Source organism: Nocardiopsis codii (assembly GCF_036327455.1).
In the GTDB taxonomy this organism is placed as follows: Bacteria; Actinomycetota; Actinomycetes; order Streptosporangiales; family Streptosporangiaceae; genus Nocardiopsis; species Nocardiopsis codii.
The window spans coordinates 114509-172179 of record NZ_JAUZMY010000014.1 but is presented as its reverse complement, the minus strand read 5'-3'; the positions used below and the strand labels follow the sequence as shown (position 1 = coordinate 172179).

The following is a 57671-nucleotide window of genomic DNA, read 5'->3' as shown; positions in this document are numbered from 1 at the left end:
CTCGGTCGTGCTGGGCATGGCGCTGCTCGCCGAACAGGACTGCTGGCCCGAGCTCAGCCACGCGCCGAGCGCCGACGTGCTCCTGGTCCCCTGGCCCGACGGTTCCATCACGCGGTGCTTCACCGCCGAACAGCTCACCGAGACGCTCTCGGACGCGGGGCTGGAGCTGGAGTGGGTCAAGCCCCGCACCGTGCTGTCCGCCTCCACCGTGGAGATGATGCTGGCCCGCGACCCGAGGTCGATGGGGCGCCTGGTGGAGATGGAGCTGCGGGCGACCGAGTCCGACGACTACGTCGGCGTGCACCTGGTGGCCAGCGCCCGCAAGCCCGGCTAGACCGCGCTCCCCGCCCCCGGGGGCGGAGCCCTCCGGGAAACTTTCCCCAGGGCTCCCCCGCCCCGGGGGCGGGCTCCGCGACAGCGATGCGCGGGGGGCCACCGCCGGGGCGCTGGTCGACGACGTGTCCGACGACGTCGCGTCCACAAGCGGGCCCCGCGGCTGCCGGGGCCTTCTGGACTCCACGGAGCCACAGGTGCGGGGGATGTGCGAGGGCGACGAGATTTTTTCGGGACCGGTGGTGCTCGTGGGAGTTCCGGTTCGTGCCGGGGGCTCCGTCCGCGCCGCGACGCCGGGGCTGTCAGGCGGGCGCGGACCACTCCGCCCGGCCCGTCGGTCGCGGTCACCGGCGCCTCGGGGCCGATGGCGGCGGCGCCCGGGGCGCCGGAGACATACGGGTGCGGGGCCGGCTCCGGACCGGGGCCTCCCGCCCCGACCGGACCGACCCCGCTGGGCCGGAGCCCCGCGGCGTGGACGCGGGACCGGCGGGAGGCCTTCACCGGGTGGTCGGGGCACCGGGATCACCACCGGTTCCACCCTGCGATCAGCGGCCCTCCGCCGCCCGTGTTCCTGACCTCTGAGGTCAGGGCATCTGGTCCGCGAGGGGGAGGTACACGCGCTTGCCCTGTTCGGAGAACTCCGTGGACTTGTCGGCCATGCCGCGCTCGATGGCGGCGACGGTGTCCAGCCCGTGCTCCTCCGCGTAGCGGCGCACGTCCTGGGTGATCTTCATGGAGCAGAACTTGGGGCCGCACATGGAACAGAAGTGCGCGGTCTTGGCCGGTTCGGCGGGCAGGGTCTCGTCGTGGAAGGACTGGGCGGTCTCCGGGTCCAGGGCCAGGTGGAACTGGTCCTGCCAGCGGAACTCGAACCGTGCGCGGGACAGCTCGTCGTCCCACTCCTGCGCCCCGGGGTGCCCCTTGGCGAGGTCCGCGGCGTGCGCGGCGAGCTTGTAGGTGATGACGCCGGTCTTGACGTCGTCGCGGTCGGGAAGCCCCAGGTGCTCCTTGGGGGTGACATAGCAGAGCATCGCCGTGCCGAGCCAGCCGATCTGCGCGGCGCCGATCGCCGAGGTGATGTGGTCGTAGCCGGGGGCGACGTCGGTGGTCAGGGGGCCGAGCGTGTAGAACGGCGCCTCGCCGCACAGCTCCTCCTCCAGGCGCACGTTCTCCGCGATCCTGTGCATGGGGACGTGTCCGGGCCCCTCGATCATCACCTGTACGTCGTGGGCGCGGGCGACGTGGGTGAGCTCGCCCAGGGTGCGGAGCTCGGCGAACTGGGCCTCGTCGTTGGCGTCGGCGATCGACCCGGGGCGCAGCCCGTCTCCGAGGGAGAAGGTGACGTCGTACTCCCGGAGGATCTCGCACAGCTCCTCGAAGTGGGTGTACAGGAAGCTCTCCCGGTGGTGGGCCAGGCACCAGGCGGCCATGATGGAGCCGCCGCGCGAGACGATGCCGGTGACCCGGCGGGCGGTGAGCGGCACGTACCGCAGCAGCACCCCGGCGTGGACGGTCATGTAGTCCACGCCCTGCTCGCACTGCTCGATGACGGTGTCCCGGTAGACCTCCCAGCTGAGCGCGGCCGGGTCGCCGTCGACCTTCTCCAGTGCCTGGTAGACGGGCACGGTGCCGATCGGGACCGGAGAGTTGCGCAGGATGCGCTCGCGGGTCTCGTGGATGCGCTTGCCCGTGGACAGGTCCATGACGGTGTCGGCGCCCCAGCGGGTCGCCCAGACCATCTTCTCGACCTCCTCGGGGACGGAGGAGGTGACGGCGGAGTTGCCGATGTTGGCGTTGATCTTGACCAGGAAGTTCTTGCCGATGATCATCGGCTCGGACTCGGGGTGGCACCGGTTGGCGGGGATGACCGCGCGGCCGAGGGCCACCTCGGAGCGGACGAACTCGGGGTCGACTCCCTCGCGTTCGGCCACGAAGCGCATCTCGGGGGTGAGGGTTCCGGCCTTCGCGCGGGCGAGCTGGGTGACCGCGCCGCCGACCGGGGGTCGGTCTCCGGACCAGGCGCGGCGGGTCGGGGGAAGGCCCCGGTGGACGTCCACGGACACGGTGTCGTCGGTGTAGGGGCCGGAGGTGTCGTACAGATCGAAGTGGCTGCCGTTGCTGAGTCCCACCCTGCGCCGCGGCACGCGGAGTTCGTGTCCCTCGGGGGTCACGACCTCACGATAGACCTTGGATGATCCCATGATGGGACCAGTGGTCACCTGGTGGCCATCGGTGCTGGAACCGCTGGTGGAACTGACGTCACGACCGTCAGTAGCCGTCATGGCATGCCTCCCTACGTCGGAATTACCCGAACAGGTTCTGCGGTCGGCGACACCGTCGAGTCGCCCTCTCAGCCCGCCATGGCGCGAGCTCCCGCGTTGCGTATTCACATGTGTCGGCACGTCGAACGCGCCGAGGCACCTCGATCCCGGTGCCGGGGCCCTGGGGCCCCGCACACCATACACAGGACGGCCCCTGGCGTGTCCACAGTTCCGGGGGTCAGAAAAGTGTCCCCGGTTCGCCACCCCCGGTGTCGGCGAGGGGTTCGAGGAGGTCGGGACTGTTGTTCTTGATGGTGTTGACGTCGGTGGACACCTCGTCGACGGCGAACCGGTCGACGGGGGTCTCCCCCAGCAGGTGCGCCAGGTCGTCGGCACCGGAGGCGGGGTCCAGCCAGACGTCCCAGTCCTCGGGTGGTACGACGACCGGCATGCGCTCGTGGATGTGGGCGAGCTCGGGCGCCGCCTCGGTGGTGATGACCGCGCAGCTCCACACCCAGGCGGCGGGGTCGTCCTCGGCCGCCTCCGGGTCGCGCCAGCGCTCGAAGATGCCCGCCAGAGCCAGGGGCCGGTCGTCCCGGTAGTGGATGGAGTAGGGCTTCTTGTCGGCCTTGGCCTTGCGCTTCTTGTGCTGGGGGTCGGTCGCGGGCGAGGTGCTGGCCTGTGTGGTGCCGTCCTTGCCGACGAGCTGCCACTCGTAGTAGGCGTCGGCGGGCAGCAGGCACCGGCGGCGCCGGTACGCGCTGCGGAAGGCCGGCTTGTCAGCGACCGTCTCGCCGCGCGCGTTGATCATCCGGTAGCCGACGTTGCGGTCCTTGGCCCAGGAGGGGACCAGGCCCCAGCGCAGGGTGTGCAGGGACCTCGGGCCCGGCGGCCCCTGGTCGTCGGCCCGGGGCGGCGGTCCGAGCACGGCGTACACGGGCCTGCCGGGCGAGATGTTGTAGTCCGGCTCCAGTTCCTCCAGGGGCGGCCACGACGCGGCGGGCGCGTCCTCGGGGACGGCCTGCTCGGGCAGCGCGAAGGCGAGCCGCAACTGGTGGACGCTCCGGGACTGGGCATAACGACCGCACATGCCTCCGATACTACGACGCGGCCCCGTCGGTCCCCCGCGAGACACCGGCGTGCACCGCGGGCCGCACTTCCGGTGACGGCGTCGGGCGGGTCCGGCTCACCACTGGGGGTCCCGGGGCTCACGGGGTTCCCGGGACCGCCTGCGCCCGCGGGTCCGGACGGGAGCGTCCCGGACGACGGTGTCGGAGTCCCGGCTCCGCGCGCGGGCGGCGATCCGCCCGCCGCCCGCGGGAGCGCCGCCCTCGCCGCGTCCGCGCCAGGCCTGGACCAGACCGACCAGCACCGCCAGGCCGCCCAGCGGTCCCAGGGTCCACGGCGCCCACGAGTCCAGGGCACGCAGCAGCACCGACCGGACACGGGCCTGCTCGGCGTAGCCGGCGACCTGGTTGTCCGCCATGACCAGTTCCGTGTACAGGAGGGGCGCCTCGCCCTCGCCGTCCTGCGGACGCAGGGTCTCCGAACGGGTCTCGTGGGCGTCGACCACGATCCCGCTGACCGGTTCCACCCAGAAGGTGCGGCTCACCTCCAGCCACCGCGTGGCGGTCACCGTCCCCGGAGCCCCCTCCCGGAACAGGTCGGCGGGCACGGGGCGCGCCGACTCCGGGACCTGGACGGCCTCGACCCACTGGCTGTACCTGCGCACCGGGATCCCGGCGACCTCGTCCCGCTCCTGGAACTCCAGCATCGGCGCCGACCGCGCCTCCGCGTCGTAGAAGGGGTGGTCGCCCTCCGGGGCACCCGGCGGCCAGGAGTACACCAGACCGGCCTGGCGGACCGCGCGGTCGCCGTTGACGTGTTCGCCGCAGCAGTTGACCGCCCTGCCGGTCTCCCGGTCCACGATGACCCGCCGGCTCCAGTGGTCGATCATCCGGTCGGGTACCGAGGCGTCCACGGACACCTCCCACGCCGACCAGTCCCCGCCGTGGGCGGAGCCGTCCACACGCGTGACCCGGGTGAGCTCCGCGGCGTCCACCCACCTCCACGTGGACGTGTCGAGGTAGCCGGCGTCCTCGTCGACCATCCTGATGTCGAACTCGGTCTCCGACGGCAGCAGGGCGATCCGCTCGTGCGCGTACAGGGGCAGCAGGGCGGCCAGTGTCAGCAGGAACGCCCCCAGGGCCACCATGACCGTGCCCCGCGGCAGGGAGCGCCCGGGGGCGCCCGCGGGGCCGACCTGGCCCCCGGGATCCGCCCCGGCCTCGATCGCGCTCACGTGCGGGCCTCCTCCGGGTCGGGCTCCCTCAGGTCGTCGTCGGGCCGCGGCGCTCCCGGGGCGGCGGGGCCGTCCGCGCCGTCCGCCGCCGGCTCCCGCACCGCCCCGGGTCCGGAGGCGTCCCGGGTGACCGGAGCCGTCGCGAGCGCGCTGGCCGACGGCGGGTCGGCGTCGGCGGGTTCGTCGTCGCCGCGCTGCCCCAGGGCGAGGACGAGCCTGGCCAGCGCGGGCAGGCAGAGCAGTTGGGCGACCCAGCCGCGCATCGCTCCCCCGAACGCCTCCGTGACGTCGTGGAAGGGCATGTACAGGGCCAGGTAGGTGCCCAGGGCCATGGACAGCCCGGCCAGTCCCAGCGACACCACCGGCGGCCACGGCCCGGCCAGGTGGGGCAGCAGTCGGCCGCCCATCGACGGGCGTCCCGGCTTCGCGTGCCGCAGGCTCCGAGGCGCTCGGCGGCCCAGCCACCACATGCATAGCAGGATCACGCCGACCAGGGCCGCACCGGCCCAGCCCGCGACCCAGACCCCGTAGGCCAGCCCGAGGGGCAGCACCGCCCAGCGGTTCAGCCACCCGGAGCCCACCGGGGGCAGGGCCCGGGAGCCGCGCGGGGGCGAGGTGCGGACGGCGCGCCCGCCGGGCAGGAGTCGGCGGGGCCACAGGGCCGCCACCACCAGGACGGCGGCCAGGCCCGCGCCCACGGCGAGGGCCCGGTGGTAGGCGGTGTCGGGCGTGTACGTCAGGGTGACCGTGCCCGCACTGCCCGCGGGCAGGACCCAGGCCTGCTTCCACCCCTCCAGGCGGATCGGCTCCAGCGGCCCGTCCGCGCCCTCCAGGGCCGCCCGCCAGCCCTCGTTGAAGTTCTCGTTGACGACCAGGAAGCTGTCCTCGTCGACGTCCACGTCGAAGCGGCGCTCGCCGGGCCCCCACTCGTGCAGGGCCTCCACCTCGGCCGTGGTGACCTCGGCCCGGTCCGGGACCTGCCCGGCGGACCCGATGAGCGCCGAGCGCACCTCGTAGCGGTTGCCCGGGTCGACCACGACCCGGTTCTCGCCCTCGACCATGTCCAGGTCCGTGCAGCTCTCGTAGCGCAGCGGCCGACCGGTGAGCTGGTCGGCGAGCGTCCCCTCGCTGATCCGCGTCTCCACCCGCTGCTCGTTGACCCGCAGGGTGGGGCCCAGCCCGCAGGCGGTGGAGGCGTCGCCCTCCGGGAGCGGGTCCACCGGCTCCACACCGGGCAGTTCGACGGTGCCGATCTCCAGGGCCTGCCCCTCGGGGCGCTCGAACGTCACCCGCAGCGACGAGGCCGTGAACTCGGCGAAGTCCACCCGGCCGCTGCCGTCCAGCCATCCCTCGCGGACGGTGTCGCCGCCCTCGACGGTCACCCGGATCGGCCGCATCACGCTGTCGGCGCGCGGGAACTCGACCGCGAGGTGGCCGATGGCGGTGGGAGCCCCCAGGTCGATGTCGAGCCAGGGGTTCTTCTCCTCCGGGTCCGGATACCAGACGGTGCTCCCGTCGTCGTCCAGAACGCCCCGGCCCATCGCTGCCGGATGCTCCACGGCGGTGGAGGACGCGGTCACGTGCGGGTGGGGGCTGGCCCTGTTCGCGGCGTTCTCCGCCTCCCTGGGGTCGGTGAGCACCACCTCGCCGGACACGGAGTGCGGTGAGGAGGCAGCGGCGGCCGACAGCTCGAACGTGCGGTCCAGGCTGCGCGCGTCCTCCCCCTGCACCTGGAGGCGCGGGTTGCACACCCACACGTGGGAGCCCTCCATGCAGCCGGGCGCGGTCCCGGTGGAACCGGTGAACAACAGGTTCCCTGCGTCGCCGGGGCCGGGCACACGCAGGGTGCGGTCCAGTTCGAGGCCGGGAACGGAGATGGAGGCGATCCCCACCCGGGTGCCGAACCGGTACTCCGGTTCCCAGGCGAGCTCGTCCACGCGCACCCGGAGCGTGCCGGTGAGCCCGGGCGGGGCCATGAGCTCCTGGGGCTCCGCGGTCTCCGCGACGGGCACCTCCACCTCGCCCGTGTCGGTCACCAGGGTGACGCGGGAGGGCGGCGGCTCGTCGGCGAGCTGCTCGAAGGCGATGGCGAGACCGGTGAGGTCCTGGGGCTCGGAGAACTCGACCTCGATCCACTGGCCCAGGGCTCCGGTGAAGGCGCTGGACCGCCACGAGGTGGTGAGGTCGTCGTCGAGCGCGGCGTGCGGCGCGCGCCCGGGGTCGCGGTCGCCTGCTCGGGCGCCGGCGCCGCTCTCGGACGAGGAGGCGCTCACCGCGTCGATCCCGATGTCCTCCGCGTGGGCGACGTGGTCCTCCCAGGCCGGGTCGATGACGTCGGGCGCGGGGACGTCGCGTTCGAGTTCCTCGTCCTCCGTCAGGGTCGCCGACACGTTGCGGCGCACGTCGGGGTAGACGACCTCGCGGCGTCGGGCGGTGTCGGTGACGATCGTGTCCTCGGCGGCGATCCCGGCGGCGCCGGGGTCGTCACCCAGCAGGACGGGGCGGTCGTCGGTGACCAGGCCCTGTTCGGCCAGGTGCAGCAGGGACTCCGGACCGCCCGTGACCCGCAGCGTCCCCTCCGAGGGGACGGTGCCCACGACCGGGGCGGCGTCCCCTACCTCGTAGACGGTCAGGGCCGGGTACGGCTGGTCGAACCACTGGGAGGCGGAGTGGTGGTCGAGCGAGCCGATCACCGGACCGAACTCGGCGGCCTCGGTGACGCCCGGCGAGTTCTGGAGGGCCTGGTGGACGCGGGCGGGCCAGCCGCCGTTGTTGGCGGTCCGCTGGAGGTCGTTGCGGACGACCAGGTGGGTGACGCCCATGCGGGCGAGGGTGTCGGCGAGTCCAGGGGAACCGCGCCCGGAGGAGACCCTCTGGTCGATCTCGTGGGTGATGCGGGAGACGCCGGCGGAACCCCAGGGGATGATCTGGTGGTTGGTCCACGCTCCGTCCAGGAGCGGTTGCAGGGGTTCGTCGAGGGGGCGGCCCCACTCGTACTCCCCGCGTGCCGAACCGGGCAGCGCCATGGTCATGCCGCGCTCGTCGGAGCGGTCCTCCAGCCAGTCGGCGGCCTCGTACCAGTACTCGGGGATCCGCTCGTACCCCCCCGCCGGTGCGATGCCGACGGCGCCGATGGGCACGAGGGTGATGAGGAAGACGGAGGAGGCGCCGCCCGCGACGGCGCGGCGGACGCGCCCGGGGACGGGGCCGCCGGTCCGGTCCGCGCGGTCCCGCGCCACCACGACCGGCAGGTGGGCCAGGCCCAGGACCAGCGGAAGTCGGATCAGCGCGTCGAACTTGTGCACGTTCCGGAACGGGGAGAGCGCCCCGTCGAGGAGTGCGCGCATCGTCCCGGCGAAGGGCCCGGTGAGGTCGCCGGTGAAACCCGCGACGATGATCGCGGTACCGGTGAGCAGGCTCGCGATGAGGAAGAGGCGTTCGGGGGTGCGCCGGTTGACGAGCCCGGCCAGGCCGATCCCGGCGACCAGCGCGGTGGCCGCGATCAGCCAGGGGGTGGTGGACAGCTCCGCGCCCGAGGGCAGCGCGGTGTTGCCCTGGTCGGGGAGGAAGCCCATCCAGTTGGAGGTGCCGCGCAGCGCGTTGAGCAGCGACGCGACGCCGGTGGTGACGGCCGCGTCCTCGGTGTAGGGCATGAACGAGTACACGTACCGCGACATGATGAGCAGCGGCGCGACGTACCAGAACGAGGCGAGGACCAGGGCGGCCGTCCACCAGGCCATGAGCCGCCACTTGCGCGGGCCGTTGGCCCGGGTGAGCAGGTAGAGGCCGGGGACGACCAGGACGGCCAGTTCGGAGGCGGCGTTGGTGCCGCCGCACAGCAGGAACGCCAGGCCGGAGAGCAGCGCCATGCGCGCGGGCGGGTACCCCCGCCCGGCCCCCAGGACGAGGGGCAGCAGGATCCACGGCATCAGCAGCATGGGCTGCAACTCGGCCGAGTTGTACGACAGGAGCGTGAGCACGCGCGGGGCGAGGGCGTAGGCGACGCCGGCCAGGATGCGCGTGTTGACGGTCCCGATGCCCATCGCCTCGGCGACCTTGTAGACGCCGACGAACGCGGCGACGAGCAGGACCGCCATCCACAGCCGCTGGATGAGCCAGTCGGGCATGCCCAGCGAGTCGAACAGCAGGTGGAAGGGGCCGTTGGGGAAGAAGTACCCGTAGGCCTGGTTCTGGAGCTGCCCGAAGTAGGAGGCGTCCCACAGGTGGAGGGCCCGCTCCATGAACCCCAGGGGGTTGGCCGTCAGGTCGATCTTGGTGTCGCTGACGATCCTGCCGGGGTCGATGCTCGCTGCCAGAGCGCCCAGTAGCAGACACACCGTGAGGACCTTGAGCCGCGCGAGCAGCTTCTCGTCCAGTCTTCCGCGGGGGGCGGTCGGTGTGCTGGAATCCTCCGGTTCGCGCCTGGCGGTGGATTCCGCCGAAGTCACATTCGCTCTTTCCTGCCTGCTGCCTCGTCCGGGAGGCCTGGGGTGTTCGTGGTGGCCGGGACCGTTCCGGCACGGGGGTGTTCGGGGGCGCCGTCGGGGAGGCCGAGTTCGGCGGCGGCCAGTCGGGCCATCCGCGCACCGCTGGCCTCCCAGGTGAACCGGGACGCCCACGCGCGGCAGGCATGTCGGACCGCCTCGGCCCGCCGGGGGTCGGACAGTTCCTCGACGGCCCGGGCGACCGCGTCGGCGAGGTCCTCGCCGTCGCGGACCAGCCACCCGGTCTCGCCGTCTCGTACGGAATCGCGAAGTCCGTCCACATCGTAGGCCACGGTCGGCACGCCGAGTCGTGCGGCCTCGATGACGGTCAGGCCCCAGCCCTCGAACTCGGACGCGGTGACGTGGAGGTCGCAGGACGCCAGGACGCCGTTCTTGTCCTCCTCGGAGAGGAAGCCGTGCAGGCGGACCCGGTCTCCGGTGCCCTCGCGGTCGATCTGGTCGGCGAGGTGGTCGCCCTCGGGGCCGCGCCCGATGATGTGCACCTTCAGGTCGGGGTGTTCGTCGCGCAGCCGGTGCGCGAGGCCGACCACCTGGGAGACGCGCTTCTGGACGACGAGGCGGCCGAGGCTGACGACGGCCGGGCGCCCGAGCCCGCCGGGCCCGGTGTCGAGGGTGGAGGGGGAGCCCGGGTGGGGCTGCGCCGGAGGCGACGGTTGAGGGTGGTGGAGGGCGACGGGGAGAGGTGACTGCGCCGGAGGCGACGGTTGAGGGTGGTGGAGGGCGACGGGCGGGCCGCCGTTGTGCACGATCTCGATGGGCGCCCGCCAGCCGAGCTTGTCGCGCATGGCCCGGCGGGAGGACTCCGACACGGTGACGGTGGTGCAGCCGCGGTACACGCGCGAGGCCACGGCCGACTCGATGAAGCGGCCCACCCAGGCCAGGGGCGCGGCGAAGTAGGCGTTGAACTGGAGGTCGTGCACGTGGTGGACGACGCTGACCACCCGGGTGCTGCGGCGCAGCACGAGCCGGGACAGGAACGGGATGCCGTTCATGCAGTCGAAGGCGAGCTGGTACTCGCGCCGCCACAGGGCCAGCCACGCCATGACGCGCGGGTAGACGGTGAACCTGCCGCCCATGCGGCGGATGACGATGCCGTCCCGGGTCTCGACCCGGGCCTGGTGGGGTTCACGGCTGGTGAGGAAGGTGACGATGGCGCCGCGTTCGGCCAGGTGCCGGCTGATCCGCCAGGCGTACTCCTCGGCTCCCCCGGCGGCGGCCTGCCAGGGGTCGCGCCAGTTGATCATGACCAGGCGGACGCCGTCGAGGCGCGGTCCGAGGTCGATGGCGGCCTCCGTGTCGGCTTCCGCCGGGGCCGGGGCGGGAACGGTGGTGGCGGCCGGGGTCGCGGTGACCCGGGGCAGGTCGGGCTCCGCCCCGTGGCGGACCTTCTGGAAGACCACACGCTCTCCTTCCGCGCGGTGTCCGGTCGGGCCGGGCGCGGCCACCTTCCGCATGCGCTCGGAGACGCACGGCGATCACGCGGGCGAAGGGTGGAACGCACGCCGAACAGACCCATCGACCGGGCGTCTGTGGGGGGTGGCGGCCGGGACGGGAGCCGGGGCCGCAGGGGTGGGGGTGGGGCGCCCCGCTGGGGACGAGGCGCCCGCCGTCCTCCGTCGAACGCGGGCGTCCTAGCGGTCGCCGTAGTTGTAGAGGGTTTCGTTCACCGGCTCCGCGGTCGCGGTCGTGTCCGTGGCGAGGTTGGTGGCCAGCACAGTGGCACCTCCCGCCAGGGCCGCGCCGATGACGCAGGCGGCGATTACCTTGATCACTTGGGGATCTCCTTCCGCGCGCCCGGCCCCGAACTGGGACCGGAGCACTGGAAAACGAGACTAGAACCTGATCTAGCCATAGACCAGATGATTGCCCCAACTGTAACTAACCCACCGGTAACTTCCAACCCCGGAACATGGGCTTTGTCTGCCTTGATGTGCTGATCCTGGACCTCGATCAGCACCATGTCATCCCCCTCGACCACCACGGACAGGCCGTCGACCCCAGACCAGAACTGGTTATCGACCGGCGCCGACACCGCCACGTAGCGCACACCCGCCCCGGCCAGGACCCCGGCGTCCGGGCTCTCCGGCAGCCCGGTCGCGGGGTCGGGCCGCAACAGCGCTGCGAACTCCCTGGCCCTGGCGTCCTCACCGGTCACCACCACCGCGCCGCCGTCCGGGGTGCCGACCACCAGGTCGTCGTTCCAGACGGTCCTCCGGTCGAAGAGCCTGGTGGCCGGGTCCAGCACGACAACGGGCCGACCGGACCAGTCGACACCCCGGTAGGCACTCCACGGGAGCACCAGGACCGCGCCGGGGCGCTCGTCCGCGGCCACGACCCTCTGGGCCTCCAGCCAGGCGTCGGGATAGCCGGCGGGGGCCAGCGCTCCGCCCGCGCCCCACAGGAGCCCGGGGAGGGACACCACGGGCAGGAGCCCCGCGAACACCGCGACCACCACCCGCCACAGCACCACCGAGGACGCAGGGGAGCCCGCCCTCCCGGTCGCGGTCCCGTCTCCCCCGGGGGCCCCGCCCGCGCCCCGACTGCGGGCGCCCACAACCGGGGCCGCCGACGCCCCGTCCGCCGGGGACCCCGCCAGCCACAGCACCGCCGCGCCGAGCCCGAGCGCCTGCACCAGCGCCAGGGGCGCGACGTAGAGCTGGCCGTCCCGCAGCACCCCGAACCCGGGCCACACGCCGATCAGCCCCGCCACGGCCTCCCTCCCGGGAGCGGTGGTGCCGAGCAGGGCGATCACGAGGCCCACGGCGGCGGCCACCGAGAGCCCTGCGCCGAAGGCGGGCCGCGCCCTCCGCAGCGACCACGCCCAGCCCGCCAGCGCCATCAGACACAGGAGCATCCGCACGGCAGCCGTCACCGGTTCGCCGTACCCGGGCGGGACCGCACCGGAGTTCCACACCCCGCCGAGGAGCAGGAGGGAACCCGCGACGCCGAAGGGGGTGTCGGACCGCGCCGCGAACGCCTCCACCCCGCCCGGGTCGGTCCCCGCGCCGCTCGTCAGCGACGGCAGCAGCCACGGCAGCGCGACCGTCAGCAGTGCCAGAAGCAACAGCCCGGTCCGGACCCACCACCGCCCGCCGGGCCCCTCCGGGAGGGCCTCGGCCTCCGGCCGCGGGGTCGGCCCGTCAGCGGGCGCACCCGCCCCCCGGGTGCGCAGCACCGCGACCGGCCCCGCCGTGAGCCCGGCCAGCACCACCGACGAGAAGCCGCCCACGGCGGCCGGGACGAGCGCGCGCACGAGCCCGGCGAACCCCGCCGCCGGCCGGACCACGGCCGATCGGGCGACCGCGCCCACCACCCACGGCAGCCCCGCGTAGCCCAGGAGCATGGCCCACTGCCCCAGCAGGAGGCGTTCGGCGACGAACGGGTTCCACACGTACGCCAGGCCAGCCGCGGCCGACGCCGCCAGCACTCCGGCCCGAGCCGGCCCGCGGCCTCCCAGCGCACGCGCGGACAGGACGGCCGCCCCCGCCCCGCCCACGGCGAACACCGCCAGCAGCAGGAGCGCCTGCACCGCGTCGCCCGGCAGGAGACCCGACAGGGCGGCGACCACGGCGTCGCTGGGCACGGCCCGGGGGAACCCGTCGGCGCCGGCGAGCACCGTGCCCAACGACAGGTCGGGCACGAAGACCATGTCGTAGCGGAGCACGTACCCGGGTCCGAGCGCCGGACCGAGCGCCGCACCCCCCGCGAGCAGCCCCACCGCCCACGGCAGCAGGCGGGCCGCCCACGGGCGCAGCCCGGGCGCGCCCGGCTCCCCGCCCGCGGCACCGCTCCGCGTTGCCATCAGCCGCCCGCCAGGAGGACGCTGTCGGAGAACCCGCCCTCCACGTAGTCGCGGTAGGAGCGGACGACGAGCTCGTAGTCGCCGGACACCGTCGCCGTCCAGCGCGGCTCCTCCCCCGCCGAGCCGAGGGTGCGCCATCCCTCCCCGGCCTCGGGACCGCGCCCGTCGCGCCGCCCGCAGCCGCCGTCCGGCTCCGAGGGGGCGGGCTGGGGCACCGCGGGGGCCGGCTCCGGTACGGGTTCGGGCCGGGGCGTGTCCGTCGGCGCCGGGTCCGGCGCCGGAGGGGACGGCTCCGCACCCCCGTCCGGCGGTGCGGCGCCGCCCCCGTCGTCCGGGCGCCCCGGCATGCCGTCCCCGTCCGCGAGAACCACGGGAGAGCGCCGTTCGTCGGCGGACACACAGTTCAGCGGCCGTACCCACACCTCGTAGTGGGAGGCCTCCTCCACCGCGTCCCACACCACGGCCGCCCCGCCGTCACGGACCCTGATCCCCTCGGGCCCCGGGGGCGGGTCGTCGTCCCACACCAGTTGCAGGGGCTCGGACTCCGCGCCTTCGTCCCTGCCCTTGAACGGGCGCACGACGAACTCGTACCGTGCACCGCTGAACAGGGACTCCACCAGCACGGACCTCCTACCGCCGTCGTCCTCCACGTCGACGGGCAGCACCGTCGCCCCGTCCGGGTCCGGCTCCACCCGCCGCTGCACCACCCGGTAGCCGGTCGCCCCCGGCACGGCCTCCCAGCTGAGCACGAGGCCGTCGTCGGACTCCTCCGCGAGGGGTTCGGGAGCGGTCAGCGGCCCCACCGGCAGGTGCGGCAGCGGGCGCTCGAACGCCCGGCCGACCCCCAGCGGCTCGGCGAGGGCGTCGGCGAAGGCCGCGGCGATCCTCAGTTCACCGCGTGCGTTCGGGTGGGCCTCGTCCCAGTTGTCCCGGGCCGGCGCGTACCCGTCGGCGACCCGGGCGACGACCACGGGCGAGTCACTGGAGGTGAGCTGCTGGGCGAGGTCGACCAGGCCCATGTTGAACCGGGAGATCTCCTCGTTGAACCGGCCGTCGTCCCCGGTGCCCTCCACCGCGGGGAGCTCACCGATGACGAACCGGGTCTCACCCCGCACGACGCGGACCGTGGACACCGTCTCCCCGACGCCCTCCAAGGCGTGGTCGGCGCCGTTCCCGGCCAGGATGTCCTCGGTTCCGGCGAGGAGCAGCAGGTACTGGGGGTCGTGTTCGGCGGCCACCTCCGCCACACCGGTGGCGAGCTCCCGGGTGGACGTCCCCCAGCGCGCCGCGTGGTCGGTGTCGAAGCCGGCGTCCGCGTAGTCCCGGTCGCCGAACTCCTCGTCGTCGAGCCCGTACAGGTCGTCGTAGGGGCCGACGAAGTCGATCTCGACGCCTGCCTCCCGCAGGTGCGACCACAGGTGGAAGCGCCAGGTGTAGTCACCGCTGCTGCCCTGCGTCAGGGAGTCGCCGACCAGCATGAGGCGCAGCTCCCCGTCGGGAGGGCCCGGCACCGTGACGGGTTCGTCGGCGAGCCCGCCTCCGCCGGCGCCGAGGCCCCCGGCCCCGGTCTGGAGGAGCAGGAGGGTGACGGCCATCGCCGCGAGCATGACCCCGAGCAGGCCGAGCGGGCCGGGCTCGAAGCGCGAGGAGCGGTACCTCCACGCGGCCGGGCGCGGCCAGGACAGGTCCCGCCACGAGAGGTCCCGCCAGGGGTGGTCCCGCACGTACTCGCGCCAGGCCGGCGGAGGGAACCCCGCCCACCGCGCCCGGGGCCGCGCACCGGCGGCCGCCTCCCCGGGGGGACCACCGGCGGGGTCCGGGACACCGGGTACACCACCCCCCTCCGCCGCGCTCGACGGGTCGTCCCCCTCTCCCCGGGGCGTCGGGGTGTCCTCGTCGGGCTCGCCTGGGTCCTGCACCATGCCCCATTCCTCGCCGTCGCGCCCTTCAGCATCCCCGGAACAGGTTCTATACCCAATCACGGAGACACACCGTTCCTTGCCGGTCAGACGAGGACAGGGGCTCGTCAGACCAGACTAGAACTGGTTATATAGAGGTCGTCAACCTTCCAAAGACCTCCGGCGGCCGATAGGGGCCGCGCATCCCGACGTTAGCGCCAGTACCCCCTCGGCGGGGCCCGGCCCCGCCCCGGCACTGCCGCGCACCGCACCGGAGCGCGACCCTCCCCCGCCCGCGCCGTCCCCGAGCCGAAAGGCCCCATCGTGATCGGACTCCTGGTCGCGCTGCTGTCCGCCGTGGTCTACACCGTCGGCCTGAGCGTGCAGCAGCGTGCGCTGCACGGGTCGGAGTCGATCTCGGTCGACCGGCCGCTCCACCTGGCCCGGGTCCTGCTCGGCAACCCCCGCTGGGTGTTCGGCTGCCTGTTCACCGCCCTGGGCAGCGTGGGGCTCATCGTCTCCCTCGGCCTGGCACCGGTGTCGGTGGCGCAGCCCGCGTTCGCGGCCGGGGTGGCCTGCGGCATCCTCGTCGTCACGCTCGTCGTGGGCGAGCGCATCACCCGGGGCGAATACGTGGCCCTGGCCCTCATGCCGGTCGCCCTCGGCCTGCTCACCCTGTCCACCGCCGACGGGTCCGGGACCGGGACCACCGCCGACACCGGCCTGCTCGTCACCGTCAGCCTGGTGACCGTGGTGGTGTGCCTGGCCGTGGTGGCCTTCACCAGCGGCGGCGGGCGGTACATGTCGGCGGCGGCCCTGGGGGCCGCGGCCGGGTTCGCCCAGGGAAGCGCCGGGCTCCAGGGCAAGGGCCTGGGCGGGCTGCTGGCCGACCACGGCCTGTGGGCCGCGATCGTCCCCGCGCTCCTCTCCCCCTACCCCTACCTGTACGCGGTCGGGTGGGCGGTGGGCATCGTCCTCTTCCAGACCTCGCTCCAGCGTTCCCGCGCGTCGATCACCGCGCCGGTGTCCAACGTCGCGGGCAACGTCTTCATGGTCGTGATGGGCACGATCCTGTTCGGGGAGCAACTGCCCGACGACCCGGTCATGCTGGCGCTGCGGGTCGGCGGCTTCGCACTGACCCTGGTCGTGGTGGTCCTGGTGCGCGGCAACGTGGCCCAGGCCGAGGCCGACACCAGTCGCAGCCGGGCGGTCTGCGCCGACCCCGCGCGGACCGGGACGGACGCCTCCGGAGCCTGAGACCGCTCCACCACCCGGGTCACCGCATCCGGGGAGGAGGGCGCCGCGGGCGCCGTCCACGGGCGCCCGGGGCCGGTCGCCGACCGGTGAGGCTCCACCCCGCGGACGACGGGCGGGCCCGCACCCGCGGTGTCGCGGGTACGGGCCCGCCCGGGGGCGAAGAAGGGTCAGGCGGCCACGGACACGGCCTGGCGCAGACCCGGGGCGGCGACGTCCGCCCAGGCCTGCACGACACTGTCGGGGCGACCGGTCTCGTCGTCTGCCAGGATCAGGCCGGGCTCGGCCACCCAGGCGCCCAGGTCGGCGAGCAGGATACGCAGGTCCTCCTCGATGCCGTGGCTGTTGCGCAGGTCGTCCACGACGGCGAGCGGAACCGCGACGGTGTGGCCCAGACCCAGCTCGGGGAGCCGGTCGAGGAAGACCTTGAGCAGACCGGTGTAGGTGCCGTGCGCCTGCGGGGAGGCGACGAGCAGGACGTCGCTCTCCCGCACCCTGTCCAGGGCGGCGTCGACGGCTTCGGAGGACTCGGCGAGCAGCGCGGGGCCCAGCTCCGCGAGGTCGATGACGTCGGGGGTGGAGGTGACGCCCGCGCGGGCGGCGACCTCCGAGGCGGCGCGCAGGGCTGCGTCGCGGACGGAGGAACGGGACTGGGGGGCGGCGACGAGCACGGTGAAGCGGGTCATGCGGAACTCCTGGGTTCGGTCAGAGCGAGCCGGGATCGACCGGAGGAAACGTCGGGGGCGGCGATCGGGGTGCTGACACCGGAGAGGACGTCGTTCCTCTTACCGACACGGGGAGTGGACCTCGTCGTCCGGAACTCGGTGTGTCGGGCCTGGCAGGGATGCTCCGCGGGCCGGGAATACGACCCGGGCCCAGAACTGGGAGTGATGAGCGTCCGGTGTCTGCGGTAGGGCACGGTCACGGGGTACACCCGTGGCGCGGGGCTGCGGCCCCGCAAGGCACTAGCTACGACAGAGCGCGCTCGCCTGCTGTCTCAGATCGACATGCAGGCGCTGGACAAGCAGCTCACCGGCGGACATGCCTCCATCATGAGGCGCGTCGGCCGCTATCGTCAATGCGTGCCGACTCCCCGCGTCGTGGCCGTGCCGCCCGAACCCGCACCGTCCAGCCCTCGGACAGTCGTCCCAGAGAGCGGAATCGCCCAGCTCCGCTGGGGATACGGGGTGCGGCGGGGAGAGGCGCACCCCCTTCCACGCAGCACTGTCACACCGGTGTAATTTGCGCCACACACCCTTCGCCCTCCCGTTCACCGGGCGCCGCAGACGCAGAGAGAGCTCGAACATGGCCCACACCCCCGTCACGCTCACCAACGCGCGCGTCGTGACCCCCGACGGAGTCCACGACGGCCGGCTGCGCGTCGAGAACGGCCGCGTGGCCGCGCTCGGCCCGGACACCCCCTCCCCCGCCGCGCCCCCGACCGGTGAGGTCCGCGACCTCGGCGGCGCCTGGGTCGTACCGGGCCTGGTCGACACCCACATCCACGGCGGCGCCGGACACGCCTTCCCCGACGCCGACCCGGAGGGCGCCCTCGCGACCGTCGCCTTCAACCGCCGACACGGAGTGACCTCCCTGGTGGGAGGCCTGGTGGCGGCCACCCCCGACGACACCCTCCGCCAGGTGGCGGCACTGGCCGAGCTGTGCGACGCGGGCGAGCTCGCCGGGATCTACCTGGAGGGCCCGTTCATCGCCCGCTCGAAGTGCGGGGCCCACGACCCGGAGCTGCTGCGCGACCCGGACACCGCCGAGTTCGACCGCTGGCTGGAGGCCGGCCGGGGCCACGTACGGATGGTCACGGTCGCGCCCGAGCTTCCCGGAGCGCTGGACCTGATCCGGGCCGCGGCCTCCTCGGGGGTGGTGGCTGCTGTGGGCCACACCGAGGCCGACTACGAGCGGACCCTGGCCGCGTTCGACGCGGGGGCGACGGTGGCCACCCACGTGTACAACGCGATGCGGCCGCTCAACCACCGGGACCCGGGCCCGATCGCGGCAGCGCTGAACGACGCCCGGGTGACGGTCGAGCTGATCATGGACAACGTGCACGTCCACCCCGGTGCGGCGGCGCTGGTGTTCTCGTCCGCGGGCGCGGACCGGGTGTCCCTGGTGACGGACGCGATGTCGGCGACCGGGCTGGGGGACGGGGAGTACACGCTGGGCGACCTGCGGGTGCGGGTGAGCGGCGGGGAGGCGCGACTGGTGGAGAACGGGGCGATCGCCTCCAGCACGATCGTGCTGCCCCAGGCGGTGCGCAACACGGTCGAGGGCCTGGGCGTCGGCGTGCCCGAGGCGGTGCGGTCCGCGTCGTCGGTTCCCGCGGCGGCGCTGGGCCTGGCCGGAGCGGGGCGGATCGAGGTCGGGGGCCACGCCGACCTCGTGGTGCTGGGCCGCGACCTCACGGTGGCCGACGTGATGTACCGGGGCGCCTGGGTGGCGTAACGGCGTGTCGTAACCCGGGTACGAAACGGCAATATAACCCTGGGTAACAATGGCGTCAGGGCAGCGAGGAGAGCACCCACGCTCGACACGAAAGGAACTGCGCCATGGCCCAGTCGAGACAGACGGAGGACGAGCAGCCGACCCAGACGCCCTCTGAGGAACACGGACACCTCGGCAAACTCGCCGGCGAACTGTCCCGTTACGCCGTCAGTGCGGACCTGGTCGACGGCGGCTCGCCCTACCTTCGGGTGAGCAACCCGGCGTCCGCGTGCGCTGTCGAGGACGTGATCTGTGAGCGCCGGGAACACGACTACGCGTTCATCGCCTCGTTCGGGGTCCACCTCGGCAGCAGCGGGAGCCTCGGAGTCACGGCCCACAAGGTGGCCTGGCTGGTGGGGGCGACCGAGGAGTGACGCCAGGACCTCCGCGCGGGACGGGGGCGGTGCCGTACGGCACCGCCCCCGTCCGTGTTCAGGGCCGTCCGCCTGCCCCGTCCCGGGGACGCAGCGCTCCGCACCGGCTCGGGGGGAGGCGCGCGTCCGCCTCCGCCTTTACAGTGTAGATTCACTCACTGCCGACCCCGCCGCGTCGGAGCGCCCACGGGGTACCGCCACCGGCGCCCGCCCACGTCAATCCGCCCACGGGCGCCGCACGGCCCGGGACGCGCGAGTGAACCGCCCGGCCCCTCCGTGCCCCTCTGTGCCCCGCCGGCCCGGCCGTCACCGGGGCCGCGGCTGCGTGCGCGGCCCCGGTGACGGCCGGGGGCGTCAGTCCGCGCCGTTGTCCGGGGCGCGGACGGTGACGCGGATCTTGGACTGGCCGTGCGGCCGTTCCTCCCAGTCGTCCATGAAGCGCGCGTCGAGACCGTGCTTCTCCGCCAGGGCGACCAGCGTCCCGGTGCGGTAGTAGAAGTCCTCCCGCAGCACCTGGTGCTCCTCGCCCTCCGTGCGGTCGAACGTGAAGTCGAAGAACCCGCCCGGGGCCAGGATCCGCCCCACGTTCGCGAGGGCCTCGTCGATCACCTCGATCGGGGAGTGCGAGAACACGCTGTGCGCGTGCACCACGTCGAAGCGGCCCTCCGGCAGGAACGAGAACGTCAGGTCCCGCGTGATCGTCAGGTGCGGCAGCTTGGACTGGAGCCCCCGCTCCGCGAGGACGCCCTTGGCGGCGATGAGGATGTCCGGGGAGATGTCGATCCCGTAGTAGCCGCCCTCGTCCAGGTAGTCGATCAGCCTCCACCCGGCCCGCAGGTTGCCGCAGCCGATGTCCAGCATCCGGTGCCCGGGCTCGAGTCCGTGCTCGACCAGGTAGTCGAACTGCATCCGGCCCAGCGCCAGCCAGCGCTCCTCGCTCTGGCTGCCCACGGCCGCCCTGGGGTCCCTGGCGGCATCGGAGGCCATCACCGCCCGGTAGTAGTCCACGTGGTCGCGGTGGGTCATCCGCAGCTTCCAGTCCCGGGCGGAGCGGCGCACGTAGGGCACCACCTTCCCGGGGTTGCGCAACGCGTAGCGGACCTTGTGGACCAGGGACGAACGGTTCGCGTTGAGGGATGCGGCTGTCTTGTTCGGCATCAGCAGAACTCTCGTGTCGAAGGCGCTCCGCGTGCCCGCTGGGTCACGGACAGGCGGACCCCGAGGCTACTTCCTCCGCCGCACGGGTGGAAGGGAGCCGGGCCGAGCCCCCGGATGCCGTTCCCCGGGGAGGCCCCGGGAGGGCGTCATCCGCCGGAGCGGTCCCGCCGCGCGGCCATCAGGCGTACGGCGCCCCAGATCGGGAGGAGGACGACGAGCGCCCCCACCACGGCACCGGAGAGGTACCCGGCCAGGTCGGCGGCGCCGTCGGCGTCGACCGCGCCGGACACCAGGTTCAGGATCGACCATCCGCCCGCGACGAGGGCGATCACGAGCGAGACGCCGATGGCGAGCACCCCCTTCCACCCGAAGAAGTAGCGGCGCCGCCCGGGCTCCGGCGGGGCCTCCAGTTCCGCGGCGGGACCGGCGGTGACGGAACCGGGGCGCTTGAAGTAGGCGAGGACGGACCAGCGCCCGCAGGGCTCCCAGCCCCCGGGGGCCAGCCGCTCGGCGAGGAGTTCGCGGTCCGCGCGCCCGGCGCTGATCTCCTGGCGGTACTCCCAGGTCTGGGGCCGATCCGCGGACCGCCGGCTGACGAAGCGGCCGAGCCGGTCCACCCGCTCCACCTCCCAGCCCTGAGCGCCCATCTCCGCGAGTCTGGCGGGCCCCTCGAAGGCGTCGGCGGTCCACACCAGGCTCTCCTCCTCCGGTGCGGGATCGGCGCCCGGGGCCTCCCCCTCGCCGGGGAGGCGGGTCAGCGCGGCGGCGAACTCCTCCGCCGTGCCGAACTCCTCCTCGGGGTCCGCGCCGCTCTCGGCCGTGTGGGCCGCCAGGTCGTCCAGCAGCGCCCGGGAGCGCCGGCTGTCCACGCCCTGCTCGCGCAACCTGGTGGCGAGGTCGCCGAAGTAGTCGCTCATCTGGTCTCTCCGTCCGCGAGTGCCGAACGCACCGAGGCGTCGAACTCCATCCACGCCGCGCCCTGTTCCCTGAGGAAGGCGCGTCCGTCATCGGTCAGTACGTAGTAGCGGCGTCCGGGCCCCTTCTCCGCGGCGCGGTACTCCGCGGCCACCAGCCCGGCCTCCTCCAGCCGGTTGAGCACCGGGTAGAGCGTGCCGCCGCGGATCTTGCCGAACCCGCACTCGTCCAACCGCCTGGAGATCTCGTAGCCGTAGCTCTCGCCCCCGGTCAGGTTGGCGAGGACCAGGAGGTCGAGCACCCCCTTCAGCCAGCTCGCGCGGCGGTCCATGCGTGTCCTCTCCTCCGGCGGGCGCCTCCCGCACCGGCCCCGTCGGGCCGACGGGCTCCCCGCCTCCACCTGCGGTGGCTCAGCTTGTCTACCTAGACAGTAGAGCTACCTAGTCAGGAATGCAACCTATGTAGCTCAGTCGACGATGGGGGATCCCGCGCGGGACGGCGCACGCACCCGCACACGGAGGGTCGCCCCCCAGGACATCCGCCTCCACACCGGTGCGCCCGCGCCCTCTGTCCCGGAAACGGACGGCCACTCCCTCCACCGAAGGGGTTCCGGGCGACTGCCGACAGAATGCCTTTTCCGGAGTCACCGAACGTCGGCGGGCGATTCCCTCGCGCATGCACGCCGCCGCCCGGCCATTCCGCGAGAACCGATCGAATGATCCCGGGCACGCGAAAGGCCCCGGCCCCGCCGACAGCGGCGGGACCGGGGCCCGAGACGGCGAGACGACCCCGCGCGGCGGCCTGGGCCGTCACACGGGGTCGTCTCGTCGACGAGTGGAGGTGGCGGGAATCGAACCCGCGTCCTTCAGCACCGAGCCAGGGCTTCTCCGGGTGCAGTCTGCGCTGTCGTTCTACTCGGCCTCAGCGCTTGCACAGACACATCGCTGACAGGCCCAGCCACGAAAGTGTCCCACTCGGGCCCCGTGGCCTGATCCGAGCGGTGAGTCATCTTGTTGATGCCGAGTCCTGGGCCGATGACATGCTCAGGTCGACAGAGACGCTATCGCTTAGGCAGCGAGAGCGAACTCAGTGCGCTTAGAATTGGCACTTGTGTTTATGCGAATGCAGGATTAACGAGGTCACAAACGCAACCCTCGACCCGCTTCCCCTGGAACGACTACCGAAGTCGAAACCGATCACCCCCTGTGAAATTGTCAAAGCCGTCCGTCAGACGGTCGGCCGACAGTCGGGCGGCGAACGCCCGCGCGTGCGCCACTCTACCCGTAGAACCACACGGGGGCCAAGCTGATTCCCGCCCGGGGGCGGGAATCCTCCCGGACGGGGAGAAACCCCCGTGAGCGCGGACGCGAGAAGCGGTCGACGCGGCTCACGGGGGCCGGTCGGCAGGGTCGGGCCGACCTTGTGGGAACCCGCAGGATCTCCCCCGAGATGAGGTCCTGCCCCCGCGCTGGTCCGCTGCCCCCTGACGCGGTCCCAGTCACCGGGGAAGACGCGAACGGCCCCCCGGGTGGTTGCCCGGGAGGCCGTACCCGACACGGGCCGACAGGCCGCGGCCGGTGGGAGCCTCGGCTCCTCCGACCGCTACCAGGCGACCTCCTCCTCGCTGCCGGTGAGGTCGGCCTCGTTCGTCGGCGCCTCCCCCTCGGGGGTACCGCCGGAGGCCATCGAGGCGAGGAAGGCGTTCGTGGCGTCCACCGCGTACTGCGACCACAGGGTCTGGCTCGGCTCCACCTCGGCCAGGACCGCGAAGGCGATCCCGTCCCGGTAGCCCACGAACCAGTGCAGCGCGGTGCCGTCCTGCTCCGTGCGGGCGGCCTGCCCGTACACCTCTCCCCCGTGGCCGAGCAGCTCGGGCATCCGGTTGGAGACGGCGTCGCGCATCCCCGTGCGCACCACCTCCAGGTGGGCCTCGTCCAGCGGCCCGTCCCCCGCGGGGGCCGGCCCCTCCTGCCGGACCAGGGTGGGTGCGTGCCAGGTGCCGTCCGCGACGGCGCCCGCCGCGAGCGCCATGGCCAGCGGGCTCACCCTGACCCCGTGCTCGCCGATCATGGCCGAGGCGACGTCCTCCTCGGCGTCGCCGATGGAGACGGCGCCGGAGGACGCGGGGAGGGGCAGCTGCCACTCTGCGCCGATGCCCAGCTTCTGGGAGGTCTCGGCCAGGGCGTCGGCACCCACCTGGGAACCGAGTCCCACGAACCCGACGTTGCAGATGAAGGCCAGGTTGCGGGCCAGGTCCGGCTCGCCGGCCAGGAACCCGCTGCTGGGGTTGACGTAGGTCCGGCCGCCGACCTCGGCGGAGAAGCCGCAGGGCACGGCGCCGTCGGGCGTGGTGGCGCCGGAGTCCAGCGCCGCGAGGGCCGACACCATGGTGAAGGCGCCGCCGGGCTCGTAGGAGCCGGTGAGGGCCGCGTCGTCGGTGGTGTTGCCCGAGGCGTTGGCCGCGGCCAGGACCTCGCCGCTGGCGGCGTCCACCGCCACCATGTAGCCGTTCCCGGGCAGGGTCGCCAGCCCCGCCTCGGCGGCGCTCTGCACGCCCGCGTCGAGGGTGGTGTCGATGACGCCGCTGAGCTCCCCCGCCCACGAGTCGAGGACGTCGGTGACCTCACCGCTGTCGTCCAGGGAGACGACCTGGGTGGTGCCCGAGCCGGCCAGCTCGTGCTGGAAGATGTTCTGGAGGCCGCTCAGGCCGATGGTGTCGCCCGCCTGGTAGGGGCCCGGCACACGGGAGGACACCCGGTGCTCGGACGTGCCGGCGACCTCGCCCAGGAGGAACGGCGCCATCGACGGCGTCAGGTTGATCTCGACCTCCTGCGTGTCGACCCCGGCGATCCTCCCGGCCTCTCTCAGGAGGGTGGCGTCCACGCTGGAGCCGCGCATCAGCACGAGCGGCTGGAACTGCTCGGGCGGGGCGGAGCGCACCCGGTTGAGGAGGGGGTCGGGGTCCTCCTCGAGGAGTTCGGCGAGCTGGGTGACCCCGGCCTCCTTGTCCTCCATGTCCGCGGGGAGCACGCCGAACGCGGTCACGCTGTCGGCGGAGACCAGCGGCTCCCCCTCGCGGTCGAGGATCTGTCCGCGTTCCTGGCTCTCGTAGCTGACCGCCAGGCGCTCGTTCTCGCTGAGGTCGGGGTGCAGGACGCTCGACGACCAGCTGATCTTCCAGCCGTCCGGGCCCCACACCAGGGGCATGCGGCCGGTGTAGTTCCAGGTCGGGTCGCCGATGCCGAGGTCCGCGTGCACCTCGAACTCGGCGTCGGCGGCGTCGCCGTCACGGGTGATGTGTCCCAGGCCGAAGCGCAGGGACGCCAGGTCGAGCTGTTCGCGCATGTCCGTGAGCGCACCCGCCACCGCTTCGGGGTCGCCGTCGGTGTACGCCGCGGCCCCCTCGTGGTCCCCGTCCTGCCAGGCGAGCAGGAAGGACCTGACCGCCACCTCCGGACTGGGGTTCGGTGTGCATGCGGCCAGGGTGGCGGCGAGGATCAGTGCGCTGCCGACGGCCGTGAACCGGCCAAGGGGACGGGGGGACACCGTGTGTGTTCCTTTCGGGCGCCTCATCGATTACGGCGGCGGAGCGCGCGTTCCATGTCCCGCTTCGCCTCACGCTCGGCGATGTCGTGGCGTTTGTCGTACTCACGCTTACCGCGGGCCAGAGCGATCTCGACCTTGGCCCGGCCGTCGCTGAAGTACAGGGAAAGCGGTACCAGCGTGTGACCGGGCTCCCGGGTCTTCCCGATGAGTCGGGAGATCTGCTCGCGGTGCAGGAGTAGCTTACGCGATCGGCGAGCCGCGTGGTTGGTCCAGGTGCCCTGCGAGTACTCCGGGATGTGCACGCCCTCCAGCCACACCTCGCCGTCGTTGATGTGGGCGAACCCGTCGACGAGGGAGGCCCTGCCCTGCCTGAGCGACTTGACCTCGGTGCCGGTGAGGACGAGACCCGCCTCGTAGGTCTCGTCGATGTGGTAGTCGTGCCGGGCTCGCTTGTTCTGCGCGATGAGCTTGTGCCCGGTTTCCCGTGCCACAGGTCTGTCCCTTCATACGTCCGGGGGGCACGAGGCCCCCCGGTTGTGGTCTTTCCGCCCCCTGGCGGCCGCGTCAGACCTTCAGGTAGCGGCGCAGGGTGAGGAACGAGGTCACGGCGCACAGGAGCACACCGAGGATCATCGACACACCGATGACGTACATCAGCGCGCCCGTGCCGAGGGCGACGTCGAACTGGAACCACTCCTCGATCCGGGTGAGCAGCGTGTACCTGGTGGCCACGATGAACCCGGAGGCGATCAGACCGCCGGCGAAACCGGCGATCGCGCCTTCGAGGAGGAACGGCAGCTGGATGTAGAAGTTGGACGCGCCGACCAGCCGCATGATGCCGGTCTCCCGACGGCGGCTGTAGGCGGACAGCCTGATCGTGTTGCCGATCAGCAGCGCGGCCGCGGCCAGCTGCACGAGGGCGACCACCAGGGCGGCCCACTTGAGGACGTCCAGCAGACCGAAGAACTGCTCCAGCAGGCCCTTGTCGTTGGAGACGCTGTCGACGCCCGGGGACCCCTGGACCGCGTCGCGCACCGTGTCGTAGTGCGACGGGTCGGTGAGCTGCACCCGGTAGTTGTCCGGGATGTCGCCCTCCTGGGCGGCACCGGCGAGGGCCTCGTTGGAGGCGCCGAGCCGGTCCTGGAAGTCCTGCCAGGCCTGCGCCGGGGTCAGGTACTCGTACCCCTCGACCTCGCTCATGCCGTCCAGGTTGGAGGCCAGTTCAGCGCGGTCCTCCTCCGTCGCCGCGCCGTTCTCCTCGCAGACGGTGGTCGGCGAGATGTCGGTGCACATGTAGACGGTCAGCGTGATCCGCTCGTCCCAGTAGGTGCGCATCTCGGAAACCTGCTGGTTGACCAGCAGACCGGCACCGAAAAGGCTGAGGGAGATGGCCACCGTCGTGATGACGGCGATGGTCATCGTCAGGTTTCGACGAAGGCCGATCCACGTCTCGGAGAGAACGAATTGTGCTCGCATGATCTGTTAAAGGTCCATCCTTCGGGGCTTTGCCGCGCCGGTCCTCGCGGCAAGGAGGTCAGTACGCCTGGCCGTAGACGCCGCGCGTCTGGTCGCGCACTACCAGGCCCTCTTCAAGCTCGATCACGCGCTTGCGCATCGAGTCGACGATGGCGGCGTCGTGTGTCGCCATGACGACGGTGGTGCCCGTGCGGTTGATTCGGTCCAGCACCTTCATGATGCCGATGGACGTCGCGGGGTCGATGTTTCCGGTGGGCTCGTCGGCCAGCAGGATCTGCGGGCGGTTGACGAAGGCGCGGGCGATGGCGACGCGCTGCTGCTCACCACCGGAGAGTTCGTTGGGCATCCGCCCGGCCTTGCCCTCCAGGCCGACGAGTTCGACGACCTCGGGGACGACCTTGCGGATGAACCGCCGGGGCTTGCCGATGACCTCCAGGGCGAAGGCGACGTTCTCGAAGACGTTCTTGTTCGGCAGGAGGCGGAAGTCCTGGAACACGCATCCGATGCGGCGACGCAGGTGCGGGACCTTCCAGTTGGAAAGCCGCGCGAGGTCCTTGCCGGCGACGTGGACGCGTCCCTTGTCGGGCTTCTCCTCCTTGAGCACCAAGCGGAGAAAGGTCGACTTTCCGGAGCCGGACGGGCCCACCAGGAAGACGAACTCGCCCTTGTCCACGTCGATGGAAACACCGTCGAGCGCGGGGCGCTTCTGGGTCGGGTACTGCTTGGTGACGTTCTCGAAGTGGATCACAGGCGCATCACAAGGCTCTCGAAGGTATGGGCGACCTGGCGGAGGAACTCCGCTCGGGATCGTACCGGCCACATGGCCAACCGACAGTGTAGAGGGGGGAGCGGCCCGGATTGTCCAGGGCGCGTCTCACCCGCAACATCAGTGCACTATCGGACAACAGCCATGAGCATATCGGAGGTGTCAACCGATGATAACGTTCACATATAGCAACTTCGGTAAAACTGCGGAGTCGTACTCATCACCATTGGGCTACGAGGACCCCGAGCACCCCACGCGACTCACCCGCAGTATTCGTTCGGCGACCGGGCGTGTCTCCGCCCGCAGGCGGGGACACGGTCCCGGTGCCGGGGACTCCCCCAGGCCGCGTTCCGCGGATCATTCCGGGCTCACGTCCCCCAGACTGCCTCTCGCCGCGCCGACTGCGCTCGGACAGCCAAACCCGGGCTGACCCGCGCTACCCGTCTTGCGAGAGATGGCCCGGAAACCGCTCGCGTCGATCGGCGCAAGCGCCGAGTCAACCGAAAGCATCCACAGAACACGCCCTAGCCGTCCTGGCGTTCGCGACTGCGCATCCACCGGATCTCGGCGTCGATGAAGTCGTCGATCTCACCGTCGAGGACCGCTGACGTGTTGCCGGTCTCCTTGCCGGTCCGCACGTCCTTGACGCTCTGGTACGGCTGCAGCACGTAGTTGCGCATCTGGGTTCCCCAGCTGCTCACCGAGTCGCCGCGGATCTCGTCCAGCGCCGCCTGCTCCTCCTCCCGCTTGCGGGCGAGGAGCTTGGACTGGAGCATCGACATCGCGGTCGCCTTGTTCTGCAGCTGCGAGCGCTCGTTCTGGCAGGACACCACGATCCCGGTCGGCAGGTGGGTGATGCGCACCGCCGAGTCGGTGGTGTTGACGCCCTGTCCGCCCGGACCGCTGGAGCGGTACACGTCGATCCGCAGCTCGGTCTTCTCGTCGATCTCGATGTGGTCGCTCTTCTCGACCATCGGCACGACGTCGACGCCCGCGAAGGACGTCTGGCGCCGGTTCTGGTTGTCGAACGGCGAGATGCGCACCAGGCGGTGCGTGCCGTGCTCGCCGCGCAGGGTGCCGTAGGCGAAGGCCGACTTGACCGCGAAGGACGTGGACTTGATGCCCGCCTCCTCCGCGTAGGAGGTCTCGTAGACCTCCGTCGGGTAGCCGTGCCGCTCGGCCCAGCGCAGGTACATGCGCTGCAGCATCTGCGCCCAGTCGGCGGCGTCGACCCCTCCCGCCTGGGAGTTGATGGTGACGATGGCCTCGCTCTCGTCGTGCGGGCCGTTGAGCAGGGTCCGCACCTCCAGCTCGCCGATCTCCTTGCGCAGCTGTTCGAGCTCGCGGTCGGCCTCGTCCCTGGTGTCCGCGTCGTCCTCGACCTCGGCCAGCTCGAAGAGCACACCGAGGTCGTCGAGCCGCTGGCTGATGCCGCTGAGCTTGTTGACCGTGGACTCCAGGCTGGAGAGTCGGCGCGTCACCTTCTGCGCGTTGTCCTGGTCGGCCCACAGCTCGGGGTCCGCGGACTGCTCGCGCAACTCGGCGATCTGGGTGCCCATCGCCTCCAGGTCCAACACTGCGGAGACGCTCGCCAGCGTCGCCGCGAGTTCTTTGATCTTCTCTGCTGGGTCCATGTCTGCCACGGTCCCCAGTGTAGGACCCCGGAACGCGGCGGGGCTCCGCGCGGCGGCGCGCGGAGCCCCGACGGGCACGGTCAGTCGACCAGGGACCGGAAGGACCGCAGGGCCACCGACAGCGTGGCCAGGTCGAACCGCTCGTGCTCCTGGATCTCCGACAGGGTGATCCCGGCGCGTTCCACCGACTCGCGGTTCTGCCCGAACCAGGCGGCGATCAGCTCGGCGGTGTCCTCGGACTCCCCGCTCTCCAGCACCCGGTTGGTGAGGTCGGCGTGCGCGGCGTACAGGTCGTCGCGCAGAGCGGACCGCGCCATCGTGCCCCAGCGGTCGTCGCGCGGCAGGTCGATGATGCGCTCGCGCCACCAGCTGATGTTGAGCCGGTCCGCCAGCTCGAAGTACAGCTCGGCCACCTTGGCGACCGGGCGCCCGGTGCGGTGTGCGATCTCCACCAGGTCCAGGGTGGAGTAGGCGGGCACCAGTGCGGCGACCCTCTCGGCGAGGTCGGAGGGCACCCCCATCGACGTGTAGCGGTCACGGCGCTCGGTGAACGCCTCGCGGTCGCGTCCGCGGAGCATCTCGGCCAGGCGCGGCAGCACCTCGCCGACGCCGTCCGCGAAGAAGCCGATCTCGCTGCGGATGTCGAACGGGAAGGTGCGGTTGCGCAGCAGCCACCGGGCGGAGCGCTCGGCCAGCTTGCGCGTCTCCAGCAGGAGGGAGAGCTGGCTGTCCACCGAGATCTTGTGGTCCAGCTCCTCGATCACGCCCCAGAACCTGCGCAGCTGCAGGACCTCCTGGACCACCAGGAACGCGCGGGCGATGTCCGCGGGACCGGAGCCCAGCTCCTCGTTGAGGCGGAACGCGAACGTCACCCCGGAGCGGTTCACGAGCTGGTTGACGACCTGGTTGACGATGATCTCCCGCCGCAGCGGGTGCGAGGCCACGCCCTCGGCGAAGCGCTCGGAGCGCAGCGGCGTGGGGAAGTAGCCGGTCAGGGTGTCGGCCAGGTAGGGGTCCTCGGCCAGGTCGGAGAGGCCGACCTGGTCCTTGAGGCTGATCTTGGTGTACGACAGCAGCGTCGCGAACTCCGGACCGGTCAGGCCCTTGCCCGCGGCGCGCCGCTCCGCGATCGTCTTGTCCGACGGCAGGTCCTCCTGCTTGCGCTTGAGGACCTTCGTCCGCTCCAGGTGCCGCATGTACCGGCCGTGGACGTGGAGCATCTGCTGGTCCTGCTTGCGCGCCGCGCCCAGGACCGTGTTCTGGGCGTAGTTGTTGTCCAGGACCAGGTCGGCGACCTCGTCGGTCATGTCGATGAAGAGCTGGTCGCGGTCGTCCTTGCCGAGGCTGCCCGCCCGCACCTCGCGGTCGAGCATGATCTTGATGTTGACCTCGTGGTCGGAGGTGTCCACACCGGCGGAGTTGTCGATGAAGTCGGTGTTGACCCGGCCTCCCCCCCGGGCGAACTCGATGCGGGCGGGCTGGGTCAGGCCCAGGTTGCCGCCCTCGCCGACCACCTTGACGCGCAGCTCGGTGGCGTCGACGCGGACCTGGTCGTTGGCCTTGTCCCCCGCGTCGGCGTGCGTCTGGCCGGAGGCCTTGACGTAGGTGCCGATCCCGCCGTTCCAGAGCAGGTCGACCGGCGAGGTGAGGATGTGCCGGATCAGCTCGTCCGGGGTGAGCGCGGTGGCGTCACCCTCGATCCCCAGGACCTCACGCACCTGCGGGGTGAGCGGGACGGACTTGGCGGTGCGCGGGTGCACGCCTCCGCCCTCGGAGATCAGGGCGGGGTCGTAGTCCTCCCAGGTGCTGCGGGGCAGCCCGAACATCCGGCTGCGCTCCGCCCAGGAGGTGTGCGGGTCGGGGTTCGGGTCGAGGAAGACGTGGCGGTGGTCGAACGCGGCCACCAGCTTGGTCTGCCGGCTGAGGAGCATGCCGTTGCCGAACACGTCGCCCGACATGTCGCCGACGCCGACGGCGGTGAACGGCTCCTCCTGCACGTTCACGCCCATCTCGCGGAAGTGGTACTTGACCGACTCCCAGGCGCCGCGCGCGGTGATGCCCATGGCCTTGTGGTCGTAGCCGACCGAGCCTCCCGAGGCGAAGGCGTCGCCGAGCCAGAAGCCGCGCCCGGTGGAGATGGCGTTGGCCGTGTCGGAGAAGGTCGCGGTGCCCTTGTCGGCGGCCACCACCAGGTAGGAGTCGTCCCCGTCGTGGAGGACGGTGCGCTCGGGGTGGACCACCCGGCCGTCGACGAGGTTGTCGGTGACGTCGAGCAGGCCGCTGATGAAGTCCTTGTAGCAGGCGACGACCTCGGCCATGACCTGTTCGCGCGTGCCTCCCTCGGGCAGGCGCTTGCAGACGAAACCGCCCTTGGCGCCGCTGGGGACGATCACGGAGTTCTTCACCATCTGGGCCTTGACCAGGCCGAGGACCTCGGTTCGGAAGTCCTCGAAGCGGTCCGACCAGCGCAGTCCGCCGCGCGCCACCGAGCCGAAGCGCAGGTGCACGCCCTCCACGCGCGGGGAGTACACGAACATCTCGAACCGGGGCCGCGGGTGGGGCAGCTCCGGGATCTCCTGCGGGTTGAGCTTGAGCACCAGGTAGGGGTGGCCCTGGTAGTGGTTGGTGCGCAGGGTGGCGCGGATGACCGCCAGGAACGAGCGCAGGATACGGTCGTGGTCCAGGCTGGCCACGGCCTCCAGCTCGCTCTCGACCTTGCGGACGATCACGTCGGCGCGGTCGTCGCGGCCCCCGTCCGGCTGGTCGGGGTCGAAGCGGGTCTCGAACAGCTCGACCAGCAGGTTGGCGATGCCGACGTTGGCGACGAGGACGTCGGCCAGGTAGTCGGGGGTGAACGTGGACCCGGTCTGGCGCAGGTACTTGGCGTAGGCGCGCAGCACGGTGAGCTGGCGCCAGTCCAGTCCCGCCCGCACGACCAGGGCGTTGAACCGGTCGGACTCCCCGAGGACGCGCCAGGAGGCGTCGAAGGCCTCCTCGAACAGCGCCTTGAGGCGGTCGGGGGCGAGGTCGGAGTCGGGGATGGGGCCGAGGCCGAAGTCGTAGATCCACACCTTGCCGACGCCCTCGACGGTGATGTCGGAGGGCCACTCGTCCACGACCTCGACGCCGAGGTCCTCCAGGACGGGCAGCACGCGTGACAGCGAGATGGGCTCGCCGATCCGGTAGAGCCGGAACCGCCAGGCCCCGGGGCTCGCGTCGTCCCTCCGGTAGAGGCTGGCCGAGAACGCGCTGTGCCGCTCGTCGGGGTCGGTTCGGCCGAGCAGCGCCTCCAGCACGCCGATGTCCTCGGCGGCGGCGGTGGGGCTGTTGTCGACCTTGTAGGCCTCGGTGATCCCGCTGCCGTAGCGCTCCTTGTACGCGGTGGCGCGGACGGGGCCGAAGGCCCCGGTGAGGGCGTCGTCGAAGTCGGCGTCCCAGGACCGGGCCGCCGTGCGGACCTTCTCCTCGAGGGAGACCTGGTCGATGTCGGCGAGGGTCTGGCCGTGCTGCGCGCGCGCCACGAGGTACAGGCGGGCGAGCGGGGCGGCGCCGATCATCACGTTGTGGTCCATCGTCGCGCCCTGGAAGGCGTCGGCGAGGACCTCCTGGATGTCGAGGCGCACCCTGGTGCTGTACTGGTCGCGCGGCATGTACACGAAGCAGGACATGTAGCGGCCGCCGTACGGGTCGCGGCGCATGAACAGCTTGGTGCCCCGGCGGTCGCGCAGGCGCAGGACGCCGCGGACGATGTTGTACACCTCGTTGACGGGGATCTGGAGGAGCTCCTCCCGGGGGAAGGTCTCCAGGAGCTCGATGAGGTCCGTGCCGTCGTAGCTGTCCGCCTCGAACCCGGCCAGGGCCAGCACCTCGGCCTGTTTGCGCCGCAGGATGGGGATCTGGGCGATGCTGGTGGTGTTGGCCTGGGAGGTGAACAGCCCCAGGAACCGGCGCTCGCCGACGATGTTGCCCTGGGCGTCGAACTTCTTGACGCCGATGTAGTCCAGGTACTTGGGGCGATGGACGGTGGCGCGGGAGTTGGCCTTGGTCAGGACCAGGATGTAGGGCTCGCGCGCCTTGCCCCGGATCTCGGGGGGCAGCGCGGCGAAGCTGGTGGAGGCGGGCGAGTCCATGCGCAGGATGCCGAGGCCGGAACCGGGCTCGGGCCGCAGGGAGTCGTCGCCGTTCTCGTCGGTGACCAGGCTGTACTCGCGGTAGCCCATGAAGGTGAAGTGGCGGCTGGCCGTCCAGCGCAGGAAGTCGACGCTCTCGCCGATCTCGCGCGGGTCGACGCCGCCGGCCGCGAGGCGGTCGGGGTAGGCGGCGAGCTCGTCGGCGATCCGGATGGCCCGGTTGCTCATCTTGGCGGCGTCCTCGTCCACGTAGCGGACGTCGTTGAGGACGCTCTCCACGCGGTCGGTGATCTCCTTGACCCGCTCGGGGTCGGACTGCCGGTCGATCTCGATGTGCATCCAGGACTCGTCGGTGGGGAGGAGGCCCTCCCCTCCGATCTCGGGGTCCACCCGCATCAGGTGCCCGGAGAGGTCGCGGCCGACGGTCATCTGCGGGTGGATGATCAGCCGGGCGCCGGCTCCGAGCTCGTTGAGCGCCAGGGTCACGGACGAGACGAGGAAGGGGGCGTTGTCGGTCACGATCTCGACGACGCTGGTCTGCTGCTCCCACCCGTCGCGGTCGGCGGCGGGGGTGTACACGCGGACCTTGGCCCGTCCCGGGGTGCGGTCGGCGCCGAAGGCGCGGTGGGCCTCGGCCGGGCCGCAGATCTGGTCCGGGGTGCGCCCGGCGATCTCCTCGGGGTCCGTGTGGCGGTAGTAGAGGGGGAGGAAGCGCCGCACCGCGTCGGCCTGTTCGGGGCTGAGTCGCGTCCCCGGGGACCACCTGGTGGCCGCCTCGCTGAGCAGCTTCTGGAGGATGACGTCGGATTGCCCGGTCATGTGGCTATCTCACTCCTTTGTGAGCAACGTCGCACGAGCGCTGGGAGAACACCCGGTCATATGACCTGTGAACTTCTGTGCAAGCTATGTGATTCGGCGTGAGGACCTCGGACCGCAAGGAACCCCACGACCACGGTGCTGGGATTGGGCCTGTGCGCACAGGCAGTAGAGAAGCAAGGCGCGGGACCTCGTTGTTCCGCCCTCGTCCGCTGCCCAGGCTACTGCTTTTCGGGCACGAGGACAGGACCGACACCGTTACACGGTAGTTACGTACTGTTAGAACTGGATTGCGGCGGACCGTGCCGATGTACACGGGCCTCACCTTCCCCCGACGGGAACGGACATGTCGTTATGAAGCCGTTGCCTGGTGGACCGCCGACATCACGGCGCGCGGGTCGGTCAGGTCGGGCAGCACGATACGGGCCCCGGCGGCGCGCAGCTGCCCCTCCGTGGTCGACCCGTTGAGCACGGTGACGGGGGTGGCCCCGCCGATGAGCGCGGCGCGGACGTCCGGGGCCGAGTCGGTGACGAACACGGTCTCCGTCTCGGTGTAGGCCCGGCCGCCGTCGCCCGCGGCGTGCAGCCGGATGGACTGGATGAGGCTGGACTTGGGATAGTTGACAGACCCGTACCCGCCGATGGCCAGGTTCAGGTAGGGGTCCAGCCCGAACGCGACCAGCTTGGCCGTGGCGTTCACGCGGGTGCTGCCGCTGACGACGGTCTGGACCGTGTCGGGGAGGGAGGCGACGGCGGCGAGGGAGGCCGCCGCGCCCGGCATGACGCGGCCCCGGGCGAGGAGCTCGTCGGCGCGGTCGGCGAACGACTCCTCCAGCGCGGCGAGGAACTCCCCCAGGACCGGGGTGTCGGGTTCGACCTCGACGTAGTTGCGGGCGCAGAACTCGAAGAACATCTCCGAGTCGGTCCGGCCCGCCGACGAGGTCAGGTAGACCAGCGGCTCGCCCGTGACCTTCTCGAAGGCCTCGGCGTAGGCCGCCCTCATCACCTGGCCCGCGTCGAGGAGGGTGAGGTCGATGTTCCATAGCACCAGGCGGCTGATGGCTGACTCCTCGGCGTGCGGGGATGGAGGGACGAGCCCATTTTGCCGTATGGGCGTTTACGGGCGAAAACCGCTTCCGCTCCCGGCCAGGGTGCCAGAGCGGGAGGCCCGACCGAAACCCGGGCCGGTGGTCGGAACCGGCCCTGCGGGCTCAGCGCAGACGGTGGGCGTCCGCCCAGGCGGAGACGGCGGCGGCGATCTCCCGCGGGCGGTCCTCGGCGGCGTGGTGGCCGGCCTCGCCGCACGGGACGGTCTCCAGCGCGGCGATGTTGCGCGCGCACCACCGTGCCATCGCGTCGTCGATGAGCAGGGTCGGCGACCCCTCGAAGGTCATGAGCAGCTTGGGGACCTCCTCGCTCTCCGCGAGCCAGGCGTCGTAGGCCTCGACGCGGGCGACCAGTTCCCCCGGCTCGCCCCCCAGCGGCATCTGGCGCGCCCAGGCCAGGACCGGCCGTCGGCTCTCGGGGGTCGGGAACGGCGCCAGGCGGGCCTGCATCTCCTCGTCCGTGACGGGGGTGAGAACGCCGCCCGTGTAGGCCTGGCGCACGAACAGGTCCTGTTCGAGCACCATCCGCTCCCCCGCGCCCGGTGTGCGGATCAGCAAGGACCTCTCGCGCGCCTGCGGCGACAGGTCCTCCCAGGCCATCGGCTTCACCACGGCCTCGAAGAAGGCGACTCCGAGCACCCGGCCCGGGTGCCGGGCGGCCAGGTCGAAGGCGAGCGCACCGCCCCAGTCGTGGCCGATGAGGACCACGCGGTCCAGCCGCAGGGCGTCGAACCAGGCGTCGAGGTAGCGGGCGTGGTCGTCGAACGAGTAGTCGATGTCCGGCTTGCCCGAGCGCCCCATGCCGATGAGGTCGGGGGCCAGGAGGCGTCCGGCCCCGACGCGGGGCATGATGTCGCGCCACATGCGGGAGGAGGCCGGGTTGCCGTGCAGGAACACGAAGGCGGTCCCCTCCCCCGACTCCTCGTGGTGGACGGTCGAGTCGAGCACGCGGGTCTCGGGCATGGGGGTCCGTTTCAGTTCGGGGGGTCGAGGGGTGTGTCCAGGAGGACCGCGAGGTCGCGGGAGAGCGCCTCGGCGCGCGGGTCGCCCAGTCCTCCCAGTGGCGCCATGAGCCGGTCGAGGAGGTTCCGGACGGTCCGCATGGCCGGACGCACCGCCGCGTCGCCCGCCTCGGTGAGGGAGAGCCTGACGGCGCGCGTGTCCTCGGGGTCCCGGTCCCGGCGGACGAGCCCCGCGGACTCCAGGGCGCGCGCCAGTTTGGAGGTGTACAGCGCCTCCAGGCCGGTGTGGTCGGCCAGCTCCCGCTGGCTGGGCCGCTCCCCGGCGCGTTCCATCCCGTACAGCGAGGACAGCAGGACGTACTGGGCGTGGGTCAGTCCCAGGGGCGCCAGGGCCTGGTCCACGGCGACACGCCACTTGATGGAGAGCCGCCAGACCAGGTGGCCCGGGGTCGGAGTCGCACTCATGAAAATACAGTACATGGCTACTATAGCCATGGCTAGCTTTTTGTCCCGCGCTCCCTCTCCCCCGGCGCGGCTCCCGTCAGGCATCGCCCCCGACGAGGTGGCGCAGCTCCTGGACGGCGAACCACATGAGCTCGTGGTCGTCCGCGGCCCCGGATCCGGGGTCCGCCGCGGCGGCCGCGACGTCGGCCTCCGCCGCCGCGTCGTCCACGTGGGCCGAGGCCAGCTTCTTGTAGGGGACCGCGGCGGTGACCCTCACACGGACCACCCCACCGGTCGCGCCCCTCTCGCGCTCGACCACCGCGTCGGGCATGTCCGCGGCGAGCACCACCCGGCGGCGGGGCGCGCCGGTGTCGGCTGCGAGCAGGGCCAGGGACTCCTCGGCCGCCGCGTACATGGCCTCGTACTCGGCCTCCTCGGCGTCGCCGTCCGGGCCGGGGTCGGCCGCGAACGCGGTCAGGGGGGCGCCCTCCAGGCGTCCCTCCTCCAGGAGGGCGGCGAGTGCGGGGATGGTGCTGGGCAGGAAGACGTACATGGCGCGGCTGCTCTCCGGAACGTGGGGCGGAACCCCTTGAGTCTGCCAAGGAACCGGAGGCGGCCGCGCCGGGCCCCCGCGGGAGCGCGCCGGTCAGGCCACCGCCCGGCCCCGACGGTCGGCCTCCGGGGGCGTACCGCCGCCCTCCGGGGCCAGGAACCGGTCCAGCGCCCGCTGCGTGGCGGCCACGTCGGTGTGCAGGATGCCGGTCATGCCGAGTTCCTCCGCGGTGCGGACGTTGTGCTCGAGGTCGTCGATGAACACGCAGTCCTCGGGCCGGAGCCCCAGGAGGTCACAGGTGTGCAGGTAGATGCGGTGCTCGGGTTTGCGCATACCCACCTCGCCCGAGATCACCACCGCGTCGAAGGTCGACTCGAAGTGCTCGCGCGGGTAGCCGTTTCCCCAGGAGTTGGACAGGAGGGCGGTTCCGGCCCCGCCGTCCCGGGCCCCGCGGAGCGTCTCGTACATGGCGTGCACGGGGTCGAAGTTGGAGAACATGCGGTGGATGAGGCCCTCCGCGACGACCGGTCCGCCGTGGGTGGACCGGAGCAGCGCCGCGATGACGCGCTCGAACTCCCGGGTGTCGACCTCGCCCCGCTCCAGGGCGTGCACGGGGTTGGCGTCCGCGAGGCTGCCGTCGAAGTAGGGGCGCATGACCTCGTAGTAGTGCTCGATGTCGATCCGGTCGGCGCGGAGCCAGGCCTGGATCCCCTCGACCAGCGGCGGGGTGAGCACACCGCCCCAGTCGGAGATGACCCCTCGTCGGGTGCCGTTGGTGCGGCTGTCCATCCGATCGCCTCCTCGGCCGTCCGTGTACCAGGACCCGGTCCGGCCTCTCGAGCGCCCGAAGGACCGGGCGGGGAACGGTTCTTCCCGTTCCCCGCCCGTTTCAACCACCGCCGTACCCGGGCCGCGTGGACCCGGGTTGGTTTCAGAGGGTAAGTCCGGTTCCGGCCTCGACGCCGGCCCCCGGGATGTCCACGGGCAGGGTGCCGGTCGGCTTGACCTGGCCCCCGATCACGCGGGCGGCGGCGTTCACCGACACGTCCACCGCGGAGTAGACGGCCAGGAAGCCCTCCACCTCCGGGAAGGCCTCCAGGTCGTAGGGGCCGCCCTGGGAGACCACGACGACGGGGAGGCCCTGGGCGCGGGCGGACTCGACCAGGCCGCGCTGCTCCTCGGAGCCGCGCGCGCCGTTGGTGCCGACGACCGCGACGTCCGCGCCGCCGGTCACGACGTCCAGTCCCGCCCCGGTGAGCGCGGTGGAGAGAGCGTCGGAGCCGACGCCCTGCACGCTCACGGCGGTCCCCTCGGCGAGGGGCAGCAGGTCGCCCTCGTTGCGCACCAGGGTCGCGGAGGCGTCGGCCACGCGCTGGGCGGCCTCGACGTGGGCGGGGTCGTCCACGACGGCGCCCGCGGCCGACGGGTCGACGGGGGCGGCCTCCAGCACGCCCCGCTTCTCCTTGAGCGTGAGAACGCGCAGCACGGACTCGTCGATGCGCTCCTCGGTCAGCCGGCCCTCCTCGACGGCGGTCCTGATCGCGGCGACGGCGGTGGCGGGGTCGGGCGGCATGAGCAGCTGGTCCACGCCCGCCTCCAGGACGCGGACGGCGATCTCGCCGTCGTCGTGCCTCTGGCGCACGCCCTCCATGTTGAGGGCGTCGGTGGTGACCACTCCGTCGTAGCCCAGCTCGTCGCGGAGGATGCCGTCGATGAGCGCCGGGGAGAGCGTGGCCGGCTCCGGGTCGTCCCCGCCGTCCAGCTGGGGCATCAGCACGTGCGCGGTCATGATCATGTCCACGTCCGCCTCGACGGCGGCACGGAACGGGGGCAGGTGCTCGGCCTCCCACTGGTCGCGCGGCAGGTCGATGACGGGCAGGCCGCTGTGGCTGTCGACGTCGGTGTCGCCGTGGCCGGGGAAGTGCTTGACCGCCGAGGCCACGCCGTTCTCGGAGTAGGCGGTCGCCTCGGTGACGGCCATCTCCGAGACCAGGTCGGGGTCGGAGCCGAACGAGCGGATGCCGATGACCGGGTTGTTCGGGTCGGTGTTGACGTCGGCGTCGGGCGCGTAGTTGAGGTTGACGCCCAGGGCGGCCAGTTCGGCGGCGGTGGTGGACGCGCGCAGGGCGGCCAGTTCGGGGTCGCGGGTGGCGCCGACCGCCATGGCGTCGGGGAAGCGGGTGCCGACGGGCAGCCGGACGACGAGGCCCTGCTCCTGGTCGATGCCGACGAACAGCGGCACGCCCTGGCCCTGCTCCGCGGCGATCTCCTGCACCCCGGCCGACATGGTCGCGATCTGCTCGGTGTCGGTGAGGTTCGCGTCGAAGTAGATGATGCCGCCGGGGCGGTAGGTCTCGATCATGAGGGCGTTGTCGGCGGCCGAGGTGCCCTGCGCGGTCAGGACGAGGAGCTGCCCGATCTTCTCGTCCAGGCCCATCTCGGCGAGCAGCTGCGGCGCGAGCACGGGCTCGAAGGGCTCGGCGCCGGCCGACGGCTGGGGTTCGTTGTCCTCCGGCGAGGAACCCACCTCCTCTGTGGAACATGCGGTGGCGATCAGGGCTAGACCCACGCAGGCCGGGGCCAGGGCGTGCGGAACGGGCAGTTTCATGGCGGGTTTCATCTCCGGCGGATCATGGGGGTTCGCCGCCGGAGACTACCCCCTTCCGGGGGCTGCGGGGACGGGACTCCACCGGGCGTGTCCGGGAGAGTCCGGCGCGCGGGCGCGTCCGCCCGCACGCCGGGTGCTCATTCCCACGTGAAGAGGGGGTCCCCCAGGTCGACCCCGCCGTCCGCGATGTCGCCGAGGGCGCCGGGCTGCGCGTCCAGGGCGATCACCGGGACCACCGAGGGTCTGCCGTGGGCCGCGACGCTCCCCGGCGACCAGCGGACGACCGGTGTGCCGGCCTCGACCGTGTCGCCCTCGGCGGCGAGGAGCGTGAACCCCTCCCCCGCGAGCTGGACCGTGTCGATGCCCAGGTGGACGAGCACGCCCCTGCGCTGGTCGGCCGCCAGCACGACGAACGCGTGGGGGTGCAGTTTCACGAGGGTCCCGGCGATGGGGGCGACGGCCTCCTGCCGGCCCTCCTGTCCGCCCTCCTGCCCGGGTTCGGGGTGGATGGCGACCCCCGGACCGACCATGGCCTGGGAGAACACCGGATCGGGCACCGTGGAGAGGGGAAGTGCGGTTCCGGGCACGGGGGAGAGTACGCGCAGCGCACCGATCACGTCTGACATGGGGTTTCCCTTCCCTCACGGGGAGAGTTAATCCAGGATGTCGCGGATGTCGTCGGTGAGGGAGTCGGCTTCGGGGCCGACCACCACCTGGACGACGCTGCCCGAGATCAGGACCCCGTGGGCGCCGGACGCCCGCAGGGCGATCTCGTTCACGAGGGAGGGGTCGGTCACCTCGGTGCGCAACCGGGTGATGCAGGCCTCGATGTCCTCGATGTTGCCCGCACCGCCCAGCCCGGCGACGATCGCCGCTGCCTTGTCCGCCATGTGTCCTCCGTGCTCTGCCGTGGGAACGGGGATGTCCCCGGGACCTGAGGTGAGCTTAGGGGTGGCGCACGCCACACACCAGTGCCTTCGGGGGACGGGGTGTTGGGACGGCGCCGGGGTCCCGGCGCCGTCCCCCCGCGGGGCGGTCAGCCGGTCTGGGTGACCTTGTTGAGACCGCGCGGAACGTCGGGGTTGTAGCCCAGGCGCCGGGCGAGGCGCTCGGTGAGCAGCTGCGCGGGCACGATGAGGTTCATCGGGGACACCCACTCGGGGACGTCCGGGGCGGGCACGGACAGGTCGCTGGCGGCGGCGAGGGCGTCACCGCCGCCGAAGCTGAAGACGGGCGCCCCCGCGGAGCGGACGCGCTCGGCGAGGGCGACGGTGCCCTGGAGGGTCGGGCCGGTGGGGGCTGCGATCAGCAGCGCGGGGGTCCGCGGGTCCACGACGGCGATGGGGCCGTGCAGGAGGTCGGCGTAGGAGAGGCCCATAGCGTGGAGGTAGCAGGCCTCCTTGAGCTTCAGCGCGGCCTCCAGGGCCGTGGAGAAGGCCATGCCCCGGCCGGAGATGACCGCTCCCTGCACGGCGACCATCCGCTCGACGATCTCCTCCAGGGCGTCCGTGGGCGCCGCGAGGGTCTCCTCGATGGCGTCGGGCACGCGCGACAGGTCAGCGGAGTCCAGGTCGGCGCCCAGCCCCAGGGCGAGGACCGCGAGGGCGGCCAGCTGGGTGTTGTAGGTCTTGGTGGCGGGTACCGCGACCTCGCTCCCCGCCCGGGTGACCAGGGCGACGTCGGCCTCGGCCGCGAGAGGGGAGTCCGCCCCGTTGGTGACTCCGACGGTGCGCGCGCCGCAGTCGGCGGCCCAGCGCATCGTCTCGACGATCTCCTCGGTCTTCCCGGACTGGGAGATCGCGACGGCCAGTACGTCGGACAGGTCGATCCTGGCGCCGTAGGTGGTGGCGATGGAGGGCGAGCCGAGGGTCGCGAGGCGTCCCGCGTGCGCCTGGAGGAGGTAGCTGCCGTAGACGGCGGCGTTGTCGGAGGAGCCGCGCGCGATGAAGAGGACGTGCTTGGTGGTGCGGCCCAGCGCCTCGATCTCGGAGCGCAGCGGCAGCAGCTCCGCGAAGGTCCGGCGCAGCGCCTCCGGCTGCTCGGCGATCTCGGAGCGCATCCTGCTCGTCGTGGTGGTGGTCATGCGGAACCTTCCCCTGATGTGACGGGCGGTCCGGGTCTTGCGCCGGGGGCCGCGCTGGACGCTCCGCACCGGGTGGGGCCTCGGCCTGCCGCGATACCGGTTCACACCGCCTGTCATCGGGTGGATTGACACGCGGATGGAGCTATGGTCTAGTCCGGACTATACCAGTCAAGTCCATCGTGGCCCGAAGTCCGCTCCGCGGGCGGGCCGCCCGCGCTAAGGTTCTGACGCCAACTCCACCCGCCTACCGAGAAGGCCGCTCGCCATGTCGATCGACCCCAGCAACCCGCTGCCGAAGTACAGCCAACTGCGCGACCTCCTCCTGGACTGGATCACCGCGGCGGGTCTGGGCGTGGACGACATGATCCCCTCCGAACGGGAGCTCAGCGCGACGTACTCGCTGTCGCGGATGACCGTCCGGCAGACCATCGACCTGCTGGTGGCCGAGGGGCGGCTCTACCGGGTCCCCGGCAAGGGGACCTTCATCGCCCGGCCCAAGATCGAGATGTCCCTGGTGCTCGCCTCCTTCAGCGAGGACATGCGCGCGCGGGGCTTCGAGCCGGGCGCCCGCGAGCTGATCCGCCAGGTCATCCCGGCGAGCGGCCACACCGCGCGCATGCTCGACATCGCACCGGGCACCCTGGTGCACCACATCGAGCGCATGCGCACCGCCGACGACGAACCCATGGCGGTGGAGCGCTCCAACATCCCCGCCGCCATGGTTCCGGGCCTGGAGGACTTCGACCTCGCCGAGCGCTCCCTGTACGAAGTGCTGGAAAACGAGTTCGACATCCTGTTGGATTCCGGGGAACAGACCATCGAGGCCGGGATCTGCGACTCGGCCGACTCCCGGCTCCTTGGCCTGCCTGCTGGAAGCCCGGTGCTGGTGATGCAGCGCCGCAGCTTCACGAAGGGACAGTGCGTGGAACTGGCGCTGTCCACCTACCGTGCCGACCGCTACCAGCTGCACTCCCGCCTGGACCCGCGGCGGCACGGCGACTGACGCCCCGCGCCGCAGAGGCGCGCGTCCGAGGGAGGACCCCCCACCATGAGTTCGGACCAGACCCCCGTGCCGACCGCCCCGCCGGGCGGCGTGCGACCCCGCAAGACCGGTTCGACGGCACTCGCCGTCTTCCAGCGGCTCGGCCGCAGCCTGATGATGCCCATCGCGGTGCTGCCCGCCGCCGCCATCCTCCTCCGCCTGGGCCAGCCCGACCTGCTCGGCGCCGACGGCCTGGCCGGGCTCCGGGGCATGGGGTGGATGGTCCCCGTCGCCGGCGCCATCGGCACCGCGGGCGACGCGGTGTTCCAGGCCCTGCCCCTCCTCTTCGCCGTGGGCGTCGCGATCGGCTTCGCCAAGCGCGCGGACGGTTCGACGGCCCTGGCGGCCGTGGTCGGCTACCTGGTGTTCGACCGGGTCGCCACGTGGACGATGGTCACCTTCGACGGAGCCACCGGTGATCTGGGCTCACGGCTGGTCACGTACCCGCTGCCCGTCGATCCGGTGACACGGGAACCGCTGACCGACCCGGACTCGGTCGCCGGGGTCGGCGAGATGATCAACCACGCGGTCAAGAACCCCACCGACGTGCTGGGCGGCATCGCCATCGGCCTGATCGCGGCCGTGCTGTGGCAGCGCTACCACCGGATCCAGCTGCCGACCTGGCTGGGCTTCTTCGGCGGCCGCCGCTTCGTACCGATCGTCACGGCGCTGGCCGCCCTGTTCCTGGGCGTGGCGCTGGGCCTGCTCTGGCCGGTCGTCGGCGGGTGGATCCAGAACCTCGGCGAGAGCATCGTCGGGGCGGGCGCCCTGGGCGCCGGCATCTACGGCGTCGTCAACCGCATCCTGCTCCCCCTCGGCCTGCACCACGTGGTGAACTCGTTCATCTGGTTCGTGTCGGGCACCTACGAGGGCCCCGACGGGATCGTGCAGGGCGAGATCACGCGGTACTTCGCCGGGGACCCCGACGCCGGGGGCCTGCTGTCCGGGTTCTTCCCCGTGCTCATGTTCGGCCTCCCCGGAGCGGCGCTGGCCATGTGGCTGGCCGCGCACAGGGAGCGCCGCGCCCAGATCGGGTCGATCATGATCCCGGCGGCGCTGACCGCGTTCGCCACGGGGATCACCGAACCCGTCGAGTTCGCCTTCATCTTCGTCGCGCCCGCCCTGTTCGTGGTGCACATCGTCCTCACGGGCCTCTCGATGGCGATCCTGAACGCGCTGGACACCCAGCTGGGGTTCGGGTTCTCCGCGGGGCTCATCGACATGCTGTTGAACGCGTCCAAGGACAACACCGAGGGGCTGGGACTGATCCTGTTGCTCGGGTTGGTGTACTTCGCGGCGTACTTCGCGATCTTCTACGTCCTCATCACGCGCTTCAGCCTGCCCACGCCGGGGCGTGAGGCGGAGCCCGAGGAGAGCGCGGCGGCCACCGTGCCGGGCGGCGCGGACGGCGGCCGGGAACACCCTGCCCCGGACTCGGACAGGACCGGCTGACGGCCCAGGAGAGCACGAACGCGTGCGGGCGCGCCCCCGAGGGGGCGCGCCCGCACGCGTGTCGGCGGCCGGAGCCTACTTGGCGGCCGCCGGGTCGCCGTGGCACTTCTTGTACTTCTTGCCGGAGCCGCACGGGCAGGGAGCGTTGCGCGCCGTGCCGGAGAACTCGTCGACCGTCTCGCTGTGCCGCTCGACGGTGCCGTCCTCGCCGGGCGCGGAGTACTGGAGCCTGTTCGGCTGGCCCTCGCCGAAGCCGGGGACGACCACGTCCTCGGCCGGCTCCGCCTCGTCGGCGGGCGCTGCCGCGTCGACGGCCTCCTCGTCCTCCTCCACCGCGGTCGCGACGGCCGCCGCGCCGGTGGCTCCGCCCACGCTGGCCGCGGTCTTGGCAGCTGCGGTGGCGCTGAGGGCCGGCTCCTCCTTCTTGCGCACCTGGACCTCAACGTTGAACAGGTAGCCGACGGCCTCTTCCTTGATGGCCTCCAGCATCTGCTGGAACATGTCGAAGCCCTCGCGCTGGAACTCGATCAGCGGGTTGCGCTGCGCCATCGCACGGAGGCCGATGCCCTCCTGGAGATAGTCCATCTCGTAGAGGTGCTCACGCCACTTGCGGTCCATGACCTGGAGCAGGACCCTGCGCTCGACCTCGCGCATGGCCTCCTCGCCGAGCTCGGTCTCCCGGGTCTCGTAGGCGGCCTTGGCGTCGTCGACCACGCCGTCGGCGATCATCTGACCGGTCAGCGTGTGGAGCTCACCGTTCTCCTCGACGAACTCGTCGACGGTGAAGCTGATCGGGTAGACCTGCTTGAACGCGTTCCAGAGCTTGTCCAGGTCCCACTCGTCGGGGTCGCCCTGGGCGGTCTCCTCGACCACGTAGCCCCGCAGGACCTCCTCCAGCATGCCGATGACCTGGTCGCGCAGGTCCTGGCCCTCCAGGACCTTGCGGCGCTCGGCGTAGATGACCTTGCGCTGCCGGTTGAGGACCTCGTCGTACTTGAGGACGTTCTTGCGGATCTCGAAGTTCTGCGTCTCGACCTGGCCCTGCGCCGAGGCGATGGCCTTGCTGACCATGCCGGACTCGATGGGCTGGTCGTCGGGGATGTTCAGCTGGTTCATGAACACCTCCAGACGGCTGCTGTTGAACAGTCGCAGCAGGTCGTCCTGGAGGGACAGGTAGAAGCGGGAGATGCCCGGGTCGCCCTGGCGGCCGGAGCGGCCTCGCAGCTGGTTGTCGATGCGCCGCGACTCGTGCCGCTCGGTTCCGAGCACGTACAGACCGCCGGCCTCGACGACCTTCTCGTGCTCCTCCTCGTAGTCGGCCTGGGCCTTCTCCAGGGCCTCGGGCCACGCCGCCTCGTACTCCTCCGGGGTCTCCAGCGGGCTCAGCCCGCGCGCCTGGAGCTCCTCGTCGGCGAGGAAGTCGGGGTTGCCGCCCAGCATGATGTCGGTACCGCGACCGGCCATGTTGGTGGCGACGGTGACGCCGCCGAGCTTGCCCGCGCGGGCGATGATCGACGCCTCACGGGCGTGGTTCTTCGCGTTGAGGACCTCGTGCGGGACGCCCTCGCGCTTGAGCATCCGCGACAGCAGCTCGGACTTCTCGACGCTGGTGGTGCCGACCAGGACCGGCTGGCCGGCCTCGTGGCGCTCGGCGATGTCCTCGGCGACCGCCTGGAACTTGCCGTCCTCGTGCTTGTAGACGACGTCCTTGACGTCCTCGCGCACCATCGGCTTGTTGGTGGGGATGGGCACCACGCCGACGTTGTAGGTCTGGGTGAACTCCGCCGCCTCGGTCTGGGCGGTACCGGTCATGCCGGCGAGCTTCTCGTAGAGGCGGAAGTAGTTCTGGAGGGTGACCTTGGCGAGAGTCTGGTTCTCGTCCTTGATCTTGACGCGCTCCTTGGCCTCGATGGCCTGGTGCATGCCCTCGTTGTAGCGGCGTCCGGCGAGGACGCGGCCGGTGAACTCGTCGACGATGAGGACCTCACCGTCCTTGACGATGTACTCCTTGTCCCGCTTGTACAGCTCCTTCGCCTTGAGCGAGTTGTTGAGGAAGCTGATGAGCGGGGTGTTGACCGCCTCGTAGAGGTTGTCGATGCCGAGGTAGTCCTCGACCTTGGCCACGCCGGCCTCGGTGATGCCGACGGTGCGCTTCTTCTCGTCGACCTCGTAGTCGGTCTCGCGCTTGAGGCGCGGGGCGATCTTGGCGAACTCCGCGTACCAGCGGGAGTTCTGCTCCGAGGGGCCGCTGATGATCAGCGGGGTGCGGGCCTCGTCGATGAGGATGGAGTCGACCTCGTCGACCAGGGCGAAGTAGTGCTCGCGCTGGACGGTGTCCTTGAGCGAGAGCGCCATGTTGTCGCGCAGGTAGTCGAAGCCGAACTCGTTGTTCGTTCCGTAGGTGATGTCGGCCTTGTAGGCCTCGCGCCGGTCCGCGGCGCTCATCTGGGGGCTGATGACGGCGACTTCGAGACCGAGGAAGTGGAAGATGCGGCCGAGGTTCTGGGCGTCGCGCCGAGCCAGGTAGTCGTTGGTCGTGATGACGTGGGCGCCCTTGCCCGCGAGGGCGTTGAGGTAGACCGCGAGGCTACCGGTCAGGGTCTTGCCCTCACCGGTCTTCATCTCGGCGATGTTGCCGAGGTGGAGCGCGGCGCCGCCCATGATCTGGACGTCGAAGGGACGCTGTCCCAGGGTGCGCTTGGCAGCCTCGCGGACGGTCGCGAACGCCTCGGGGAGCAGGTCGTCCAGAGACTCGCCGTCCTCGTAGCGGTCCTTGTACTCCTGGGTGAGGTCGCGAAGTTCCTCGTCGGTGAGCTCGACGTAGTCGTCCTCGAGGGAGTTGACCTGGTCCTTGAGCTTGTTCAGCCGGCGCAGGATCTTTCCCTCACCCGCGCGCAGGAGCTTGTTGAGTATCCCTGGCACTTCCTATGCGCTCCTCGCAGATCGCGGTTTGCTCCACGCACGTGGAGATCAGATCCAGGCCCGCCTGAACGCTTTCCCGTGGCCGCGGAGTGCGGCGGGGGTTCCTGGGCCCTCGGGCCTACATCCTAGAGGACCCGAACTATACGCCCGCCCCCACCGGGAGGGGCCGCTCGCACGCCTTTCCCTCTGGGGAACGGACGAAACGCCCCCGAATGTTCCCGCACGTCACCACTGGTCCGGGCGGAACTGTCGGGACCGCGCCCGCTTCCGGGCGCCGGGGAGGGGCGCAATCGTGTTCTGCGGTTTTTCCGTCACCGCGCCCGCGTTCCGTCCCACGCGACCGCCGTCAAAGGCGGACCTGATCGGCGGTCGGCATTTTCTCACCCTTTTCACACGATTCGTGAGACCCCGACCCTCTCCGGGTACGCCATTCGTAGAGGGCCGCGCCGTGGCCCCGGACCACGGTGCGCCGAACGCGAACGTGATCCAGGGAGCGACCATGAGGGGAAGCAAGCGAAACCGCGCCACAGGGGCGGCCGGGGCGCAGGCGCCCGGCTCCGCCACCTCACCGCGGAGCCCGGTGGAGGTGCTGGACGACCTGATCGCCGGGAGGCGCCACCCGACGTCCGATCCGAGTGACGCCGCGGACCCCGGCCTGGCCTGGGAGCACCACCGCCCCACCGACGACGAACAGCTCCGGCACGGCCGCATACGCGGGTTCCAGCGCCAGGGCGGCAGCCTGGCGCCGTCCAACGGCCACCGGGGGCGTGCGGTCTCCTGGGTGGCGGTGGTGCTCGCGTGCGCCGGGTTCGCGCTGGGCGGCCTCGGCGTCGCGCTGGGGATGTCCGTGATCCTCCTGGCGGTCGGGGGTCTGCTGCTGGCCGTCGCGGCGGTCGTGGCGATCCGCTTCGACCTCCTGAGCGACGTGGTGCTGGACTCGCCCCGCGTGGAGGCGGAGGAACCGCACGACACCCCGCTGCACCGCCTCCGGAAGAACAGCCCCGTGACGTCCTGAGCGGGCGCCCGGGACGCACACGGCCGCGGCGGGTCCGGAGGGACCCGCCGCGGCGGCGTCGTCGGTGGTGTCGGCCGGTCGGGCGCCCGATCCGACGCGGACGGGGCACGGTCCCGTCCCGGGCCGGACCCTAGTCGACCAGGCGGAGGACCCCGTAGTTGAACCCCTTGCGGCGGTAGACGACGCTCGGCGCGTCCTTGACCTCGTCGTGGAAGAGGTAGAAGTCGTGGCCGACGAGCTCCATCTCCATCAGGGCCTGGTCGATGCTCATGGGCTTGGCCTGGTGGAACTTCTCCCGGACGACGATGGGAGCGTCACCCTGGGTGTCGAGTTCGACGAACTCGTCGGCGAACCTGCCGTCCACCTCGACGCCGTCGATCTCGTCTCCTCCGCGGCGCTGGGCGGGGGGCGCCTTCGTCGCGGTGGCCGTGGCTGAGGGCAGGTCTCCGGGGAGGTCGGCGGTCGCCGCCGCGACGGAGACGGGAGTGTGGTTTCCGCGGTGGACCTTGCGGCGGTCCGCGGACTTGCGAAGACGGGCCTCGATCTTGTCGATCGCGAGGTCGAGGGCTCCGTACCGGTCGGAGGCCGCGGCCTCGCTCCGGATGACCGGGCCGTTGGAGTGGATGGTCAGCTCAACCCGCTCGCAGACGTCGGCGAGCTTGGGGTTGCGCTCCTGGGACACCTCCACATCGACGGTCATTCCCTTGCGCTCCCACTTGGAGAGCCTGTCGAGCTTGTTCTCGACGTGCTGTCGGAACTTGTCACTCACACCGGTGCGTCGACCCTTGACGATGATGTCCATAGGACCCCCTTCATCGCGTGACCGCCGTGAAGGCGACGGCCAGGCTGGCTCTGCGTCCCTTCCGCCGTCGGGGGGCGGAGGGGTGTTGCGCGTTAGCCCCCTTCCGCTGGCGATCCGCTCCTGTGCGGATCGCGTCTCGCTTGGAAGTGCGTATACCCATCAGGGGCACGGTCATCACACGCCACAGGGACGTGATTGGTCGGGCCACCCGAACGGGAGAAAAGGACTTTTGCCGTGTATACGACAAGTCGGTCTTGATGAGGGATGGAACACCGAACGGCGGTGTCCGAGAGGTACCGGTGGGCGGCCCCACCACGGGACCGCTCCCCGCGGGGCGGGGCGGCACGGAGCGCGCGCGGGCGGCGCCCGGGAGGGCCGGGCAGGTGCCGCGTTCCGCGGGAGGAGGCACGACCGGGCGAGGAGGAACCCGGGGCGCCAGGGGCGTCCGCGGGGCGGAGCGGGGTGCCCGCACACGGGGGAGGTGGTGCCCCCGAGAGTTCGCCGTTGAAGGCGAACCCCCGGGGTATGGCATGCCACCCGTCCGGCCGACCTGGTCTTCGTCCCCACATCCGCCTGCTGAGAGTGTCGCCGCTCTTAGACGCGACTACTGCTCTTCTCCCTGTCATGAGGGACATCTGGACCCTCCGCGGGGCAGGGCTTACCTCTAAGGCGCACCGTGATCGGTCGACGAAAAGTCGCCTTACGTGGGCCGTTTCGCCTGCGCCTGGCATCGGCTTGCCGGAAGAGCGCCCCGGTGTTCCCAGGGGCTCCGTATCTCCGGCGCAACCACGGACCCGGACGGGTGCCATACGGTGACCGTAACCTGTCCTGGCGAGGATGTCAGGTAGCGGGCACTCGCCCAACCCACTGGCAACCACCTCAAAGCCTTGCATACGTGGACTTTTCGCCTGTTCACGAGGGTTCGTAAAACCTTCTTGCCCGCTCGGCTCGAAACCCCTCCCCCACCCCGGTGAGGCGCTCGGCGAGGACCACCGCACCGGTCACCCGGACCCCCGCCGCCCTCAGGGCACGGGTCGCCTCGGCCGCCGTCGCGCCCGTCGTGAGGACGTCGTCCACGACGACCGCCGCGCCCCCTCCCCGCCCGCGGGGCGGGCGTTCCGCGACCAGGGTGCCCGCAGCCCGGTTGGCGAGCCTGTCCGCGCGTCCCAGACCGGCCTGGCGCCTCGGCCTCCCCCGGTGGCGCAGGAGCGGCAGCACGCTCCCCGCCGCCGGACCGCCCGCGTGGGCCAGGCAGGCGCGCGCCAGCCGGGTGACGGGGGCGTGCGGATCGCGCGGCGGCCCGCGCCCCGGCACGGGGACGAGCAGCGTGTCCGGACCGACCAGCCCGGAGGCGGCGTAGGCGGCGGCCAAGCGCCCGCCCAGGACCGCGGCCAGGGAGTCGGCCCGGCCCTCCTTGTAGGCGAGCAGCACCCGGCGGTGGATCCCGGCGTAGGGCCCCACCGCCCAGGAGGGCGGGCACCCCGGCCTCGGCGAGCAGCGGTGGGGGCGCCGGCCCCACACGGTGAGGCAGTCCGCGCACAGGGGGCCCGAGGGGCCGTCACACCCGGCGCAGAGCTGGGGGAGCACCAGGTCGAGCAGGGCCGAGACGGCGTCGCGCAGCGCGCCGACCAGGGGTACGGAGTGGTTCATGCCTCCAGGATCGGTCCCGGTCGCGCCCGCGCGCCAGCCCCTTCCCGGGCCTGTGGACAGGCGGACCGGGAGGCGGCGCGCGGACCGGGAGCACCCGCGCGCGGACCCGGCGAGCCGCCAGACGGGCGCCTTCGGCGGGCCATCGCCCGGACCCGTGTGCCCGCGGGACCTCCGGACGGCCCCTCGGAGCTGCGAGGCGCCTCGGACGCCCGGTCGGGGGCCGCGCCGCGGGTCGCGTCGGCGTCGCCGCCGCGGGCGGCGCGGCCGGTCCGCCGGGCCGCCGTGCGGACCGGCGCGGCGCGCAGGCCGGGCCGCCGGATCACCCCGGGAAGGTGGGCGCCCCGCCCTCCACCACGTTCTGCCAGTTCAGGGGGTCGTTGGAGATCCAGATGTTGCCGTCGTCGGATCCAGCGACCAGTGGCTGCCCGGGGGCTCCGGAGATGGTCATCATGCTCGCGACCGGGGTCCCCGCGCTCGCGGCCGGGGTGCCTCCGTCCAGCGACACCAGGAACGCCTGGGCGGTGCCGCCGTCCCGGCCTCCCAGCACGACCAGCTGGTCGGAGCTGCGCCACGCGACGTCGGTGATGTCCTGCAGCTCCCTGGCGAGGGTGACGAACGACCCCAGCTCGACCTGCCCGTCGGCGTCCTCCACGACCCGCCCCACCTGGAGCGAGCGCTCGCCTCCCGCCTCGGTCACCAGCGCGGCGCGGGTGCCGTCGCGGGAGATCTGGAAGTGCACCACGGAGGTGTCGCGCAGGCCGGACACGTCCACCCGCACCACCTCCTCGCCGCCGCGCAGGAGCCACAGGGCGGTCGCTCCGGGCGCGGGGGGAGGTCCCTCCTCCACCGGGTCCTCGGTGTCGGCTTCCTCCTCGGCCGTCTCCCGCTCCGCCTCGTCGGCGGCGTCGCCCTCCTCGGACTCCTCGGTCTCCTCGACCACCCACAGGTTGCCGTCGACGTCCCAGGAGAGCTCGGTGAAGACCCCGTCGGAGAGGACCTCCTCGATACCCGCGCCCGGGCTCGTGAAGCTCGTCACGACCTCGCCCGCGCCCTGGGTGATCCCCGCGACGGTGCTCTCGTCGACCGACACCGCGAACCGCTCCAGGAGGCTGTCGCCCGCCCCCAGGGGGCCGGGCACCCGCTCGACGTCCTCGAAGTTGCCCTCGTCCCAGTCCTCGGCGGACCAGAGCTGCCCCTCGTGCATGTAGTAGCCGCGGACACCGCCCGAGATCGCCCCGGGGTTGACCCGGGACCAGTGGTCGCTGCCCGGGCGCGGCCGGTCCGCGCTCTCGCCGTCGGAGCCCGGGAAGTCGACCTCCGAGCCGTTCACCTCCAGGGTGAACTCCTGGATCTCCGGCAGCTGGCGGAGGGTCCAGGCGATCTGCGCGCCCATGGCGAACTCGTCGACGTCCCCGGCGACGCTCACGTCGATGACCGCGCGTTCGGCGTCGACCTCCAGGGAGGGCGTGGTCCCCTGCGGGAAGGCGGACTCCACCGCGGGGTCCAGCCACTCGCTGGGGCCGCTGATGAGCTTGCGGAGCAGGCGCTCCGGCAGTTGTTCGTTGCTCACCGGGAGGTAGACCGGGTCCGGGACGAGCGCGCTCCGCGCGGGGTTGAAGAAGTACAGGTTGAAGGGGCGGTGCGTGCGCTCGACGTCGAGCTGGCTGAGGATCAGCTCCTCGGGCAGGCTCTGGATGCGCCAGTCCCCGTCGGGGTCGCCGTCCTCGCGGGCGAGCACGAAGGGCTCGTCGAGGAGCCTCCCGCTGTCGCTGGAGACGTACTTGCCGCTCTCGTCGATCGTGGCCACGAGCGAGCTGCGCATCCGGACGGTCGCGGTGAGACCGTCGGAGCTGATCTCCGCGTCGAGGTCCACGGTGTCGAGGTCGGCGAAGACCTTGACCGTGCCGTCGGGCGACCACGCCTCGCCGGTGTCCGGGAGCATGTAGCTGCGCGCCGCCTTGTGGTCCTCCTCGAAGCTGCCCATGTCCTTGAGGAAGCCGCTGACCAGACCCTCAGGGTCGATCCCGGGTTGGGGCCCGGCGGGCAGCAGCCGCACGTAGCCGCCGTAGGGGTCGCCCGCGGTGTCGCCCCCGTCGCCGGGGACCACGGGGCCCGTCGTCGGAACGGTCGCGCAGGCCGCCATGGCGACGCACACCATCGCGCCCGCCAGCGAGGCGCGCACGGCGCGGGTGATCCGGCCCGGTGCGGTCATGACCCGTCCTCCCCACCCTCGCGCGGGTCGCGTTCGGAACGTCCGGGTGTGTCGTCGTCGGCCGCCGGGTGGGGGGCGGCGTCGCGGTCGACCCGACCCTGCCCCCGGTCGGGGCGGGCGTGGCCGTTGGCCGCGGGCTTGGCCCCGCCGTCCTTGTCGCCGAAGGCGGCGAAGGTGCGGCCGAGGGCGATCTCCGGCGGTACCAGGGGCAGGGGTGAGCCGCGCAGCTCGCTTCCGGCCCTGCGGGGCAGGGACAGGCGGAACTGGGACCCCTGGCCCGGCAGGCCCCACGCCTGCAGCCAGCCGCCGTGCAGGACGGCGTCCTCCTTGGCGATGGACAGGCCGAGGCCCGTGCCCCCGGTGGTGCGCACGCGGGCGGGGTCGGCCCTCCAGAAGCGGTCGAAGCACAGGTGCTCCTCGCCCTCCTTGAGCCCCACCCCGTAGTCGCGCACGGCCACGGCGACCGCGTCGCGGTCCCCCGCGGCGGCGACCACCACGTCGCGCCCCTCGCTGTGCTCGATCGCGTTGACCACGAGGTTGCGGAGGATGCGGTTGATGCGGCGGGCGTCGAACTCGGCGAGGCAGGGTTCGGCGGGAAGGCGCAGGACCACCTTGATGCCCCGGCGTTCGGCGATCTGCTCGGCGTCGCCCACGGCCTTCATCACGGCGTCGCGGATGTCCACCGAGTCGATGCCGAGGGTGGCCGCTCCCGCGTCGTGGCGGCTGATCTCCAACAGGTCGGCGAGGAGTTCCTCGAAGCGCTCGACCTGGCTCTGCAGCAGCTCCACGGAGCGGCGCATGGTGGGGTCGAGCTCGTCCCGGTCGTCGAAGAGCAGGTCCCCCGCCATCTTGATGGTGGTCAGCGGTGTGCGCAGCTCGTGGGAGACGTCGGAGACGAACTGGCGCTGGAGCTTGGAGAGCTCCTCCAGCTCCTTGATCTTCTCCTCCAGGTTGCCCGCCATGTCGTTGAAGGACACGGCCAGCCTGGCCAGGTCGTCCTCGCCCTGCACGGTCATGCGCTCGGTGAGGTCTCCCGCGGCCAGCCGTTCGGCGGACTGGGCGGCCGAGCGGACGGGGCTGACGACCTGCCGGGAGATCACGAAGGCGATCAGCCCGATGAGGATGACCAGCAGCACCGCGACCAGCGCGACCGTGTTCTGGACGAGGTCGAGGATCTCCTGCTCGTGCTGGAGGGGGAACAGGTAGTACAGCTCGTAGGCGTGCGTGAGCTGGGCGCCGACCACCAGCGCCGGCTCCTCCTCGCCCTGCTCGGTGGTGACCCGCGTGTACGTGTGGTACTGCTGGTCGTTCGCCTCGGACTGGCGGACCTGCTCGATCAGGCGCGGCGGGACGCTGCCCTCACCGGTCGCCCACCCCAGCTCGTCGCTCACCGACGGCAGGATGACCACGCTGTAGAGGCCGGTGTCGCCGCTGCGGCTGGTGAGCTCGCTGGCGAGGTTGTACAGGAGCCGGTCGCGGTCGCCGCCGTCGTTCTCCTGGAGTTCGGCCAGGGCGTAGTTGAGCCCGGCCCGGTGGTCCGTGACCGCGGTGGAGATCTTCGCGTCCAGCAGGCCGCCGCGCACCTGGGAGATCATCGCGTACCCGAGGCCCACCATGACCAGCAGGGACAGCACCAGCGTGGTGGAGATGACCCGCAGGTGGAGCGAGCGGCGCCAGTTGGTGTGGACGCCGCGCACCAGCGTGCGGGCGGCGCGCTGGGCGAACAGGTAGGTGCGGGTCAGGCCCGTCTCACTGTCGCGCCAGCGCCCTCCGGACTCGGGCAGCCCGGAGGGCGGGCCGGACCGGCGCCCCTCGGAGTCGGTCCCCCGCTCCTCCTCGGGTGTACCTGCGGTCATGTGCGGCCCTGCGGTATCAGGCGGTTCCGGCCTTGTAGCCGACACCGCGGACGGTCACGACGACCTCGGGGTGCTCGGGGTCCTTCTCGATCTTGGCGCGCAGGCGCTGCACATGGACGTTGACCAGGCGGGTGTCGGCCGCGTGGCGGTAGCCCCAGACCTGCTCCAGCAGGACCTCGCGGGTGAAGACCTGGCGCGGCTTGCGGGCCAGGGCGACCAGGAGGTCGAACTCCAGAGGGGTGAGGCTGATCTGCTCGCCGTCGCGGCGCACGGCGTGCCCGGCGACGTCGATGGTGATGTCGCCGATCTGGAGGACCTCGGGGGCGGGCTCCTCGGTGCGGCGCAGCCGCACGCGGACCCGGGCCACGAGCTCCTTGGGCTTGAACGGCTTGACGATGTAGTCGTCCGCGCCCGACTCCAGGCCGAGGACGACGTCGATGGTGTCGCTCTTGGCGGTGAGCATGACGATGGGCACGCCCGACTCGGCGCGGATCTGACGGCACACGTCGATCCCGTCGGCCCCGGGCAGCATCAGGTCGAGGAGGACCAGGTCAGGCTTGGTTTCGCGAAAGGCTTCCAGGGCCTTGTCCCCGTCATGCACGAACGAGGGCTCGAACCCCTCACCCCGCAGCACGATGCCCAGCATCTCGGCGAGGGCGAGGTCGTCGTCGACAACCAGTACACGTCCCTTCATCGGTGTGTCCGGCGCCGGGCGTCAGTACCGCCTCTCGGCGGATTCGCGGCGCCTACTCCTCTCTCTGGAACACTCAAGCGGCGTAAACGGTCGGTGCGCCCTTGCTCCCCGACGCAAGGAACTGCTTTGTCCCCCCAACCTTGCCACCTTCCGGTGTGGTTGGGAGAGTGGTCGACGCATTTCGCTCCGTGCGGACCGATATCGACCACCGGCGGTGTCGGCCCTGGCTGCGCCGGTCCGAAAACCTTCGCGACTTGGCCGGTTGGTAACAGAAAGCATACAAAAGGAATGAAGTGCGTCGGTTGTTGCTGGACGCGTGGCAGGGCCGCAGGGCACGCGTGGAACCGGCCGGTAGGTTGGATTCCAACACGGTAGAAATCGCGCGGATCCGCTCGCGCAGCGTAACCGAACCCCATGGAGGGCGGAGCACATGACCCAGGAGGACGACCACCGGGACACGTCGGGGAGCACTCCCGGCGCCCCTGGCGATGGCGGTTCCTCCGGGGGTGCACCGTCCGGGCCCGGTGGATGGGCCGCTCCCGGGGACACACCGTCCGCGCCGGACGCGCCCGCGGACGGCCCGGGCGGTTCGCACCCGCAGCAGCCCGGCCGCGCGACGCCGGACCACGGCGTGCCCGGGTTCGCCGCACCGGGTTCGGGGCAGCCCGCCCCGGGCGGACAGGACCCGTACGGCCGGCACGCTCCCGGACCGCAGGGGTACGGGCAGCAGGGGTACGGGCAGCAGGGCGAGTGGTACGCCGCCCCTCCGACCGGCCATCCGTCGGGCCCCGCCCCGCAGGGCTACGGCGCCCCCGGCTACGGGCAGCCGCCCGGGTACGGGCCCCAGGGTTACGCACCACAGGGTTACGCACAGCAGGGGTACGAGCAGCACGGGTACGGGCCGCAGGCGTACGGGCAGCAGCCCGGGCCGCAGGCCGGATACGGCGCGCCCCTCCCCCACGGCGGCCCGCGCGCGCCCAAGCCCGGTGTCGTCCCGCTCCGCCCCCTGAGCCTCGGCGACGTCTTCAACGGCGCCTTCGGGCTCATCCGGAGCAACCCCAAGACCACCGTCGGCCTCTCGCTGGTCGTCATGGCGGTCGCCGCCGTCCTGACCTCCCTGGCGTCGGCCTGGTACCTGGACGACTACGGCACCTGGATGGACGAGGTCTTCGCCGACCCGACCGCCATCGACCCCGACGCGCCGCTGTTCCCCGGCTCCCCCGTCACCTTCATCCTGATGTTCGCGGGCGAACTCGTCATCTACCTCGGCGGGTTCGTCCTCCTGGGCCTGCTCGCGGCCGCGATCGGCATGGCCGTCCTCGGCCACCGCCTCACGCCGCGCCAGGCGTGGGAGGCAGCCCGCGGGCGGATCGGCGCCATCATCGGCCTCGCCCTGATCAAGCTGGCCATCCAGTTCGTCATGTGGGTCGCCTTCGTCGTGGTGGCGACGCTGTCGATGGTCCTCGGCATCGTCGTGGGCATCGAGGGGGGACCGGCCGGCGGCATCGTCGTCGGCCTCCTGGTGTTCCTGCTGGGCTCCGCGGCCCTGGTGGCCCCGAGCACGTGGATCTGGGTCCGGCTCTACTACGCGATGCCGATGATCGTGCTCGAACGCCTCGGCCCGGGCCAGGCCATGGCCCGCTCGTGGCGCCTGTCCCAGGGGCAGTGGTGGCGCACCTGCGGCTACTGGCTGCTGACCCTGGTCATCGTCTTCTTCGTCAGCTCGATCCTCAACATGCCGTTCGGCATCGCCGCCGGCGCGTTCTCCTTCGTCGACCCGGCCGCGACCTGGACCGCCGTCGCCGCCGCCGCCCTCACCTACGTGGGCACGGTGGTGGTCTACGCGATCACCCAGCCCTTCTCGGCGGGCGTCAACACCCTGCTCTACGTCGACCTGCGCATGCGCCGTGAGGGCCTCGACCTGAAGCTGCACCACGCCTCGCAGGCGGGCTACGAGGCCGGGCCGGAGATCTACCTGCCGGAGCCGCGGACGTGAGCCTCCACCTCTCGGCCCCCGGCGAGGTCACCCGGGAGGAGGGCCGCAGGCGCGCCGTCGAGGAGCTGAGCGACCCCCTGTACGGGGAACAGGAGCCGAGCCTCGTCGACCGGTTCCTCGACTGGCTCGCCGGCCTCATCGACGGGTTGGCCGACGCGGGGTCCGGGTTCGTCGGTGGCTGGGTGGTCCTCGGGCCGCTCCTCCTGGTCGTCGCCGCCCTGGTGGTCTGGCTGATCATCTGGCTGCGGCCCTCACGGAGCCGTGCCTCGGGCCCGCCGGTGCACGAGGGCGCCGTCCTGTCCGCGGCCGACCACCGGGCCGCCTCCGACCGCCACGAGGCCGCGGGCGAGTACGCCGCCGCCGTCGCCGAACGGCTGCGCGCCGTCAGCGTCGACCTGGAGGAGCGGGCGATCGTCGCCCCGCGCGCCGGGCGCACGGCCACCGAACTGGCCGCCGAGGCGTCCGTGCTGCTGCCCGGCGAGGCCGACGGCCTGCGCGAGGGCGCACGGATCTTCAACGACGTGGCGTACGGCGACCGCTCCGCGACCGCCGACTCGGCGCGGACCATGCGCGAACTGGACACGCGGCTCAGGGCCGCCCGCCCCGCC

General features: G+C 72.0%; 42 protein-coding genes and 1 other RNA gene (2 of these 43 running past the window's edge). 9 read left to right on the top strand and 34 right to left on the bottom strand.

Annotated elements, in window-relative coordinates; genetic code table 11:
* On the top strand, nt 1-334 hold the 3' portion of the coding sequence (locus Q8791_RS16035) for a methyltransferase domain-containing protein (protein WP_330092508.1). The gene continues 482 nt to the left of window position 1, outside the view; the window shows 334 of its 816 coding nt (coding positions 483-816); its start codon lies beyond the left edge, outside the window; the stop codon is at nt 332-334.
* Between the two features lie 583 nt (nt 335-917).
* Here the strand turns inward: Q8791_RS16035 and thiC are convergent.
* From thiC to Q8791_RS15995, 8 genes are all read right to left on the bottom strand, one after another.
* Nucleotides 918-2615: a phosphomethylpyrimidine synthase ThiC gene (gene thiC / locus Q8791_RS16030; protein WP_330092507.1), complete on the bottom strand. Its 1698-nt coding sequence runs from the start codon at nt 2613-2615 to the stop codon at nt 918-920.
* A 217-nt stretch (nt 2616-2832) separates the two neighbouring features.
* Nucleotides 2833-3684, bottom strand: coding sequence for an SOS response-associated peptidase (locus Q8791_RS16025; RefSeq protein WP_330092506.1), 852 nt, complete (start codon nt 3682-3684; stop codon nt 2833-2835).
* A gap of 96 nt (nt 3685-3780) precedes the next feature.
* Entirely contained in the window at nt 3781-4809 is a 1029-nt protein-coding gene (locus tag Q8791_RS16020) for a DUF3068 domain-containing protein (protein ID WP_330092526.1), read from the bottom strand.
* An 83-nt stretch (nt 4810-4892) separates the two neighbouring features.
* Nucleotides 4893-9344 carry an alpha-(1->3)-arabinofuranosyltransferase gene (locus Q8791_RS16015; protein WP_330092505.1) on the bottom strand — a complete coding sequence of 1484 codons (4452 nt, stop codon included), beginning with the start codon at nt 9342-9344 and terminating at the stop codon, nt 4893-4895.
* Nucleotides 9341-10801 carry a glycosyltransferase family 4 protein gene (locus Q8791_RS16010; protein ID WP_330092504.1) on the bottom strand — a complete coding sequence of 487 codons (1461 nt, stop codon included), beginning with the start codon at nt 10799-10801 and terminating at the stop codon, nt 9341-9343. Before Q8791_RS16010 ends, Q8791_RS16015 begins: the two co-directional genes overlap by 4 nt.
* A gap of 231 nt (nt 10802-11032) precedes the next feature.
* A complete protein-coding gene (locus Q8791_RS16005) occupies nt 11033-11173 on the bottom strand; it encodes a hypothetical protein (protein WP_330092503.1) in 141 nt (46 codons plus the stop codon).
* Entirely contained in the window at nt 11170-13203 is a 2034-nt protein-coding gene (locus Q8791_RS16000) for a hypothetical protein (RefSeq protein WP_330092502.1), read from the bottom strand. The genes Q8791_RS16005 and Q8791_RS16000 overlap by 4 nt, the downstream gene beginning before the upstream one ends.
* Nucleotides 13203-15125, bottom strand: coding sequence for a GDSL-type esterase/lipase family protein (locus tag Q8791_RS15995; RefSeq protein WP_330092501.1), 1923 nt, complete (start codon nt 15123-15125; stop codon nt 13203-13205). The genes Q8791_RS16000 and Q8791_RS15995 overlap by 1 nt, the downstream gene beginning before the upstream one ends.
* A 300-nt stretch (nt 15126-15425) precedes the next feature.
* Here Q8791_RS15995 and Q8791_RS15990 point away from each other — a divergent pair, with 300 nt between their 5' ends.
* The gene (locus Q8791_RS15990) at nt 15426-16358 is read left to right on the top strand and encodes a hypothetical protein (protein WP_330092500.1); all 933 of its coding nucleotides are present in this window, start codon (nt 15426-15428) and stop codon (nt 16356-16358) included.
* Between the two features lie 167 nt (nt 16359-16525).
* On the opposite strand, the gene Q8791_RS15985 is transcribed toward Q8791_RS15990, so the two are convergent.
* Nucleotides 16526-17041 carry an NADPH-dependent FMN reductase gene (locus Q8791_RS15985; protein ID WP_330092499.1) on the bottom strand — a complete coding sequence of 172 codons (516 nt, stop codon included), beginning with the start codon at nt 17039-17041 and terminating at the stop codon, nt 16526-16528.
* Between the two features lie 619 nt (nt 17042-17660).
* Here Q8791_RS15985 and nagA point away from each other — a divergent pair.
* Both nagA and Q8791_RS15975 read left to right on the top strand, forming a co-directional pair.
* Nucleotides 17661-18812: an N-acetylglucosamine-6-phosphate deacetylase gene (gene nagA / locus Q8791_RS15980; RefSeq protein WP_330092498.1), complete on the top strand. Its 1152-nt coding sequence runs from the start codon at nt 17661-17663 to the stop codon at nt 18810-18812.
* A gap of 104 nt (nt 18813-18916) precedes the next feature.
* Nucleotides 18917-19225 (top strand): hypothetical protein, encoded by a 309-nt coding sequence (locus Q8791_RS15975; protein WP_330092497.1) that lies wholly within the window; start codon nt 18917-18919, stop codon nt 19223-19225.
* A gap of 354 nt (nt 19226-19579) precedes the next feature.
* On the opposite strand, the gene Q8791_RS15970 is transcribed toward Q8791_RS15975, so the two are convergent.
* From Q8791_RS15970 to Q8791_RS15880, 19 genes are all read right to left on the bottom strand, one after another.
* Nucleotides 19580-20383 carry a class I SAM-dependent methyltransferase gene (locus Q8791_RS15970; protein ID WP_330092496.1) on the bottom strand — a complete coding sequence of 268 codons (804 nt, stop codon included), beginning with the start codon at nt 20381-20383 and terminating at the stop codon, nt 19580-19582.
* Nucleotides 20384-20529: 146 nt separating this feature from the next.
* Nucleotides 20530-21300 carry a DUF2812 domain-containing protein gene (locus Q8791_RS15965; RefSeq protein ID WP_330092495.1) on the bottom strand — a complete coding sequence of 257 codons (771 nt, stop codon included), beginning with the start codon at nt 21298-21300 and terminating at the stop codon, nt 20530-20532.
* The gene (locus Q8791_RS15960; RefSeq protein WP_330092494.1) at nt 21297-21629 is read right to left on the bottom strand and encodes a PadR family transcriptional regulator; all 333 of its coding nucleotides are present in this window, start codon (nt 21627-21629) and stop codon (nt 21297-21299) included. Before Q8791_RS15960 ends, Q8791_RS15965 begins: the two co-directional genes overlap by 4 nt.
* A gap of 501 nt (nt 21630-22130) precedes the next feature.
* Nucleotides 22131-22502, bottom strand: a transfer-messenger RNA (tmRNA) gene (gene ssrA / locus Q8791_RS15955).
* 398 nt (nt 22503-22900) lie between these two features.
* Nucleotides 22901-24844, bottom strand: coding sequence for a penicillin-binding transpeptidase domain-containing protein (locus Q8791_RS15950; protein ID WP_330092493.1), 1944 nt, complete (start codon nt 24842-24844; stop codon nt 22901-22903).
* A 23-nt stretch (nt 24845-24867) separates the two neighbouring features.
* Nucleotides 24868-25335 (bottom strand): SsrA-binding protein SmpB, encoded by a 468-nt coding sequence (gene smpB / locus Q8791_RS15945; protein ID WP_330092492.1) that lies wholly within the window; start codon nt 25333-25335, stop codon nt 24868-24870.
* 73 nt (nt 25336-25408) lie between these two features.
* A complete protein-coding gene (gene ftsX, locus Q8791_RS15940; protein ID WP_330092491.1) occupies nt 25409-26320 on the bottom strand; it encodes a permease-like cell division protein FtsX in 912 nt (303 codons plus the stop codon).
* Between the two features lie 58 nt (nt 26321-26378).
* The gene (gene ftsE / locus Q8791_RS15935; RefSeq protein WP_267948329.1) at nt 26379-27068 is read right to left on the bottom strand and encodes a cell division ATP-binding protein FtsE; all 690 of its coding nucleotides are present in this window, start codon (nt 27066-27068) and stop codon (nt 26379-26381) included.
* Between the two features lie 542 nt (nt 27069-27610).
* The gene (gene prfB, locus Q8791_RS15930) at nt 27611-28720 is read right to left on the bottom strand and encodes a peptide chain release factor 2 (protein ID WP_407942006.1); all 1110 of its coding nucleotides are present in this window, start codon (nt 28718-28720) and stop codon (nt 27611-27613) included.
* Nucleotides 28721-28800: 80 nt separating this feature from the next.
* Nucleotides 28801-33669, bottom strand: a complete 4869-nt coding sequence (locus Q8791_RS15925) for an NAD-glutamate dehydrogenase (protein WP_330092489.1) — start codon at nt 33667-33669, stop codon at nt 28801-28803.
* 349 nt (nt 33670-34018) lie between these two features.
* A complete protein-coding gene (locus Q8791_RS15920) occupies nt 34019-34714 on the bottom strand; it encodes an HAD family hydrolase (protein ID WP_330092488.1) in 696 nt (231 codons plus the stop codon).
* A 163-nt stretch (nt 34715-34877) separates the two neighbouring features.
* A complete protein-coding gene (locus Q8791_RS15915) occupies nt 34878-35735 on the bottom strand; it encodes a haloalkane dehalogenase (protein ID WP_330092487.1) in 858 nt (285 codons plus the stop codon).
* An 11-nt stretch (nt 35736-35746) separates the two neighbouring features.
* Nucleotides 35747-36199: a MarR family winged helix-turn-helix transcriptional regulator gene (locus tag Q8791_RS15910; RefSeq protein WP_330092486.1), complete on the bottom strand. Its 453-nt coding sequence runs from the start codon at nt 36197-36199 to the stop codon at nt 35747-35749.
* Between the two features lie 76 nt (nt 36200-36275).
* Nucleotides 36276-36731, bottom strand: coding sequence for a DUF6912 family protein (locus tag Q8791_RS15905; protein WP_330092485.1), 456 nt, complete (start codon nt 36729-36731; stop codon nt 36276-36278).
* Between the two features lie 93 nt (nt 36732-36824).
* The gene (locus tag Q8791_RS15900; RefSeq protein WP_330092484.1) at nt 36825-37520 is read right to left on the bottom strand and encodes an HAD family hydrolase; all 696 of its coding nucleotides are present in this window, start codon (nt 37518-37520) and stop codon (nt 36825-36827) included.
* 142 nt (nt 37521-37662) lie between these two features.
* Entirely contained in the window at nt 37663-39339 is a 1677-nt protein-coding gene (locus tag Q8791_RS15895; RefSeq protein ID WP_330092483.1) for a glycoside hydrolase family 3 protein, read from the bottom strand.
* 137 nt (nt 39340-39476) lie between these two features.
* Nucleotides 39477-39965: a PTS sugar transporter subunit IIA gene (locus Q8791_RS15890; RefSeq protein WP_330092482.1), complete on the bottom strand. Its 489-nt coding sequence runs from the start codon at nt 39963-39965 to the stop codon at nt 39477-39479.
* A gap of 27 nt (nt 39966-39992) precedes the next feature.
* Nucleotides 39993-40262, bottom strand: a complete 270-nt coding sequence (locus Q8791_RS15885; protein WP_330092525.1) for a glucose PTS transporter subunit EIIB — start codon at nt 40260-40262, stop codon at nt 39993-39995.
* A 113-nt stretch (nt 40263-40375) separates the two neighbouring features.
* On the bottom strand, nt 40376-41398 hold the full coding sequence (locus Q8791_RS15880) for an SIS domain-containing protein (protein ID WP_330092524.1): 1023 nt from the start codon (nt 41396-41398) through the stop codon (nt 40376-40378).
* A gap of 289 nt (nt 41399-41687) precedes the next feature.
* On the opposite strand from Q8791_RS15880, the gene Q8791_RS15875 reads away from it, so the two are divergent.
* Both Q8791_RS15875 and Q8791_RS15870 read left to right on the top strand, forming a co-directional pair.
* Entirely contained in the window at nt 41688-42425 is a 738-nt protein-coding gene (locus Q8791_RS15875) for a GntR family transcriptional regulator (RefSeq protein WP_330092481.1), read from the top strand.
* 45 nt (nt 42426-42470) lie between these two features.
* Nucleotides 42471-43916 carry a PTS transporter subunit EIIC gene (locus Q8791_RS15870; protein ID WP_330092480.1) on the top strand — a complete coding sequence of 482 codons (1446 nt, stop codon included), beginning with the start codon at nt 42471-42473 and terminating at the stop codon, nt 43914-43916.
* 75 nt (nt 43917-43991) lie between these two features.
* Here Q8791_RS15870 and secA read toward each other — a convergent pair whose 3' ends face one another.
* Nucleotides 43992-46838 carry a preprotein translocase subunit SecA gene (gene secA / locus Q8791_RS15865; protein ID WP_330092479.1) on the bottom strand — a complete coding sequence of 949 codons (2847 nt, stop codon included), beginning with the start codon at nt 46836-46838 and terminating at the stop codon, nt 43992-43994.
* Between the two features lie 499 nt (nt 46839-47337).
* On the opposite strand from secA, the gene Q8791_RS15860 reads away from it, so the two are divergent.
* Entirely contained in the window at nt 47338-47853 is a 516-nt protein-coding gene (locus Q8791_RS15860; RefSeq protein ID WP_330092478.1) for a hypothetical protein, read from the top strand.
* Between the two features lie 130 nt (nt 47854-47983).
* Here Q8791_RS15860 and hpf read toward each other — a convergent pair whose 3' ends face one another.
* The 5 genes from hpf to mtrA form a co-directional block, all read right to left on the bottom strand.
* Nucleotides 47984-48655: a ribosome hibernation-promoting factor, HPF/YfiA family gene (gene hpf, locus Q8791_RS15855; protein WP_330092477.1), complete on the bottom strand. Its 672-nt coding sequence runs from the start codon at nt 48653-48655 to the stop codon at nt 47984-47986.
* 912 nt (nt 48656-49567) lie between these two features.
* Complete coding sequence (locus Q8791_RS15850) at nt 49568-50305, bottom strand: ComF family protein (RefSeq protein ID WP_330092476.1); 738 nt, start codon at nt 50303-50305, stop codon at nt 49568-49570.
* Nucleotides 50306-50624: 319 nt separating this feature from the next.
* Nucleotides 50625-52517: an LpqB family beta-propeller domain-containing protein gene (locus tag Q8791_RS15845; RefSeq protein WP_330092475.1), complete on the bottom strand. Its 1893-nt coding sequence runs from the start codon at nt 52515-52517 to the stop codon at nt 50625-50627.
* Entirely contained in the window at nt 52514-54373 is a 1860-nt protein-coding gene (gene mtrB, locus Q8791_RS15840) for an MtrAB system histidine kinase MtrB (RefSeq protein WP_330092474.1), read from the bottom strand. Before mtrB ends, Q8791_RS15845 begins: the two co-directional genes overlap by 4 nt.
* A gap of 16 nt (nt 54374-54389) precedes the next feature.
* Nucleotides 54390-55067, bottom strand: a complete 678-nt coding sequence (gene mtrA / locus Q8791_RS15835; RefSeq protein ID WP_017570965.1) for an MtrAB system response regulator MtrA — start codon at nt 55065-55067, stop codon at nt 54390-54392.
* A gap of 430 nt (nt 55068-55497) precedes the next feature.
* Here mtrA and Q8791_RS15830 point away from each other — a divergent pair, with 430 nt between their 5' ends.
* Nucleotides 55498-57063 (top strand): glycerophosphoryl diester phosphodiesterase membrane domain-containing protein, encoded by a 1566-nt coding sequence (locus Q8791_RS15830; RefSeq protein ID WP_330092473.1) that lies wholly within the window; start codon nt 55498-55500, stop codon nt 57061-57063.
* Nucleotides 57060-57671: the 5' portion of a DUF4129 domain-containing protein gene (locus tag Q8791_RS15825; RefSeq protein ID WP_330092472.1), read on the top strand. Its footprint extends 18 nt past the window's final position; 612 of the gene's 630 nt are visible here — the first part of the coding sequence; its start codon is at nt 57060-57062; its stop codon lies beyond the right edge, outside the window. The genes Q8791_RS15830 and Q8791_RS15825 overlap by 4 nt, the downstream gene beginning before the upstream one ends.

Excerpts from the sequence above, each read along its gene's own strand:
- thiC (WP_330092507.1), bottom strand. The coding sequence starts at position 2,615 with ATGACGGCTACTGACGGTCGTGACGTCAGTTCCACCAGCGGTTCCAGC.
- Q8791_RS16025 (WP_330092506.1), bottom strand. The coding sequence starts at position 3,684 with ATGTGCGGTCGTTATGCCCAGTCCCGGAGCGTCCACCAGTTGCGGCTC.
- Q8791_RS16020 (WP_330092526.1), bottom strand. The coding sequence starts at position 4,809 with ATGGTGGCCCTGGGGGCGTTCCTGCTGACACTGGCCGCCCTGCTGCCC.
- Q8791_RS16000 (WP_330092502.1), bottom strand. The coding sequence starts at position 13,203 with ATGGCAACGCGGAGCGGTGCCGCGGGCGGGGAGCCGGGCGCGCCCGGG.
- Q8791_RS15995 (WP_330092501.1), bottom strand. The coding sequence starts at position 15,125 with ATGGTGCAGGACCCAGGCGAGCCCGACGAGGACACCCCGACGCCCCGG.
- Q8791_RS15985 (WP_330092499.1), bottom strand. The coding sequence starts at position 17,041 with ATGACCCGCTTCACCGTGCTCGTCGCCGCCCCCCAGTCCCGTTCCTCC.
- nagA (WP_330092498.1), top strand. The coding sequence starts at position 17,661 with ATGGCCCACACCCCCGTCACGCTCACCAACGCGCGCGTCGTGACCCCC.
- Q8791_RS15975 (WP_330092497.1), top strand. The coding sequence starts at position 18,917 with ATGGCCCAGTCGAGACAGACGGAGGACGAGCAGCCGACCCAGACGCCC.
- Q8791_RS15970 (WP_330092496.1), bottom strand. The coding sequence starts at position 20,383 with ATGCCGAACAAGACAGCCGCATCCCTCAACGCGAACCGTTCGTCCCTG.
- Q8791_RS15965 (WP_330092495.1), bottom strand. The coding sequence starts at position 21,300 with ATGAGCGACTACTTCGGCGACCTCGCCACCAGGTTGCGCGAGCAGGGC.
- Q8791_RS15960 (WP_330092494.1), bottom strand. The coding sequence starts at position 21,629 with ATGGACCGCCGCGCGAGCTGGCTGAAGGGGGTGCTCGACCTCCTGGTC.
- ftsX (WP_330092491.1), bottom strand. The coding sequence starts at position 26,320 with ATGCGAGCACAATTCGTTCTCTCCGAGACGTGGATCGGCCTTCGTCGA.
- prfB (WP_407942006.1), bottom strand. The coding sequence starts at position 28,720 with ATGGACCCAGCAGAGAAGATCAAAGAACTCGCGGCGACGCTGGCGAGC.
- Q8791_RS15925 (WP_330092489.1), bottom strand. The coding sequence starts at position 33,669 with ATGACCGGGCAATCCGACGTCATCCTCCAGAAGCTGCTCAGCGAGGCG.
- Q8791_RS15915 (WP_330092487.1), bottom strand. The coding sequence starts at position 35,735 with ATGCCCGAGACCCGCGTGCTCGACTCGACCGTCCACCACGAGGAGTCG.
- Q8791_RS15910 (WP_330092486.1), bottom strand. The coding sequence starts at position 36,199 with ATGAGTGCGACTCCGACCCCGGGCCACCTGGTCTGGCGGCTCTCCATC.
- Q8791_RS15905 (WP_330092485.1), bottom strand. The coding sequence starts at position 36,731 with ATGTACGTCTTCCTGCCCAGCACCATCCCCGCACTCGCCGCCCTCCTG.
- Q8791_RS15900 (WP_330092484.1), bottom strand. The coding sequence starts at position 37,520 with ATGGACAGCCGCACCAACGGCACCCGACGAGGGGTCATCTCCGACTGG.
- Q8791_RS15895 (WP_330092483.1), bottom strand. The coding sequence starts at position 39,339 with ATGAAACTGCCCGTTCCGCACGCCCTGGCCCCGGCCTGCGTGGGTCTA.
- Q8791_RS15890 (WP_330092482.1), bottom strand. The coding sequence starts at position 39,965 with ATGTCAGACGTGATCGGTGCGCTGCGCGTACTCTCCCCCGTGCCCGGA.
- Q8791_RS15880 (WP_330092524.1), bottom strand. The coding sequence starts at position 41,398 with ATGCGCTCCGAGATCGCCGAGCAGCCGGAGGCGCTGCGCCGGACCTTC.
- Q8791_RS15875 (WP_330092481.1), top strand. The coding sequence starts at position 41,688 with ATGTCGATCGACCCCAGCAACCCGCTGCCGAAGTACAGCCAACTGCGC.
- Q8791_RS15870 (WP_330092480.1), top strand. The coding sequence starts at position 42,471 with ATGAGTTCGGACCAGACCCCCGTGCCGACCGCCCCGCCGGGCGGCGTG.
- Q8791_RS15860 (WP_330092478.1), top strand. The coding sequence starts at position 47,338 with ATGAGGGGAAGCAAGCGAAACCGCGCCACAGGGGCGGCCGGGGCGCAG.
- hpf (WP_330092477.1), bottom strand. The coding sequence starts at position 48,655 with ATGGACATCATCGTCAAGGGTCGACGCACCGGTGTGAGTGACAAGTTC.
- Q8791_RS15850 (WP_330092476.1), bottom strand. The coding sequence starts at position 50,305 with ATGAACCACTCCGTACCCCTGGTCGGCGCGCTGCGCGACGCCGTCTCG.
- Q8791_RS15845 (WP_330092475.1), bottom strand. The coding sequence starts at position 52,517 with ATGACCGCACCGGGCCGGATCACCCGCGCCGTGCGCGCCTCGCTGGCG.
- mtrB (WP_330092474.1), bottom strand. The coding sequence starts at position 54,373 with ATGACCGCAGGTACACCCGAGGAGGAGCGGGGGACCGACTCCGAGGGG.
- mtrA (WP_017570965.1), bottom strand. The coding sequence starts at position 55,067 with ATGAAGGGACGTGTACTGGTTGTCGACGACGACCTCGCCCTCGCCGAG.
- Q8791_RS15830 (WP_330092473.1), top strand. The coding sequence starts at position 55,498 with ATGACCCAGGAGGACGACCACCGGGACACGTCGGGGAGCACTCCCGGC.